The following is a 57,671-nucleotide window of genomic DNA, read 5'->3' as shown; positions in this document are numbered from 1 at the left end:
GATTCTCGACGCGCTCGTCGGCGCGGGCGCGGATGCGACGATCAACAATCTTTGGGTGCTCGCGTGGTTCGGCGGCTACAACAAGCTGTCGATGGCGCTGCGCGTGCTCCAGCAGACGTATGGCGTCGAGGCGGCCGAAGCGGTGCGTGTCGTCGCGTATTCGCGCGACTCGGTCAACGATGCGCCGATGTTCGAATACTTCACGCATACGGCGGGCGTCAGCACGGTCGTCAACGATCTGCCGGATTTGCCGGTGCCGCCGCGCTGGATCACGCGCGGACCGGGCGGCGCCGGTTTCGTCGAGTTCGCGGATGCGATCCTCGCCTCGCTCGGGCCGGCTTGAAATCTCATTGCGCAGGTCGGCACGCTCCGTCTCGTGACATGCGGATGCGTCGTTCAACAGATCTCTGCGGGACATTTGACTGACTCGACTTTTCGGTGGCGATCTCTATCGAGTCTCAACATAATGGCTCAAACGGACTCGCAGACCGCACTCCTATTTCTTCGACTCGCTAAAAAGGATAGACAATGGCTTCAACCATTTCGTGGGCTGATCAAGCGGTTCGCGACGAACTGATCGCGCTCAAGCACCACCAACCGTTCGTGTACGGCCTCACGAATTACATCGCGGCGAACTTGAGCGCGAACGCGTTGCTCGCCGTCGGCGCCGCGCCGGCGATCGGCGCCGCGCTCGACTGGCCGAGCCGCTTCGCGGCCGGCGCGAATGCCTTGTGGATCAATGGCGCGGCGTTGATGAGCAGCGGTCCCGATACGCTGCAAACGGCCGCGCGTTCGGCCCATGAGGCAGGACGTCCGTGGGTGCTCGATCCCGTCGCGTTCGGCGCGGGCAGCCCCGAATACGACGCCGCCATCCGCTCGCTGTTGCCGTTCAAGCCGACCGCGATCCGCGGCAATGCAAGCGAACTCATCGCGCTCGCGGGCGGCGAGGGCGGCAAAGGCGTCGAAACCACCGCGCGGTCCGATGATGCGTTGCCGATCGTCCAGCGTCTCGCGAAGACGACAGGTGCGATCGTCGCGGTCAGCGGGCCCGTCGACTACATCACCGACGGCGATCATGTGCTTGCGACACGGGGCGGCGATGCGCGGCTCACCCAGGTCACGGGCGCCGGGTGCACGCTCGGCGCCTTGATCGCGGCGCTGCTGGCGAATACGAAATCGCCGCTGCAGGCCGTCGGTGCGGCCCATGCGATTTACAAGGTCGCCGCCGAACGCGCAGCGCATGCGCGCGGCACGGGTTCGTTCGCCGTGGCGTTCCTCGACGAATTGTCCTTGCTTGACCCTGCCAACTGAACACGCGGCCGCTCGCCTTATCATCATGTCGTTTTCTCGTACCGGCCAGATGCATCTCGCGGCATTCATGAACGCGGGCGCGCAAGGCACGATTGGCTGGCGCCATCCCGACGCGGCGGACAACTTCCTGTCCGCCGAGTACTACACGCATATCGCGCGCGTGCTCGAAGCCGCGTGTTTCGATATGGCCTTTATTCCCGACGCGCTCGCGATGCCGCGCAGTCTCGGCGGCAACTTCGATCCCGCGGTCCGCTGGGGCAGCGGCACGCCGCGTCTCGATCCCTTGCCGGCGCTTGCGATCATGGCCGCCGTGACGCGTCATCTGGGTCTCGCGGCCACCGTATCGACGGGCTATCACCAGCCGTTTACGCTCGCGCGGACCTTCTCGACGCTCGACCATCTGACGCACGGCCGCGCGGCCTGGAATGTCGTCACGAGCTTTCAGGACGCGGAAGCGCAGAATTTCGGCGAAGACAAGCTTCCGCCGCGCGACGTGCGCTACGCGAAGGCCGAGGAATTCATGGAGGCCACGACGCGGCTCTGGGACAGTTGGGCCGATGATGCCTTGGTCATGGACAAGGCGAGCGGCGTGTTCGGTCATCCCGAACGCGTGCGCGCGACCGACTACAAAGGCGAGTTTTTCAAAGTGCAGGGCCCGCTCGGCGTGCCGCGCTCGCCGCAGGGGTATCCGGTCATCGTGCAAGCCGGCGCGTCTCCCGCGGGACGCGATTTCGCTTCGCGCTGGGCCGATGTCATTTTTTGCAGCCACGAGTCGTTCGAGTCCGCGCAGGCGTTCTATGCCGACATGAAGCAACGCGCCGCAGCGCATGGACGCGATCCGGATCAACTCAAGGTCATCGTCGCCGCGACGACCGTGATCGGCGCGACGCATGACGAAGCCATCGCGAAGCACAACGCGTATGCGGCGCTCGTGACGCCCGAGGCGGGTCTGTAGCGGCTCTCGTATCACGTCAACGTCGATCTCTCGCGTTTCGATCTCGATGGTCCGATGCCCTCGCTCGAAGAGGTCGGCGTGCAAGGTCACTATCAGGAAGTCCTCGAATTCGCGCAGCGCGAGAAGCTCTCGTTGCGCGAGATCGGGACCTGGTACGGCGCGCGGACCGAGGGCGAGATGATCGGCACGCCGACGGAAATCGCCGATCGTATGCAGGATTGGCTTGAACGTGGCGCGGCAGACGGGTTCATGATTCAGGCGACGCATACCCCCGGCGCTTTCGAGGAATTCGGTGTGCACGTGGTGCCCGAGCTTCAACGGCGCGGCCTGCTGCGTACGCGCTATGAAGGCCGGACGCTACGCGATCACCTGGGTTTGACGCGCCCCGAACGCGGTGAATCGCGTCGGCGTGAAAAAAACTCGAATTCGCCTTGGCGCCCCGTTCGATCATGACCACGATATCTCCGCACGATTTTCCCCCCGCGACGTATGTCTCGGCGACGTGGCTTGCACAGCATATCGACGATGCCGATCTGATCGTGCTCGACGCGACGATCGATCGCGAGGCCAAGCCCGATGGCGGTGGCCTCTATCGCGACGGCCACGCGTTGTTCGTCAATGATGGGCATCTGCCGCATGCGCGATTTGCCGATCTGTTCAAAGCGTTTTCCGATCCTTTAGCGAAATATCCGTTTACGAAGCCGGCGCGCGATGCATTGCAAGCGGTGCTGCGCGCGCTGGGCGTCACGACGCGAAGCACGATCGTCGTCTACGATCGTTTGAACGGCGTGTGGGCCGCGCGCGTCTGGTGGGTGCTGCGCGCGTTCGGATTGACCGATGTCGCCGTGCTTGACGGCGGTATGCGGCACTGGGTTCGGCAGGGCGGCGCGCTTGAGTTCGGCGTGGCGCCGATTGCGCCGGCGGGCGATGTCGTCTTGCGCGAGACGCCCGGTTATCTCGTGGATCTCGCGCAAATGAAGGCCGTCGTCGATGGCGAGCGCGATGCGAAGTCGTTCTGTGCGCTTCGGCATCGCGATTTCACGGGCGAGGGCAGCGACGATCCGCGACGCGGCCATATTCCCGGAAGCCGCAGCCTGCCGTTTGCGGATTTGCTCGATGAAAACGGCTTGTTCGAACCCGCGCGCCTGCGCGTGCAGATCGACGCGCACGGGATACGCAACGAGGACACGCTCGTGTTGTATTGCGGGGGCGGCGTCGCGGCGTGCGGTCTTGCGTTGGGTCTCGTCGCGCTCGGGTTCGACGCCAAGCGCCTCAGTGTTTACGACGGCTCGTTGAGCGAGTGGCGCGCCGATCCGACGTTGCCCGTGGTGGTCGGCGAATAGTCCGCCGATTTCGATGTCGTCGATGTCCGGAATACGGTCATGCAGGCATCGGTAAGCGATTGGGCGAGGATGATCCGCGAGGGATCGTATTGAGGATCCGCGCGCGTCGATGAGCGCGGCGCGCGCCAACCGAACCCGTCCTGAAAGTTTTCATGCTTCGCATTAGCGCGGAAATTGAAAATCGCCATGTTCCGAGACACGTTACCTAAGATAAAGGCGCTGTTGTCGCATACCGACTCAAAGGAGCGAACATGCTAGCGGCCAATCTTCTCCAGGAACTGATCAGTGGCGGACGGTATATCTGCAAGAGCACGCCGAGCGCGCGCGGCAATCCGGCACTCGGCGTACTCGGGCAACTCCCGGGAAAATGGTCGAACACGCACGGATTCGAAGGGCACGCATGGAATATGATCGCGCTCCCATTTGGGCCGCCCGGTCAGCTCGGCGACTTTCGGCTGCTTGTCAATCAGGCTAACGAAACGCTCGATTTCGACCTCGTCGATCTTGGCGTGCCCAATCGCGGCGCCGCGCGTCAGGATCAACATCTGGCCGCATTAAGGTATTTGCAGGCGCTTGATCAGGTCGCGGCGACCGACGGCGCAAGCAACGCGAACGGCACGGTAGCGGTCCCCGCCACGCCCGACACGAACGACACGCCGAAAGGAAAGTTTCTCAAGCCGGGCCCCGGCGTGCCGCCGCTCGCGCCGGTCGGGATCCATCGTGAGCCCGGTATCTTTTTGCACCTCGCTAATTTGACGGGCACGGGAGCGGACCTCACGGTCGCCGGACCGGACCTCGCGCGCCTTGCGAATATCCCACACGGCGATGTCGTGCTTGCGATGGGCAATGGCGGCAGCGCTCCGGCCAAGCCGGGCGCGCCGGATCTCACGAACGCCGCATTGCTCGCCGCGTTTTCGGCCTTGCCGATCGGCATTCCGAATCCGACCTTGGCCAATCCCTATCTGGCGCCTTACCAACATTTCCATGCGGCGCCGTTTCAAGGCGTGTTCGATCCGAGCAATCCGCTTGCGATCCTGAACGGAGCGATCCAGAAGGTCTTGCCTGGTGCCGTCATTCTGAACACGACGACGTTTACGGTGGACAGCACGCTCAACGGCGGTATTCAGAACATTCCGTTCATCATCGCCCAAGCGCAAGCCGCGCAAGTCATCGCGACGTTCTGGGTGCAGGAAGTTCAGGTCGCCGAGGGTACACGTTACGTGCTCCAGTACGCGCAGCGCGTGATTCTCGAGTTTTTCCCGCGCACGGATGGCACGCCCGGTAAGATCCAGTGGCCGCATATCTCGGTTAACACGATGATTCGGGAGTTGCCGTGACGGCGTGATAGGGCGTTGTCATGCGATGCATCGCATGCGAGGTTTGTTCGCGCCCGGCATGAGATGTATCGCGCGATTCGAGTCTTGCGTTTGCTGCGTGAAGGAACGTGAGCGTGTCACGACCCCGGTTTCGAATCGCTTTGCACGACGCATTGTGCAAAGCGATCCATGCGCGCGCGGTCCGCGCACTTCCGATGTCCCATCGTGCGCGATACATGATTTGGCAAGTGCTTAGCGTGCTGATGTATTGAGTGCGATGCACGCGAGCGCGCCAAACGACGCGTCGACGATGCCGCTTACCCGCGCGCGGGCATACGCGAGCCCTGCTTTGCAATCCTTCTTGTCAAACCGAATCGCGGAATCTTTAATGAATGTGCGACGAACGCGCGTTCTGTCGACGAGCCGTGTTCATGACCTGGAGGTGGCGCCATGCAGGAATTTGAGCTACCCGTTGTTTCGGCCGACCTGTCTCCGTTGGACACGCTCGACCAGATGTACTCGGCCCATAGCGCGGGCGTCATCGTGATCGACGAAGGTCAAGCGAGATTGCTCGGCGCGCAGCAGGTTGCCGACGGTCTCGAAGCGGGCGACGACACAGTCAGAACCGTCCAGGCCTTGGGTGTCGTCTTGAAAGCGAGTATCGAGCAGTGGGTCAAGATGCGCGAGGCATCGATGCGATTGCGGTCCGTCGAGGGCGGCGGAAGCACCGTACAGGTCGTCGTCGACGAGCGCGATGTCGGGAATTACCTCCGCGTCACCATTTCGCGTTGCACGAATCCGATACAGCGGCATTACTACCCGCCGCGCACGGATAACGAGAAGATCAACCCGACCCAGTGTTTTTGCGGAAGCGACATGGAATGATCCACGAGGAGCTGACCCATGCTGAGCACGCTGCTGAACAATATCGTCGCCGCGTTTTCCAAGTCTTTCCTGATCGCGAGTTTTCTTCCGGTTCTGACGTTCGTATTCATGAACGGGCTGTTTGCCTACTTGTTTTTCGACCCATGGAGAGCGTGGTGCAATGCGAACCTCGTCCATTATTCGGAAGGCTCGCAGCTCATCTTCCTGATCGGCGCACTCGTGGTCCTGCTGATCGTCATGTCGTATCTCGTTTCAAGCATGAGCAATTTCATGAGGCAACTCATGGAAGGGCATTGGTCCAATCTGCTGACCTCGCTGTTCGCGCCTGCCCAGGGGAAGCGGCTGTTGCGCATCGAAGAAAAAAGAAGCCAGGCGAGCGAATTGAGCCTCCGGCTCGATGATTGCGCTAAGCAACGCGTCGCGGTGGTGTCTGCAGAGCGTGAGAATTCCACCGACGAGGAGTATTCGGGAGATCCGTCGCTCGAAAAGACGATTGATTTACTTAAGCGCCTGCGCGCGCAGAATCGCTTGCTCGATGCCGACAAGCTCGAAGGCGCCTTGTTGAGGTTCAACGAGTTACTCGAGACCTATCGCTTGAATGGGCATGCCTTGGTGCGCCGCTCGCTTAATGTCTGCAACGAGGAGTTGCACGATCTGATTCAGTTCGGGCGTGAACAGGCGACCCTCGAATATCTGCGATTCACGAATTTGAGAGATTCGAGTTTCGGGACCTATCTCGCTCCGACGCGGATGGGAAACATCGCGGCCAGCGTGCAATCAAGTATCGAGCGCCGCTATGCGTGCGATCTCAATTCGGTGCTCTCGAATTTGATCGTCTGCGTTCAGCAAGGCGAGCGAAAGGACACGACGCTTCAGGACGCCAAGGTACAGCTTGATTTCCTGATCGTGTCGTCGTTCTTGACAGGATGCTGGACGGTCGTCTGGATGGCGGTGCTTTTCTGGTTTCACTCAAGGGCGTGGTTTGTGATCGTCGCGCTGGGCGGACCGGTGCTGACCTATTGCTGGTATCTTGCGGCCGCCGAGCAATACCGGGCCTTCAACGATGTCCTGTCGACCGTGTTCGACATCTATCGCTTTGATTTGTTGAAAGCGCTGCATATGCCGATTCCCGTCGATGTCGACGAGGAGCGCTTGATCTGGCCGCAATTGGACAAGCTGGCCGACACACAGGGCGGCGAGCGAATCAATTTCCGCTACGTCGTACCTGTCGCTAAATGACGCAGCCGAATCCGAGTCCCAATCGTGAGCGTCGCAGCCGTGAAGCGATCTACGTCATCGCGCTGCGGCATTGGCTGGTGCCGATTCTCGTCTTCGCGTATGGGATCAGCGTTTTTGTGATCGGCGTCTGCCATGGCGAAGGCGGATTGCATTGGCCGCATCAGCATCTGCGCCCCTACCGCGCGACACGAGACCTGCCGATCAATACGCGTCTCGAAGCGATCGACGTCAAGCATCCCGAGTCGGATTTCAGCAGTCAGTTCTGGAGCGTACCGGACTTCGAGCGACAGATGAAAGGGCGCTACACGACCGAGGCGATCCGAGCGGGCGCGGAGATCGATCCCGGCTCGCTGGCATCTGTGCCGCATGTCCAAGCGGATGTCAGGATGATTGCGCTTGAGGACGCCAAGGGATGGTCGAGTTTCTTGAACGCGGGATCGCAAATCAGGGTGTGCGATTCGACGAAGACGTGTACGTCGAGCGTTCACACGGTCGAAGCGGTCTATTGTGACGCGTCGAAAGTCCCGGTTTGCTATGCGGCCGTCGATACGGCGGGCGATCCCAAAGATATTCCTGTGCTCGAAAACCACGATCTTCGGATCATCCCGGTCAAGTTCTAGCGAGGTACGCGATGCAGACGCAACGATGGACGCGCGTGTCAGAGGTCGACGTAGGCGGTTCGAACGGCATGATGTGGGTGCCCGCGGTCGACATCATGACGGTCGGGCGAATCTATCGGATTCAGGTGCTCCCCGACGGCCACCGACAACAACGGTGGTTTCCCGACGGGGTCCCGGCAGCCGGGTGCACGGCCGACGGCGCTCCGACGCTGAGCCGCAACGGCAGCCCGCTCGTGATGCCCGAGCTGGCCGTCGGCGCATTGATCGGCCGTATCGGCGGCAGCACGGCCGACGACGTCGTCGACAAGGAACGCATGTTCGTGTTTTCGATCGGGCAGTATTGCGTGTTCCAGGTGCCCGAGGTGCCGAAGGCGGGCGCGCTCTTTTTAACCGGCAACGAAGCGCGCGCCTTCGTGAATCTGTTCAAGGGAACGCTTAAGGTGTCGATCGAACAGGCATTGTGAATCGATGTCGCCGAGGTGCCTCGCGCCCGGCGTCTCGCGCGTCGTAAGTCGCGCAATTCAAGGCGTCATGGACCGACTTCGAAGGTCTTGCGCGCATCGGCGGGGCAAATTACGCCGCGATTGACACGGATCAAGCCCCGCCGCGCCAAACGCGCCGATCATCGGACCTGCCCCCATTCGACGGTGGGGCGCCATACAAGCCGGCTGCACGCGCGCCGGTCTCTGAGGTCCGGGAGCGACACCATGACGCACGATATCGACTCGACGCAGCCAGACGGGCCGCGTTGCCGGCATATTCTCGTCGCGGCCGAAGGCGGCGCGGGGTTGCGGCCGCTCGCGCGGTGCGCGATGCATCTCGCTTCGCCCGATGCCGCCCTTCATCTGATCGCGGTCACGGGCGATCCGCGCATGCAGTTTTCCTCGGTGTCGCTCCAGATGTCGCCGTGGCTCGACGCCCACGAAGCCGTGCTCGCCGCAAGCCGGACCACGGTCGACGGCGTCGCGCGAGAGGTCGTGGGTGCCGGATCGGTGCCGACGCCGACGGCCTCGGTCCTCGATCTCTCGATGCAGTCCGATTCGGCCGCGCAAGCCGTCGCGTCCGTCGCGCTCAAGGTCGGCGCGTCGTTGATCGCGATGACCGCGTTCGGACACGCCGAGCGCGGACGCGGCATCTGGCGTATCGATCCCGAGGAGCTCGCCGCGGCGTCCGCGTGTCCCGTGCTCTACGTGCCCTATGCATGCCTCGAAGACGGCCGCACGCATATGAAGAAGGTCATGGTCGGGCTCGACGGCAGCGACACGGCCTTTAACGCGTTGTCGTTCGCGATCGCGCGCGCCCCGCGCGACGCGGCGATTCACGTCGTCTATGTCGTCGATCACGCGCCGGGCCTGCGCCATCCAGAGCGTATCGCCGCGCTCATGAAGGAAGGCTCGCGCGCGCTCGCATGCGCCGATGCGATGCTCAAGGAACACGGACGCGAAGCGCACACGACGATGATCGGCACGTCGACGCGCGCGCACGACGTCATGGAAAGCATCGCGCACGAGGCCGAGCGCTGGGGCGCGGATCTCGTCGTACTGGGCAATCGCGGACGCAGTCCGCTGAGCCGCTGGCTGCTCGGCAGCGTGGCCGAGCGCATGCTGCGCGGCGCGCGGACGGCGGTCTTGATCGTGCCGGCGTTCGATCGCCGCGCCTCGCTGCGCGAAGCCGCCGACGCGATGGAGATCGATCGCGACGCTGTGCTCGAAACCGGCAGGACCTTGCCGCCGATTTTTCTCTAAGACCGCTTGAACCGATCAGGCGGGCTCGGATGTCGGCACGTCGGGCGGCTCGGCAATATCGCCCTCGTAGGTGCGCAATAGCGCGCCGAACGCTTCGCCGGGCATCGGCTTGCCTAGCAGAAACCCCTGCAGTTCATCGCAAAACAGCGTATTGAGCCGATCGAGCTGCGACGGCGTCTCGACGCCCTCGGCAACGACATCCATTTCGAGCGCATGGGCCAGCGCAATGATCGCGGAAACGATTGCCGTGCTTTCATGGCCATCGGTGTCGAGCCCGTTCGTAAAGAAGCGATCGATCTTGAGCTGCTTGGCCCCGAAGCGCTGGAGATAGGCAAGACTCGAATACCCCGTGCCGAAGTCGTCGATCGCGATCTCGAACCCGCTACGCTGGAACTCGCGGATCATCTCGGTCGTATGCGCGGCGTCCTGCATCGCGACGCTTTCGGTGATTTCGAAAATGATCTGCTCGGGCGTGACGTTTTCGGTTTCGAGAATGCCGAGAATCGTCGTGACGAGTTCCGGCTGCACGAGCTGGCGCGGCGATAGGTTGATCGCGATGCGCACCACCGGCAGATCTTCGTCCTGCCAAAGATGAATATGCCGGCATGCTTCGCGCACGACCCAATACCCGATCTGCACGATTTGGCCCGAGCGTTCGGCGATCGGGATGAATTCGGCCGGCGGCAGCGAACCGAGTTCGGGGTGGGTGAGCCGCAGCAGGGCTTCCGCGCCCGCGAGCGTCGTGCCGCCGTCGCGGAACTTCGGCTGGAAATGCAAGGAGAAATAGTTCGCTTGCAGTCCGTCGTGCAAGGCGCGCTGGATCAACAGGGTCCGCGTCGCGGCCTCGTTCATCTTCGCTTCGAAATACCGCCACGTGCCGCGCCCGCTGCGCTTGACCTCATACATCGCCGCGTCGGCATTCTTGAGCAGCGTTTCGACCGTATCGCCGTCTTGCGGATAGATCGCGATGCCGATGCTCGGCGTCACGTGCAGCGGCTGGCCGTCGTCCCATTGTCCGTCGCGCATGCGCGTGAGCAGGCCCTCGGCGACCTTGCCGGCATCTTCGGCCGACGTGATGTGCTCGACGAGCAGCACGAATTCGTCTCCGCCGATCCGCGCCACGGTGTCGTCGCCGCGCACGCAGTGCAGCAGACGCCGTGCGAACACTTTGAGGACTTCGTCGCCGACGGTGTGCCCCAACGAATCGTTGATCGTCTTGAATCCGTCGAGATCCATGAACAGCACGGCGAATTGCGTGCCCCGCAGCTTCGCCATCGTGATCGCGTGATTCATGCGCTCCGTGAGCGTCAGGCGATTCGGCAGATCCGTCAGGCTATCGAAAGCCGCCATCCGGATGATCTGCCCGTTCAGTTTCGATACCGAGCCGACCAGATAATCGGTGCGCGCGTCGTAGCGCGACAGCATCAGCGTGACGATCAGGATCGCGAAGGTCAGCAGCGTGACGGTCGTCGCGAGCCAGGGCAGGTCGATGCCGCGCGCCGCGCCGCAGATCGCGCCGGGCAGGAAGGTCGCGGCGGCGTTGCCCGTGTAGTGCATGCCGCTGATCGCGAAGCCCATGACGAGCGCGGCGCCCACGCGTTTGAGGCTCACGTGGCGTTGCTGCGTATCGCTGAGCGTGTGCGCGATGCGCAACGCGACGCCCGACGCGAGGATCGCGATCACGATCGACGCGGCGAATAGCCAGGGGTCGTAGACGATGCCGGGCTGCATTTCCATCGCCGCGTCGCCCGTGTAGTGCATGCCCGCGATGCCGAGTCCCATCAGGACGGCAGACGCCGCGACGCGCCGGTGCGACAGCGTCTTGCGCGCGATGACGCGGAGCGCGAACAGCGACACGACGATCGCGATGACAAGCGACGCGCCCGTGATCGTGAAGTCGTATCCGATCGGAATCGGCAGCGAGAACGACAGCACGCCGATGAAGTGCATCGACCAGATGCCGATGCCCATCGCCGTGGCGCCGCCCGCGAGCCATGCGAGCCGGTGCATTCTGCGCGTGAGCAGCGCAATGCGCGCGGACAGGTCTAGTGCGGTGTACGAAGCGAGCGTCGCCACAATGAACGAAAGCGCGACGAGCCAGAGGTTGTAAGTGCCATGCATACGCGGTTCAGCTTTGGGATCAGCTCGGGTCTCTAACCTTACGTTTAACGGTAAGGGAAAAAAATTCTTGAGCGATCTTGCGTGAACATGCGCTGTGCATTGTGCCAGCGTAAGGCTACGTAAAACTAAATGTGATCAAGCGTGTACGCGAGACGCATACGTTTCGCGGATAACCGCGAGCCCATGAGGGGGAAGTAGAACGCGTGTTCGAATCGTTTCACGCGTGCGATACGGCGATATCTTCGCGCGTAATCGTATGAAGAGTATGGGGATTGATGCATCGTGAGCGTGGATTGATTCCTAAGACGGACTGCGCGCACGCTCACGATTTGGGAGATGTTTAGCGCCCCTCGAATTTCGGCGCCCTTTTTTCCTTGAACGCCGCGCGGCCTTCGGCGGCATCGTGTGTCGCGAAGCAGATCGTCTGTAACTCGCGTTCGTACGCAAACGCCATATCGCGCGTCATGTTGACGGCCGCGCGCAAATTCATCTTCGCGGTCTCGGCCGCGATCGGCGCGCGTGCGGCAATCGTACGCGCGAGCGCCGTCGCATGCGCGAGCAGCGCATCGGGCGCGAGCAGCGTGCTCACGAGACCCCATTCGGCGGCTTGCGCTGCCGTGATGGGTTCGCCCGTCATGATCATGATCGCGGCATGACTCGGGCCGATCGAATGACTCAAGGCATGCGCGACGCCGCCGCCGCCGACCCATCCGAGCTTGATTTCAGGCGCGGCGAATTGCGCGGCCGTCGAGGCCACGCGGATATCGGCCGCCAACGTCATTTCGAGTCCGCCGCCATAGGCCATGCCGTTGACGGCCGCGATCAGCGGTTTGCGCAGCGCGCGCAACGCATCGACATAGTCGGTCCGATTGCGAAACGCCCAGGGATCGGGGTAACGGTCGAGTTCCTTGACGTCGCTGCCGACGCAGAACGCGCGCTCGCCCGCGCCGGTCACGATGACCACGCGAACCGCGGGGTTGTCGTTGCAATGCTGAATCGCCGAGACGAGTTGCGCGGACATCTCGGGTGTCATCGCGTTGTGTTTGGCGGGACGGTTCAGCGTGATCGTCGCGACCCAGTCGCGAATGTCGAGATCGACGGATTCCATGCGAGTGCCCTTATAGGTGCGATATACGTGCGGTATGCGTGCAATACACGTACGAATTCGGGTGAGGGGCCCGATCGGGCCGCGGGTGTCGCGTGCGCGATCGAAGCGCATCGCGCGATGCGTTCGACGCGCGGCGCGTATCGAATCTAGAGACGCTCTTCGCCGACGTTGCCGGCCGCGATCAACGCGTCGATCCTGGCGTCGTCATAGCCGAGTTCCTTGAGCACCTCGCGGCTGTGTTGGCCCGTCAACGGCGCGCCGCGCCGGACAACCGACGGCGTCTGCTCGAACTTGATCGGGAATCCGGGCGTGCGCACGCGTCCTTCGGTCGGATGGTCGTATTCGATCATCGTGCCGTTGTGCGCGATCTGCGGATCGGCCGCGATATCGGCATAGCCATAAACGGGACCGCACCAGATATCGACGGCCTCGAAGGCCGCGAGCCAGTGCGCGGTCGTGTTCGTCAGCAGGCGCGCCTGCGTGATCGCGAAGATCTCGTCGCGCCGGTTCCAGACACCCGTTTCCTCGTCGATCTGCGCGAGCTCGGGCGCGTCGACGATCTGCGCGAGCAGCGCGAGCGGCGGCGACGACAAGGCGATAAAGCTGTCCTGTGTCTTGAACACGCCGTAAGGCGCGCGGATATACGGATGCGCATGCGGTTCGCCGAGCCGCGTCTGCGGCATGCCGCCGACCGTATGGACCGAAATCTCCTGCATCTGCATCGCGACGATCGCATCGAGCATATTGACTTCGATGCGCTGTCCGACGCCCGTGCGTTCGCGATGCAGCAGCGCCGCGAGCACGCCTTCGAACGCGGTATAGGCGGTCACGGCATCGACGAGATATTGGCCGGCCGGACTCGGCGGCTCGCCGTCACGGCCCACGCTGAGCATCGCGCCGCTCATGGCTTGCAGCAGCAAGTCCTGTCCGGGCCGCGTTACGTACGGTCCCGATTCGCCGTAGCCCGACATCGAGACGTAGATAAGCTTCGGATTGATCGCTTTGAGCGTCTCGTAGTCGACACCGAGCCGCGCCGCGACACCCGGTCGATAGTTCTGCAGAAAGACGTCGGACGAGCGCACGAGGTCGAGCAGGATCGCCTTGCCTTGCGCGGATTTCAAGTCGATCGCGAGACTGCGCTTGTTGCGGTTCAACGAAAGAAACGACACGTTGATGCGCTTGCCCTTCGCGTTGCCGGCGGGCTTGTGACGCTGCCATTCGCCGCTGATCGGCTCGATCTTGATGACGTCCGCGCCAAGATCGCCGAGCCGTTGCGCGGCAAACGGTCCGGCCATCGCGATCGAGCAGTCGAGAACGCGATATCCGTCGAGAATCTGAGTGTGGCCCTGGGCCATGTGCTTGCTCCGGTCTACGTTGGCCGCGTGCGTCACGGCAGGTTTTCTCGCACATAGATGTCGATGCGCGTCGGTGCGATGCCCGTCGACGGGTCGCGGCCGGCCTCGACGTTGAGCAGCATCCGGCACGCATCGACCGCTTCGCGCCGCGGGTTCTGCGCGACGACGGCGTCCATGACGCCGTCGACGACGAGACTGCGCGTATCGCTCGTGATCTCATGCCCGATGAAGCAGATCTCGCCGGCGCGGCCCGATTCGCGCAGCGCGGCCCCGACGCCGGCGGACCCCGCGCCGATGTTGTAGATGCCCATCAGGTCCGGATGCTGATCGAGCAGGCCGCGCGTTTGCGCATAGTTGCGTTCGGCGTCGTCGTGACCTTCGCGCAGTCCGACGATCTCGAGATCCGGATAGGCTTCCGAAATGATGTGCAGGAAACCCATCTCGCGTTCTTCGTGGCCGCGATACGCGAGGCTTCCCGCGATCATCGCGATCTTGCCCGCGCGCGGGCCGATGAAACGGCCGAGCAGCAGGCCCGCCGTGCGTCCCGCGGCGCGATTGTCGATGCCCACGTAGCCCGCGCGCTTCGAACTCGACAGGTCCGAGACGAGCGTGACGACGGTGACGCCGCGCTCGACGAGATGCCGCACGGCCTCGCGCACGAACGGATGTTCGAGCGCGACGAACGCGACGCCTTTCGAATCGCGTCCGATCTTGACGAGCGACCGCGCGAGCACTTCGGGATCGAAGCCTTCGATGAAATGGACACGGCCCGTGATCGGCAGCGGCGCGAGCTCTTCGTGCAGGCCTTCGATGCGTTCGGCCAGTTCGCGGATAAACGTATTGCCGCCCGCGGGCAGGACGAAGTCATAGACGCGCGGGCCGGCGGAGGGATGCTCGGCGGCGCGGATCGGCAGCGCATGCGGCGTCGGCTCCGATGCGATGTAGTCGAGTCGCCGCGCGGCGCGCAGGACCTTGTCGATCGTCAACGCGCGCACGCCTTGCCGTCCGTTGAGCACGCGGTCGACGGTCGCGGTCGAGACCTCGGCCTCGCGCGCGATATCGACGATCGTCGCGCGTCCGTTCAATGAAGAGATCATGGTCGACACGATGCCTCGCTCCCGGTTTGAAATCGGCGTCCGATCGAATGAGGGCCGACGCCCATCAGCGCTTGAAATCTAGACACCGTATCGGTGGACGTCAAAGATGCGCCGCGATGATGTAAATGCATCATCGCGATGATGCGATGCCGCGAAACGGCGCGAGGCGAATCGCCGAAATCGACGGCCGAAAAATGGCGCGGCGCACGATCGCGCGTCGTCGCGCGCCCATCAAAACCCATCACGCGATGGCGGGTTTGGCGCGCGCGAACGGCCGTCCTATGCTTGGCGACACCTCGTCGTGCGTGCATGCGATCCGCTGCGCGGACGCGCATCCGGGGCGCCGCGCACATCGTGCTCATCGCGCGCATCGCGCAGATGCGCATGCGCGGCCGCGTGTTTTCTTCACTTCGATACGAGGTTCCATGCAACTCTACGAACAGACGTTGTCCCGGCGCGCGCTCGATGCGCGCGTCGGCATGTTGTCCCAGGTCGCGGGTGTGCAGCTCTATACGCTGGGCGACGGCGTCGAGCGCGGCGTGCGCTGCCTCGAGTTCCGCACGGGCTCGGGTCTTGTCTTCACCGTGCTCGTCGATCGCGCGATGGATATCGCGCGTTGCGAGTATCGCGGCGCGTCGATCGGATGGCATTCGCCGGCGGGGTTCCGTCATCCGGGCCTTCACGAATATGAAGGCGAACAAGGACTCGCATGGCTGCGTTCGCTGTCGGGACTCATCGTGACCGCGGGACTCGATCACACGCTGTTCATGGACGCGCAGGCCGCCGAACATTTCCACTACTCGCCGCGCAAGCACGTCGCGAGTTCGCTGCATGGCCGCATCGGCACGATCCCCGCGCGGTTGACCGGTTATGGCGAACGCTGGGACGGCGACGAGTGCGTGCTCTGGGCCGAAGGCATCATCCAGCAATCGACGGTGTTCGGCGAGGATCTGTATCTGCGCCGGCGCATCGAAGCCGTCGTCGGCGGCCACACGATTTCGCTGCACGACGAGGTCGTCAATCACGGCTTCTATCGGACGCCGCATATGTTTCTCTATCACATCAACGTCGGGTACCCGGTGCTCGACGAGGGCAGCGAATATGTCGCGCCGATCGTCGAAACGCCATGGGCCGCGCATGATGCCGCGCTGCGCGCGCAAGGCGTCGGCTATCGCACGCAACCGGCGCCGCGTCACGATTTCCACGAGCAGGTCTACGAACACACGATGCGCGCCGATGCGCAAGGCATCGTGCCGGTCATGCTCTGCAATCGCGGCTTCGACGCGGGGCGCGGGCTCGGCGTGCTGATCGAGACGCGCAAGTCGGAATTTCCATGCATGTTCGAATGGCAGGCGCTCCAGGAAGGGCACTATGCGATCGGCATCGAGCCGTCGACGCATCACGTGCTCGGCAAGCCGTTCGCGCAATCGCGCGACGAGGCGATCTGGCTCGAACATGGCGAGTCGCGGCGCTATCACACGCGTCTGTCGGTGCTGCCCGATATCGAGGCCATCGACCGTCAGCGCGATCGCATTCGCGCGATCGCGGCACAGCCTTCGGACGAATACGTTTCGACGACGGCGAACTGGGAACCGATCGGCGGCGCGCGCTGACGGCCCCGTCCCTCGACTCGATACGAAAGGATGGACATGAAAGACAAGCGGATCCTGATCACGGGCGGCGCGGGTGGTCTCGGCGCGATCGCATGCTGGGCGTTCGCGGCGCAAGGCGCGCATGTCGTCGCGCTCGATCGCGGCGACGACCTTGAAGAACGGATCGCGGCAGCGCGCGGGACATTTGAGTCGCTGCGTGCATCGGCGTCGCACGCTACCGCGGGCGGCACGTATGAGCCGCATGACGTGCCGGCCGCGATATCGGGATCGGTACGCTGCCTCGCGGCCGACCTTGCCGATACGCCCGCGCTCACGCGGACGATCCGCGCCGAGATCGACGCACGAGGCGGTTTCGATATCCTGATCAACAACGCCGCGATCTATCCGAGCAAGCCGTTCCTCGACTATGCCGAGGTCGAGCTGCGCGCGGTTCACGCGGTCAATACGCATGCGCCGCTCGTGCTCGCTCAATTGCTCGTGCCGCATATGCAGCGGCAGCACTGGGGACGCATCGTCAATATTTCGAGCATCACGTTCTACGGCGGTTGGGGCGAACTGTTGCCGTACGTCACCTCGAAGGGCGCGCTCGTCGGCGCGACGCGCGCGCTCGCGCGCGAACTCGGCGTGCATGGAATCACCGTCAACTGTGTGAGCCCCGGCGCATTTCCGACGGCGGCCGAAGCGATCCATCCGGATCCCGAGGGCTATCAGGCGATGGTCATCGGGCGTCAATCGATCAAGCATCGCGGCAATGCGCTCGATATCGCGAACGCCTTGCAGTTCTTCGCGTCGGAGCACAGCGGCTTCGTTACGGGGCAGGTCCTCGCGGTCGACGGCGGCTGGTATATGAACTGACGCGTCGCGGATGCGCGTCGCGCATCCGTCTTTCATTCACGAAAGCAATAGGGCCGCTCGATCGAGCGGCCCTGTTCGTTATCAGCCCTTGACGGCGCCGACCGCGATGCCCGACACGATCCGGCGTTGGAACACGACGTAGAGAATCACGATCGGCGCGGCGGCGAGCACGAGTCCCGCGCAGAGCAGCGGCACGTTCGTCGTGTATTCGCCGCGCAGCGCCGCGATGCCGACCATCAATGTCCGGTTGTCCTGCAGCACGAGCAGCGAGATCAGCACGTCGTTCCAGCAATAGAGCGTGTTGAGGATGCCGAGCGTGACGAGCGCGGGCTTGCCCAACGGCAGCATCACATGCCACCAGGCCTGCAGAATGCTCGCGCCGTCCATGCGCGCGGCCTCGAGCAGCTCGCGCGGCAGACTCGAATAGAACGCGGTCATCAGATAGACACTGAACGGCAGAAAGAACGCCGTGTACGAAATGATGAGACCGATCCGCGTATTGATGAGGCCGAGCGCGATGATCGTCTGATAGAACGGTACGAGCACGACCTGCACGGGAATCATCAGCGACGCGAGGATCACGACGAACACGAGCTTGCGATACGGAAACCGCAGGAACGCGAACGTGAAGCCCGCGAGCGACGAGACGATCAGCAGGCACGCGACCGCGCCGACCGTCACGACAATCGAGTTGATGTAGTACTCGCCGAGATTCGCCTGCACGCAGGCCTGGAAGAAGTTCTCGATCGTCGGATGCGAGGGCAGGCCGAAGCGGTCGAGAATATAGTCCTTCGACGACTTGAACGCGTTGTTCAGCGCGAAGCCGAGCGGATAGATGCACGACGCGGCTAGGACGGCCATCGGAATGGTCAGCATCCAGAGCACGCGCCGGTCCTGCTTGACGGTGATCGCCATGACTTCGGTCTCAGAGATTGGCGTTGCGGGTCATGATCCGGATCTGCAGCCAGGCGATGCCGCCCATCAGCGCGAACAGCACGACCGAAATCGCGGCCGCATACGAAGGCCGGTTCATCTTGCCCTGTTCGATCCAGATCAGGAATTCGGGGAGCGTCGTCGAGGTGCCGGGACCGCCGTCGGTCAGCACATAGATCAGGCCGAACATCGACGTGAGCACGCCGACCGTCGTGATCACGGCGACGAATTCGATGATCGGACGCAGCGTCGGAATGATGATGTAGACCCACGTCTGCCAGATATTCGCGCCGTCGAGCCGCGCGGCTTCGATCATGTCGTCGCCGACGGTCGAGAGCCCCGCCATGAAGATCAGCACGCCCATGCCGAAGGTCGACCACATCTGCACGCCGATCAGACTCATGAGGGCGGTCGATCCGTTGCCGAGCCAGTCGACGGCGTCGATGCCGAACGTATCGAGCATCGCGTTGAGGTTGCCGTCATAGCGGAGCACGACGTTGAAGATCGACCCGATGATGACGCTCGACAACACGGCTGGAAAGAAATAGACGGCCCGATACAGCTTGCCGCCGGGCACGCCCTGATGGATGAGGATCGCGAGCAGCATCGGCAGCATGACCCAGATCGGCAGCGTCGCGAGCAGGATCAGCGTGTTGACCATCGAATCGCGGAACGACGGGTCGTGCGCGAGCGCGACGTAGTTCGCGACGCCGACGAAGCCGACCTTGCCCGACGGCGTCTGGCCGAGCAGCGAAAGCACGCCGCCCCAGCCGAGCGGAAAGATCCGGAACACGATGACGAGCAGCAAGGCGGGGGACAGCAGCAAAAACGCCATGCGCTGCTCGGATCGGTCGGCGGCGCGCCGTTTCGCGGGCGACGACGCGGGTCTCGGTTCGTGCGCGATGCCCGAACTCGCCGGGGCGGAGGATTTCGACATGGTGTTAGCGCTTTGCGGAGGCCTGAACTTCATCCATGCGAGCGGCCGCCTTGTCGACGGTCGTATCGCCGTTGAGCAGCAACTGGCTCTGGCGGTGCCATTCTTCCATTTCGGCGGCCGACGCGCCGAGCAAGGTCGTCGTCACGGCCGAATCCTTGAGCCAGCCGAGGATGATCTTGACCGTCGGTCCCTTGAACGACTGGAGATCGACGCTGCTGTTCGCGGGCAAGGCGCCCGCGTCGTTCGCGAAGACCTGGAGCGCGGCCGGGCTGGCGAGCGCCTGCACGAGCTGCTTCGCGAGCGCGACGTTTTTCGAAGCCTTGTTGACGCCGTAGCCGATGCCGCCCGAGACCGGCAAGCGCGGATCGTCGGGCGGATTGCCCGCGGCGACGGTCGGCGACGGCATCTTGTAGACGCCGAGTTTCTCAGGCGTCAGGAATTCCTCGAACTGCTTCCAGTGCGCGACGTCCGAGATGAGGCCGATCGTGTTGCCCGCGTCGCCGCGCATGAACTGCTCGTATTCGTCCATGAACTTCGTCGTCGAGTTCGCGCCCTTCGGATACCAGCCGTCCTTTTGCGTATCGACCCAGGCCTGCAGAATCGTCTTGACCTGCGGGCTCGACCACTTGAGCTTGCCCGCGGCGAATTGCGCCTGTTCGTCGGCGGTCATCGACGTCGCGGCGAGCGACGAGAAGAAGAATTCGGCGCCGTAGCCTTCCTTGTTGCCGAGCGCGAAGCACGGAATCTTGGTGCCCTTTGCCTTGAACGCCGCACACACGCGCTTGAGATCGTCCCAGTTTTTCGGCGGCTTGTTCGGATCGAGGCCGGCTTGCGTGTAGAGCGCCTTGTTGTAGTAGACGACAAAGCCCTGGAGCGTCAGCGGCAACGCATAGGTCTTGCCGCTCGCGTCCTGGAATTCCTTGACGCCGAGCATGCCCTTGTCGAGGCCGCTCAGATCGACGAGGTCGGACATGCGCGCGCGCGCTTGCGCGCCGCCGTTGAGCAGGAACACATCAGGGCCCGCGTTGGCCGCGAGCGAGGTGCCGAGTATCGTGTAGTACTGCTCGATCGGCTGGCCGACGAACTTGACCGTGACGCCCGAATGCGCGGCCTCGAAGTCCTTTTTGACTTTCTGGAAGTACGACGATGTCGCGGGATCGCTCGACTTCCAGTCCCAGACGGTCAAGGTCTGAGCGGCGGCCGCCGCGGAAAGCGCGAGTGCGGCCAGGCCGACTCCAATGCGTGAAATCAATGGGCTATGCACAACTGTCTCCGATGGGTTTTTGTGTCAGGAATGCGTACGTATTCGACTTTCACGACCTCGTGATGCGTTGCGTCGAGCGGCTGTCGCGTCAAGACTTCATCGCGCCGGACGCTCGATATCGGCGAGCGTGTCGCACCGAGACGGCGCCGCTCGCCGAGTGGACGTCGTGCCTAATGGATCTCGCGCTCCGGCAGCCCGAGCGGCGGCGGCCCGAGTTCGCTCGCGTCGAACACGTCGGGCCGGCGCAGTTCACGGCGCGCGTACTCGCTGAGCACGAGGCCGTGGCCCGGCTGTTCGGGGGCGATCGCGACACCGTCGCGGATTGGGATCGGCTCCTCGACGAGCGCGTCGAAGTTCTGGAACGAGTATTCGAGCCATTCGGTCTCGGGCAGCGCGCAGGCGCAGTGCACGCCGACTTCGAGGAAGGTATTGCCGACCGTCACGGGCACGCCGAGCTCGGCCGCGAGCCAGCCGATGCGCATGACGTCGGTGACCTGGCCGTGCACGTTGAGCAGATCGACGGCGTCGGCCTGCATCAACGCGCGCTTGCCGCTCGCGTCGAGATATTCGCCCGTATTGAGCGCGGTCCACGGCGCAGCCTGCCGGATATGCCGCAGGCCCGCGAAATCGTTGCGCAGCGTCGGGTCTTCGACCCAGAGCAGCGCATGGCCCGCGTCGCGGATGCGTTCGAGCTTCATGACGGCTTCCTTCGGCGACCAGGCTTCGTTCGCGTCGATCATGATCTGCGCGTCGCGGCGCACGGCTTTCTTGAGCAGATCGAGCCGATGGAGGTCGCGTTCGAAGTCGTGGTGGCCGACCTTGATCTTGAACGCGCGATAACCGAGCGCATCGGCGCGTCCGAAGAGTTCGGAGAACGCGGTGTCGCTCAGATGGAAATCGAGCCCGCTCGCATAGGCGTTGACGCGATCGCGCCGCGCACCGAGCAATTGCCAGAGCGGCAGACCCGCCTGTTTCGCCGCGAGGTCCCAGAGCGCGACCTGCAAGGCTTCATGAAACGGCAGCGTCCACGCGCGCTGATTGCCGCCGCGCGGCCGCGCCACGCGATGCACGAGCGCTTGCGCGCGTTCGTCTTCGAGCGTCGGCCAGGCCTCGAAACGGAACACGCGCGTGATTTCGGCCTCGGGCGGCAGCGGCACGAACAACGACTGGATAAAGCCGAGTCCGACGCGGCCCTGTTCGTCGATGAGTTCGAGCGCCGCGACATGGGCGTCTTCGGCGCGAACCTGGCTGTCGCCGATCACACGATCTCGGGCAAACTGAAAGCGGGTAATGCGGAAGTCTACGATGCGCATGATGGGTGCACTGATAGATCAGAAGCGTTTTGTGATATATCATGCTAGTCGTTCAGTTCGGAGATCACAAGTGGGAAGAACGAGGAAAAGTGAAATCATCGAGGCAGCGGCCCAGCGCGCGGATGCGGAATCGCCCGCGGGCGCGGACGCCGCGAGCGGTGGCGCGCGCCTCAGCGATATCGCGTACGAGCGCATCCTCGAAGGGTTGTTCGAACGCAAGCTGCCGGCCGGCGCGTTCGTTTCGCAAAACGAACTGGTCCAGCTTCTGGGTATACCCGTAGCGCCGTTACGCGACGCCTTGCGCGTGCTCGAAGCGGAAGGCGTGCTGACGATTCATCCGCGTTCGGGCATTCAGTTCGTCAAGCCGGGGTTCGAATTGACACGCGCGACGTATCAGTTCCGCAGCATCATCGAGCGCGCGGCGATCCGCGTTTTTGCCGAAACGGCCGACGAGGAGACGATCGGCACGCTCGAGCAGCGCCATCTCGCGCTCGTGACCGCGATCGAGAAGCAGGGGCTCGGCGCCGCGCACGTGGCCGAAGTCGAGGCGCTCGAAACCTCGCTGCACCATGCGGTCGTCACATCGCTGGGCAATCCGCTCGTCGAGAGCAGTTACCGGCGCATGCATAACTATCTGAAGTTGTTGCGGCTCGAACGCAAGTTGACCGCGCCGGTCGTGCTGCGCACGCTCAAGGAACACTTGGCGATTCTGGAAGCCTGCCGCGCACGCGATCCCGACGCGGCCGAGGCCGCCGTGCAGGCGCACTTCGCCGCCGCGTTGCAGCGCAATTTGGGGATGTACTGAACCGGAACGGTGTCGTGAGCCGCGTTTCAGTACGCGGACGGGTCCAGCGCCGACGATCCGCCGAGCTCGCGCGCGATATCGAGGAACGATTCGACGACGGGCGACGCGACGGTCGTTGCGCGGATCAGGCTGTAGATGTCGAGTCGCGGCGGCGCCGCGAGGCAATCGAGTACCGCGAGCTGCGGGTGAGCCTGCGCGATGGGTCGCGCGATCAGCGCGACCGCATCGAGCTTGAGCGCGAGCGACACGCCGAGTCCCGATGCCGAGCAGACCATGGTCCGCGCGGGCGGATCGAGGCGCGCGTGCCGGAACGCGTCTTCGATATACGTTTGTTGCGCGCCGCTCGGGTCGCTCAGTATCCATCTCGCATCGCGCAGGTCGGCGAGCGATGCCGCGCGCGCGAACGCGCCGTCGTGTTTGACCGCGAGCGCGAACTCGGTCGCATAGAGCCGCGTCGCGCGCTTGTCGACGTCGCGCTGGAGAAAAGACGGCATGGCGAACAGCGCGATATCGAGCGTGCCGTCGTCGAGCCGATGCGTCATGTGCTCGCGCTGATATTCGAAAAGATCGAGCCGGACCGACGGCATGCGCGCGACGAAGCGTTCGACGAGCGCGGGCGCGAGCAAGACCGATACCGCCGGGCTGAGTCCGACGCGCAGATGCGCATCGGTTTTGCCGCGTAAAAGCCGCAGCGCCTCGTCGGCGCGCCGCCGCTCGGCGAGCATCGCCTGCGCGCGCGGCAGCAGGATCTTGCCGCCCTCGGTCAACGACATGCCCGTTGCGTTGCGATGAAAGAACTGGACTTCGAAGTCCTCTTCGAGCTCGCGAATCGCTTTCGAGATCGCGGCGGGCGTCTTGTTGAGCGCGTTCGCCGCCTTGACGAGACTGCCCCCCTCCGCGAGCGCGAGAAATGCGCGCAATTGGTGCTGTTTCAAAGGGCCTCCGTCTGTCCGTCGTGCGCTGCGTGCGTTGTGCATTACCGGTGCGGAGTGTCCCACACATGCGCAGGCGCGCGCCCGGCGGCGCATCGCGGGCATCGACGTCAAACGATCAGCGCGGGCGGCGCATCGGTATCGATCGGCCAGATCGGACGGCGCACATGCCGGTACGGCATCTTCGAGTAATCGCGTTGCAGCGGGCCGCCGCCGTTCACATGGAGCACGCGTGACGCGATCGGTCCGTAGTGCGCCATGAAATGATTGACCGATTTGACGAACACGGCGCGTTTTCCGCGCGGATCGATATCGAGCTGCGTGAAGAGTTCGAGGCTGAAGGCCTGCGTGCGCATCGACGTCAACGCGATCTCGATGCCGCCGATCCGCACGCCCGCCGCGTTGCCGCTTTCGACGCGGCTCGCGCCGAAGCTTTGCCACGCGCCGCGATACGCGCCGATGACGTCGACCGTCGCATCGATGGGAATGCCCGAGGTCGTCGCGACCTTGCCGCCGATACGCAGCGGAATCCGCGCGCCGACGCCCGCATCGAGGCAGAGCTGGACCATGACCGGATCCCAGATCGGCCCGAAGGCGACGCCGCCGACGTCGCGCGCGATCAGGCGCGCGAGGATATCCGTATTGTCGGACGGCGCGCCGCCGCCCGCGTTGTCGGTCGGATCGGCGATCACGACGGGCCCGGTGTCGGGCGTCGTGTCGAAGGCCGCGTCGATCGCCGCGTCGATGCTCAGCAAAGGCGGCGCGGTATGGCCGCGCAGGCCGATGAGTTCGTGGCCGAGCGTGGTCGCGAGCGCATCGCCCGCGGCCTTGTCGTCGTTCGTATAGACGAGGATCCGCGTGCTCAGATCGGGCGAATCGCCATAGACGAATCCGTGGACGACCGAGATCGAGATCACGTCCTCGCGCGTCGCTTCGATCGATTTGATCGCGTCGATGAACGCGCGCATCGGCGCCGCCGTCGTCGGATACGAGTCGATTTGCCGGCAATCGAACAGCGAGGCGACGGGGCGGACCTTGTGCGCGACGATGCGCGTGACGATGTCGATCAGCCGGTCGGCCTGCTCGACAATATCGGTGTGCGGGTATTCCTTGTAGAGCACGATGACGTCGCTGGCGTCGAGGCGTTTGGGCGTGACGAGACAATGCGGATCGAATTCGACGCCGATCACGCATTCGGGCCCGACGAGCGCGCGCACGCATTCGATCAGATCCCCCTCGGCGTCGGGATAGCCGTGCGCGATCATGCCGCCGTGCAGGCCCAGCAGCACGGCGTCGAGCGGCAGTGCGGCGCGGATCTGCGCGAGGATCGCGTCGCGCGGTTCCTCGTAGGCGGCGCGGCTGCTGAGACCGGCCGGCGTCGCGCGATAGCAGCTGCCCTCGACGAGTTCGAATTCGCCGGCGGCCGCGCGACGCTTGGCCGCGAACATGAGTTCGGCCCCGGCGAGCGGCTTGTCGAGCGGACAGGTTCCCGGCGCGAGATGACCGAGCCGGAAGGTTTCGATGCTCGTCGGCAGATTGACGAACGCATTGGTCTCGGTCAGCAGACCGGCGGCGAAGCATTTCATGAGAGCACGCGTGGGGTGGGCGGGGTTCAGAGGGCGAATGCCGTGGGATCGCACGCGGGGGTGCGGCCCGCGGCCATGTCGGCGAGCAGGGCGGCCGTGCCGGCCGCGAGCGTGAAGCCGAGCGCGCCGTGGCCGGTGTTGAGCCAGAGCTTGTGGTAAGGCGTCGGTCCGATCACGGGTTTGCCCGAGGGCGTGGCCGGTCGCATGCCCGACCACGGGATCGCCTGCGAGTACGCGCCCGCGCCGGGCAGGAAGGCTTCGGCCTGGCTCAGCAGCAGACGCAGGCGAGCCTGCGCCGCACGCGTGTCGGCGTCGTGCACGACTGCGGTTCGCGCGTCTGCGACATGCGCGTCTGCGACATGCGCGTCCGCGACGTGCGCGTGCGCGAACGGCATCCCGCGCACGCCGATATCGACCATGCCCGCGATGCGCAGGCGTTCGCCGAGCGTCGCGTAGACGACCTTGTGATGCGTGTCGGTGATGCTCACGCGCGGCGCGCTCGTAAAGGCCGGTACGGTCAGGCTATATCCGGTGAGCGGATACAACGGCACGCGCAACTTCGGCAGATCCATGAGCGGCAGACCGCCGACGCCGAGGCACGAGATATACAAATCGGCCTCGAACACGCCGCGCGAGGTCTCGATGCGTGCGACGCTGTCGTGCCGCGTGCGGATCGACTCGATCGTCGTATCGAGGCGGAACGTGACGCCATACGTGTCGCGAAGCGTATCTGCGAGCGATACACAAAACGCGTGACAGTCGCCGGACGCTTCGCTTTCGGTGAAGATGCCGCCCGCGAGCCTATTCGTCTGGGCAGCGAGCGCGGGTTCGATCGATACGCATTCGCGCGGCGTGACCGCGCGTTGATCGCAGCCGAGGCGGTTCTGAAACGCCATCTGCGCGCGCGCCGATGCGAAGGCCTGCGCGTCGCGATAGAGCACGAGCTTGCCGCTGCGCGCGTAGTCGAAGCTCAGGCGTTCGCGTTCGACGAGTTCGCCGATCAACGCGCGGCTATAGGCGCCGAGTCCGAGCAGCTCGGTCGTGGTCTGCCGGCTCTTCGCGCGCGTGCAGGCGGCGAGAAACGCGAGGCACCAGCGCCATTGCGAAGGATCGAGACGCGCACGGAAGCGCAGCGGCGACGCGCGGTCGAACAGCAGCGCGGGCAGCTTGCGCAGCACCGAGGGGTCCGCGAGCGGCGCGACATAGCTGTAGCTGAGCTGGCCGCCGTTGGCGAAGCTCGTTTCGGCGGCCGGATGCGCGTGCCGGTCGATGACCGTCACGTCGTGGCCGTCGCGTGCGAAAGCGTAGGCCGTCGTGATGCCGGTGACGCCCGCGCCGAGAAGACAAACCTTCATGAACGCTCCAGACGTACCGCGATACTGCGCGCGCCGAAGTCGGTCGTCAGCGCGACCCCGCCCGCGACGAGTCCGGCGCCGATCAGAAAGACGAATGCGCCGACGTACGAACCGTGGCTCACGGTGATCAGCCGGCCCATGACGACGGGGGCGATGGCTCCCGCAAGCTGGCCGCTGAAATTGATGAGGCCGGTCGTGCGGCCCGAGATCGCGGCCGGAAAATATTTAAGCGGGATCGAGAAGACCGTCGCATAGACCATGTCGAACGACAGCATGCAGAGCGTCCACCAGAGCATGAGCATCGGGATCGACGTCGCGCGGATCATCAGCGCGAGAAAGAACGCGCTAAATAGCGCGCCCGCCGCGAGCAGGTGACGCAGACGCGTGCGGTCGCAGCGATCGATGACGTGTCCGATCACGTTGGTGCCGATGAAACTCACGATGAACGGTACCGCCGAAAGCAAGCCGATATGCAGAAGATCGACGCCGTGCTCGCGCATGAGCCAGGACGGCATCCATGCCTGCAGTCCGAGCGAGAGCACGCACGAACCGAACCAGATCGCCGCGACGCGCCAGACGAGCGGCGTGCGCACGATATCGCGCCACGAGGCGCGCGGCGCGGCATCGGAGAGGGTGTGCGTGGCGTCGCCTGTCTGCGGCGCGAGCGAGACGAGCAGCGCCGCGGCGACCAGAAGACCGAGCGCGCCGAGCGCGGGAAATGTCGCGCGCCAGCCGTAGCGATAGATCGTCCATCCGACGGCCGCCGAGCCGACGGCGCTGCCGAGAAAGACCGTGCTGCACATGAGTGCCTGCACGCGGCCGCGCAGCGAAGCCGGAAACGATTCGGTGATCGCGCGTGCGTTGGCCGGCGCGAAGCTGCCTTCGCCGACGCCGAACAGCAGCCGGAAGCCGACAAGCGAAGCGAGCGACCACGCGGTGCTCGTCAAGGCCGTGAAGATCGACCAGAGCAGCAGACATCCGACGAGGACCTTGCGTGACCCGTAGCGGTCGGCGAGCGTGCCGCCGCCGAGCTGCATGAGCGCGTAGGTCACATAGAACGCGCCGAGCACGAGGCCCTTGGCCTGATCGCTGAGACCGAATTCATGCGCGATCGGGATGATCGCGGTGCCGATCACGATGCGGTCGGCATACGCGATCGACCACGCGGCGAACAGCGCGATCAGCACGGCGAGCTGGCGTCTGCGCGAAAGCGGAAATGTCATGGGCGATCCTTCGAGGACAGCCGCGCGAGCGGGCCCGATGGGAGCCCCGTCTGCGCGGCAAGCAATGAAGCCCGCACTATCGGACAGAACGTATCCGAGGGGTATCGAAACGATATCGATGGCTTAACGGATAGTTAAGGGTGCCGACTGCGCCAAGGCGCGTGGAATGGCAGGTGCAGCGTGAGGATTCAGGCGCTCGGCGCTTCGCATGTGTGGGTGCCTGTCGCCTCGCGTCTATGCAAGCACGCGCGTCGGGTTATGCGTGGTCATCGCGCGGTGTTCGAGGATGGCGTCGAGGAAGTCGCGCGCGGGCCGCGTGAGCTGAAGTTCGGGCGGCGTCAGCAGATACAGCCTCAGCGGCAGCGGCGTCACGGGCAATTGCAGGGGCACGAAGGTGCGGCCGAGTTCGGTTTCGCGCAGCGAATGCCAGGTCCAGCCGAATACGGAATCCGTGTTGATCGTGAGGCTGTAGAACAGCGCGAACGACGTGCATCGCGTGATCTGGTCGGGCGGCACGACGCCCGCGCGCGTAAACATCTCGCGGATAAAGGTCGGATAGCCCTCGGTGACATCGGTATGGATCCACTCGGCCTCGCGCAGCGCATCGAGCGAGCGCGCGTTCGCGAAGCGGCTTGTCGCGCGCGTGACGAATACGGTGTCGAGCGTAAAGAGTTCTTCGACGCCGCCGGTCTCCGTCAACGGTTTCGTAAAGGCGCTGAACGCCAGATCGAGCGTGCGGTTGCGCAATTGTTCGCTCATCTGATGAAACCCGAGTTCGCGAAACTCGACGCTCACGCGCGGCCAGCGCTTGCGAAACGCGATATAGGCCTCGGCGAGTCCCGCCGTGCCGACGATGGGCGTGACGCCGATCGCGAGCTTGCCTTCGCGCGCGCCCTTCAGATGCGACATGTCCTCTTGCGCGCGCTCGATTTCGCGCACGACGGTCCGCGCGCGATCGAGCAATGTGGCGCCTTCGGGCGTAGGGATTACTCCCCATTGATTCCGCTCGAGAAGCTGAACGCCGAATTCGTTCTCGAGTTCTCGAATCGCTTTGGTGATTGCGGGCTGCGTGACGTGGAGCGCCTTGGCGGCGCCATTGATGCTGCCCTGTGCCGACACGGCGACGAGCGCGCGGAGCTGATGGATTTTCATGATGCGGCGGATATTACCACTGGTTATACGGATGACAATTTGTGCTTTTTAGTTTTGGAGCGGTGTCCCTAGTCTTGGCTCCCAGCAGCGATTCGACTGTTGCGAATCGCCTCACAGGAGCACGGCATGACCCAGGTTTTGAACCCCTTGCTCGCGCAATTGCGAGCGTCCGAACGCGCATTCGTCCAGATCCGGCGCGATATCCACGCGCATCCGGAACTCGGGTTCGCCGAAGCGCGGACCGCCGACATCGTCGCGCGCAAGCTCGCCGAATTCGGTTACGAGGTGACCACGGGCCTCGGCGGCACGGGCGTCGTCGGACGCCTCAAGCGCGGGACATCGACGCGCGCGATCGGCCTGCGCGCCGACATGGATGCGCTGCCGATCCAGGAAACGACGGGCCTGCCGTACGCGAGCACCGTCGAACGCACGATGCACGCATGCGGTCATGACGGACATACGGCGATCCTGCTCGCGGCCGCTCATCACCTCGCGAAGCACGCGAATTTCGACGGCACGCTGAACCTGATTTTCCAACCCGCCGAGGAAGGGCTCGGCGGCGCGACGCGGATGATCAACGAAGGACTGTTCGAGCGTTTTCCGTCGGATATGGTGTTCGCGCTGCATAACGCGCCCGGTCTTCCGATCGGTCATTTCGCGCTGCGCCACGGCTGCATGATGGCGTCGTCCGACACGGTGACGATCACGGTGAAGGGCAAGGGCGGACACGGCGCGATGCCGCACTTCGCAACCGATCCGATCGTCGCGGCATCGAGCATCGTGCTCGCGCTGCAATCGATCGTCTCGCGCAATATCGAACCGACGAAAGCCGCCGTCGTCACGGTGGGCGCGTTCCAGGCGGGCGCGACGGGCAACGTGATTCCCGAGACCGCCGTGCTCAAGCTGTCGGTGCGCGCGCTCGACGCCGAGACGCGCGACACGCTCGAACGCCGCATCCGCGAGATCGCCGAAGGCCAGGCGCGCGCGTTCGGCGCCGAAGCAACGGTCGACTATCAGTCGATCTCGCGTCCGCTCGTCAACGACCGCGCCGCGGCCGAACTCGCGATCGAAGCGATCGAGGCCGTCGCCGGCCCGCATGCGTTGACCCTGCTCCCCGACGCAATCATAGGCAGCGAGGACTTCTCCTGGATGACCGAAGCCATGCCCGGCTGCTACGTGATGCTCGGCAACGGCATCGGCTCGAAGGGCGGATGCATGGTCCACAACCCCGAATACGACTTCAACGACGACGCCCTGAGCTGGGGCGCCGCGTGGTTCGTGGCGCTGACCCAGCGCCATCTGAAGGCGGCTTGATCCGTACACCCCGAGCGGAGGAGGTGTGCGGTCACGCCGATCGCAGTGGATTGACCTTTAGCGCATTGATTTACTTACCCCCCCAAGAGCTCACTCATGTTGAAAAGAAGCTTGCGATCCATGGATCACGCACACACGCGAACGCACACCTACCGGGCACCGAAGAAGAAAGCGAGTTCGGTGCTGCGCGCCACGCTGGGCTCGGCGCTGTTCGCCGCGCTCGGCGTATCGAGCACGGCGAGCCTGGCCGCCGATTCGTTTCTGAACGACTACTTCCAGGGCGTGCCGTATGCGACATTCGATGCCTATACGCCGGGCATTTCGCTCTATGGCGCAGTCGACGAGTCGGTCGGTTACATGAAGGGCGCGACATCGCAGTATTTCCAGTCGAGCAGCGGCGAATGGACGTCGAAGTTCGGCATCTACGGCGTCGAGGATCTCGGCGGCGGATGGCGCGCGCGCTTCGACCTCGAAAACGGCTTCAACGCCGCGAACGGTCAACTCGGTGCGGCCAACACGCTGTTCAATCGCGAAGCCTGGGTGTCGCTGTACTCGCCGAACGCGGGCGAACTCAAATTCGGTCTGCAGGACGATATCGGCGTGCCGCTGTTCGTCGATGTGTTCGGTCAGGTCGGCACGGTGTCGGCGGTCGCGTATCTGACGGCCTGGGTTTACGACCTGGGTCCCGGCGCGAGCTATGAAGCGTCGCGGCTGTCGAACGCGATCAGCTATTCGACGCCGTGGTATGGCCCGCTCAATGCGCAGTTCGCGGTCGCGATGAGCAACAGCGCCGATGCGCCGACGATCGCGACGCGTTCGGTCGCGCTGAACTACTACGACGGCCATCTGTTCGGCACGTTGAGCTATGTCGGCAACTACGGCCTCGATGCGCTGACGACGTCGGAGTATGTGCGCACGGACAACTACGCGGGCGCACTGCTCTACGACAAGGGCAACTATGTGCTGTCGGCGGCCTATAGCTTTCTCGCGCCGCGTCTGGCCGGCGATCGCGTCGCCTCGCTCTATACCGCGGGCGCGCTTTATCGGTATCTGCAACGCAACGACTTCCGTCTCGAACTCGCGTATCGCAAGGTCGCGGGCTTCGACGATCGCTCGTTCGGCGTGACGCTCGGCTACGACTACGATCTGTCCAAGCGCACGGCGGTCTATGTGCGCGGCTCGGTGATCCGCACCACGGGTTCGGCCGCGACATACGGACGCTATCCGGTCATGCAGCCGACCGTCGACGACATCAACAACAGCTATACGGACTCGAACGGGATGCCCGAGAGCTATCAGGCGCCGCACGTCGTGCTCGTCGGTCTGTATCACAAGTTCTGAGCCTGTCCGATCCACGTTCCCACCCAGGATTCCCTTATGAAAACGATTCAGTCTTTAGCATTGGTCGTCGGCGTGTCGCTGGCCGTCGCCGCGACGGCGGCGAATGCGCAAGGCGGCGCGGCATCGGCTGCGTCGAGCGCGTCGGCGGGTACGCCGATGTCGGCATCGACGAACGCTGTTGCGACATCGGCATCGGGCGCATCGGCCGCCGCGTCGAACAAGCAGCTCGCGGCATCCGTGCGCGCCGCGCTCAAGGCCGCACGCAAGAGCGGCATGAAATCGACGTTCATCCGTGTGCGCGCGAACAACGGGGTCGTCACGCTGAGCGGTCTTGTCGCCGAACAGAGTGAAATCGCCGAAGCGACGCGCGCCGCGCAGTCGGTGCCCGGCGTCAAGTCGGTCGTCTCGAAGCTGACCGTGCGCGGCGCGGACGGCATCAAGGGTTCGCAATGACCGTCATGCCTCACGCCTCATCCGTTACCGACACCGTTGCAGATCGCGACGCATCCGTGCACCGTGCAAAACGATCGACCGTCTTTGCCGCCGCGCTCGGCAACGGACTCGAGTTTTTCGACTTCACGGTCTACAGCTTTTTCGCGGCCCTGATCGGCAAGCTGTTCTTTCCGGTCGGCAGCGAGTTCGGCTCGCTGATGCTGTCGCTCGCGACCTTCGGTGTCGGATTCGTCGTGAGGCCGCTCGGCAGCATCGTGATCGGCGCCTATGCGGACCGCGCGGGCCGCAAGCCCGCGCTCGTATGCACGGTCTCGCTGATGGCGCTCGGCACGGGCCTGATCGGGCTCGCGCCGACCTATGCGCGGATCGGCATCGCGGCGTCGGCGCTGATCGTGATCGGACGTTTGCTCCAGGGTTTCGCGGCGGGCGGCGAAGTCGGCGCCGCGACGACGCTGTTGATGGAGACAGGCGGGCGCGGGCGTCGCGGCGCGCTCGTGAGCTGGCAGATGGCGGGACAGGGCGGCGCGCTGCTCGCGGGCGCGTTGATCGCCGTCGCGGTGTCGAAGGGGCTTGCGCATGATGCGCTCGTCGCATGGGGCTGGCGCGTGCCGTTCCTCATCGGGCTTTGCATCGGGCCCGTCGGCTTCTATCTGCGTTTGCGGCTCGACGATCCTTTCGAGTCGCGGATCCAGGACGACGCGCGCGGCGCGCGGCGCACGACGGTCTCGCGCAGCCGGCTGCCCGTGCGGCAACTCGTCGCGGGCACGATGCTCGTGATCGGGGGAACGTCGTCGATGTATACGATCGCGTTCTTCGTGCCGTCGTTTCTGACGATGACGCTTCATATGCCTGCCGCGACCGCCTTGCTCGCCGCGTGCACAGCGGGGGGCGTATTGCTCGTCGGTTCGCCGTGGGCGGGTCGGCTGGCCGACCGGATGCCGCGCCGCAAAGCGCTGCTCTATCCGGTGTCGATCGCCTCGCTCGTGCTCGTGCTGCCCGCGTTTCGCGCGATCGAAGCCCTGCCCGCGATCGGCACGGTGGTCGCGGTCGTCTTCGTGCTGATCGGCCTGATGACGCTATCGAGCCCGGCCGGCTTCGTGCTGATGCTCGAAGCCTTGGCGCCCGACGTGCGCGCGACGTCGATGGGCATCATCTATGCGCTCGGCGTCACGATTTTCGGGGGCTTCGCGCAACTGATCGTCGGCGCGCTCTGGCGTTGGAGCGGCAGCTTCTATGCGCCGGCGTGGTACGTGCTCGCGTGCGGCTTCGTGAGCCTTGCGGGCCTCGCGCTGTATCCGGAGTCGGACGCCTGATGCGCGAGACGCGGCCGCGTATCAGGCGCATCGAACGCAAACCGGATTCAGGCAAGCGAATCGTCGACGAGCTTTGAGCGGATCAACGACGCGAGTTCTTCGAGCCGGCCGCGATCGGCCTGGATGCGCGCATGCGGGATCAGGGGCGCATGCGCCCAGCGCGGAATGATATGGAAGTGCACGTGCGGGACGGTCTGTCCCGCATCGCTGCCGTTGAATTGGGCGACGACCACGCCGGTCGGCTGCAAGGCCGCGCGGACCGCGATCGAAAGCCGCCGGACCGTGCGGATGCAGGCGACGGCAGCCGCTTCCGAGAGCTCGAAGATTTCCGCCGCGTCTTCCTTCGGGACCACGAGCAGATGACCGTCGGACTGCGGCATCACGTCCATGAACGCGAGCGTCGTCGCGTCTTCGAAGACCTTGATGCACGGCGCGTCGCCGCGCAGGATTCTCGCAAAGATATTGTTCGGGTCGTAGCTCATGGGCTGGGCAGGTCGTCGATAGGGGAAGCACGCGCACGCGCGTGATGCGCGTGCATTATCGCCGACAGGTCACCGCTCACGGCGCGCGACGTCTCGATGCCGTGCGCGCCACCAACCCCAACCGGTCACTGACTGCCGAGCTTGCGGATCAACGCGTCGAGCTGCGCGATTTCGTCGTCGGTCAGATCGGTCAGCGGGGCGCGCACGGGGCCCGCGTCGCGGCCCACGAGCTTCGCGCCGGCCTTGACGATCGAAACCGCATAGCCCGCGCGCCGGTTGCGGATCGCGAGGTAGGGCAGGAAGAACGTATCGAGCAGCTTGCCGACCGTCGCATGGTCGTCGCTCGCGATCGCGCGATAGAACTCGAGCGCGGTCTTCGGAATGAAGTTGAAGACAGCCGATGAATAGACGGGCACGCCGAGCGCCTTGTAGGCGGCCGCATAGACCTCGGCCGTCGGCAGCCCGCCGAGATACGAGAAGCGATCGCCGAGCCGGCGGCGGATCGTGACCATGCTTTCGATCTCGCCGACCCCGTCCTTGAAGCCGATGAGGTTCGGGCAGCGATCGGCGAGGCGTTCGAGCATGTCCGCGTTGAGCTTCGAATTCGCGCGGTTGTAGACGATGACGCCGATATCCTTGACCGCGTGGCAGACCTGCTCGACGTGCGCGGCGATGCCTTCCTGCGACGCTTCGGTCAGATAGTGCGGCATCAGCAGAATGCCGCTTGCGCCGAGTCGCTGCGCTTCCTGCGCATACGCGATCGCGACGCGCGTCGCGCCGCCCGCGCCCGCGAGGATCGGGACCTTGCCGCGGCACGTGTCGACCGCCGTGCGGATCACGCGTGAATAGTCATCGTACGTCAGCGAGAACAGCTCCCCCGTGCCGCCCGCGGCGAACAGCGCCGTCGCACCGTATGGCGCGAGCCATTCGAGGCGGGCCGCATACGTGTCTGCGCGGAATTCTCCTTGCGCGTCAAAGTCGGTCACGGGAAACGAGAGCAGGCCCTCGGAGATGATCTGTTTGAGTTCTTGCGGCGTCGTCACGATGATGTCCCGAAGTGTCAGGGCTGCGATAGATATACGTTATCGTATGACATGTGCACCGTAAGGGCAATCGCGATGCACGGTTTTTCGGCGCTTCCTAGGGTAAGTACCAGATTTGCTTGATGTTTGGCGGTATCTTCGTGCGAGTGGCGCGAAAATAGGTCAAAATACGGGCCGACTTGAACCGGCGAAGCTATTCAAGTTGTAGGATGACTTACAAATCGAAGGCCGCGTGAGGCTTTGAGGACTGGCGAGATGGCACATCCCCCGCTCTATATCCGGGTTCACCCGCACGACAATGTCGCGATCGTCGTCAACGACGGCGGCTTGGCCGAGGGGGCGCAGTTCGCCGACGGCCTCGTACTGCGCGAACGCGTGCCGCAAGGCCACAAGGTCGCGCTGACCGATTTCGCCGAAGGCGACCCGGTCATTCGATACGACGTGGTCATCGGCTATGCGCTCAAGGCGCTGCCGCGCGGGAGCTGGATCAACGAGCACGTGATCCGGATGCCGGACGCGCCCGAGCTCGACGATCTGCCGATCGCGACGGCGACGCCGCCGGTCATGGCGCCGCTCGAAGGCTATACGTTCGAGGGCTATCGCAACGCCGACGGGTCGGTCGGCACGCGCAACATTCTCGCGATCACGACGACCGTCCAATGCGTGTCGGGCGTCGTCGAGCACGCGGTCGCGCGGATCAAGCGCGAATTGTTGCCGCGCTATCCGAACGTCGACGACGTCGTCGGTCTCGAACACACGTATGGCTGCGGCGTCGCGATCGACGCACCCGACGCGAAGGTGCCGATCCGGACCGTGCGCAATATCAGCCTGAATCCGAATTTCGGCGGCGAGGTCATGATCGTGAGCCTCGGCTGCGAAAAGCTCCAGCCGACGCGCCTGATGCCGGAAGGCACAATTCCGATCCGCGCGGCCGGCAGCGATGCGCACGATGAAGCGCTCAACGGCGAAGTCGTCTGCCTGCAGGACGACGCGCATATCGGCTTTGGTTCGATGATCGACTCGATCATGGAGACGGCGCGCGCGCATCTCGAACGGCTCAATGCGCGCACGCGCGAGACATGTCCGGTGTCGGATCTCGTCGTCGGCGTGCAATGCGGCGGCAGCGATGCGTTCTCGGGCCTGACCGCGAATCCGGCCGTGGGGTTCGCCACGGATCTGCTCGTTCGCGCGGGCGGCACGGTGCTGTTTTCAGAGGTCACCGAAGTGCGCGACGGCGTCGACCAACTGACGCGCCGCGCGGCGAATGCGGACGTCGCGCACGCGATCATTCGCGAGATGCAGTGGTACGACGATTACCTCAAGCGCGGCGGCGCCGACCGCAGCGCGAACACGACGCCCGGAAACAAGAAGGGCGGCTTGTCGAACATCGTCGAAAAGGCGATGGGATCGATCATCAAGTCGGGCAATTCGCTGATTTCGGGCGTGGTCTCGCCCGGCGACAAGGTCAAGGACAAGGGCCTGATCTATGCGGCGACGCCCGCGAGCGATTTCATCTGCGGCACGCTGCAGGTCGCGGCGGGCATCAATATGCATGTGTTCACGACGGGGCGCGGCACGCCGTACAGTCTCGCCGAAGTGCCGGTCATCAAGGTCGCGACGCGCAGCGATCTCGCGCGGCGCTGGTTCGATCTGATGGATCTCGACGCGGGACGCATCGCGACGGGCGAGGCCTCGATCGAGGACATCGGCTGGCAACTGTTCCGCATGATCATCGAGATCGCGAGCGGCCGCGCGCAGACCTGCGCCGAAAAACTCGGGCTTCACAACGCGCTCGTGCTATTCAATCCGGCGCCGGTGACCTGATCGAGCGAGGGTCATGAAGACCCTCGCTGCGGGCCGTGACGCTCAGAGGGTGATCAGCCCTTCGTATTCGTTCTCGTATTGCTGCGTGAGCGCGCCGTTTTCGACGGCCGTCACGGTAAAGCGCGTGATGCAGGGGCGGACCTGATCGGGTCCGCTCGGATCGTATGAGCGCGCGTAAAGGTGCAGCGAGACCGCGTTCGGCTCGCCCCGTTCGAAGCGGTATCCGACCGCCGAGGTCAAGTCGGTTCTGCCGCCCTTGAAACCCAGCGCTTGGGCGCGATCGCAGACGGACAGAAACCCGCGTTCGGCGACCGCCTTGTCGATCTCTTGTGCCAAGGTGTCGAAAATATTTTGCACTTTAGGCTCCATATGGAAGGTGCTCGCGCGTCTGCGTTCGGGGATATCGATCGATTCGACCGCCCAGACGCAGTGCGGATCGCGTTGAACGGCGATCCGCGTCCGCGTCGGGCGCGGGCCGCTTACTTGTAGACCGGGAACCGCTTCGTCAAGGCCGACACCTGTTCACGCACGCGTGCGATGTGGGCTTCGTCGTGCGGGTTGTCGAGCACGTCGGCGATCAAATGGCCCGTCAAGCGCGCCTCTTCCTCGCCGAAGCCGCGCGTGGTCATCGCGGGCGAGCCGAGACGAATGCCGGACGTCACGAACGGCTTTTCCGGATCATTCGGAATGGCATTTTTATTGACCGTGATGTGGGCTTCGCCCAGCACGCGCTCGGCTTCCTTGCCCGTGATGTTTTTCGCGCGCAGGTCGACGAGCATGACGTGGCTCTCGGTACGGCCCGAGACGATGCGCAGACCGCGCGCGATCAACGTTTCGGCCAGCACGGCCGCGTTCTTGACGACGTGTTGCTGATACGTCTTGAACTCCTGCGATGCGGCTTCCTTGAACGCGACGGCCTTGCCGGCGATCACGTGCATGAGAGGACCGCCCTGAATGCCCGGGAAAATCGCCGAATTGATCGCCTTTTCGTACTCGGCCTTCATGAGAATGACGCCGCCGCGCGGACCGCGCAGGCTCTTGTGCGTCGTGGTCGTCACGAAATCCGCATGCGGCACCGGATTCGGATAGACACCCGCGGCGATCAGCCCCGCATAGTGAGCCATATCGACCATGAAATACGCGCCGATGGTCTTCGCGATGCGCGCGATGCGTTCGAAATCGATCCGCAAGGCAAATGCCGACGCGCCCGCGATGATGAGCTTCGGCTTCTTCTCGGCCGCAAGCTTTTCGAGCGCTTCGTAGTCGATGTCTTCGTTCGCGTTCAGGCCGTAGCTCACGACGTCGAACCATTTGCCGCTCATATTGAGCGCCATGCCATGGGTCAGGTGACCGCCTTCGGCGAGGCTCATGCCCATGATCGTGTCGCCGGGCTTGAGCATCGCGAAGAACACGCCCTGGTTGGCCTGCGAGCCGGAGTTGGGCTGCACGTTCGCGGCTTCGGCGCCGAACAGCGCCTTGACACGGTCGATCGCGAGTTGCTCGACGACGTCGACGAACTCGCATCCGCCGTAGTACCGCTTGCCCGGGTAGCCTTCGGCATACTTGTTCGTCAGTTGCGAGCCTTGCGCCGCCATGACGGCGGGCGACGTGTAGTTCTCGGACGCGATCAGCTCGATGTGATCTTCCTGACGCTGGTTTTCCTTTTGAATCGCCGCGAACAGATCGGGGTCGATCTGATCCAGCGCGTAGCGAGTGCGTTCGAACATGGGTATCCGGTGTCTCTCAAATGAAACGTCCCGAGGCGGACTCGGGACGCAATACAAGGTCGGCGCGGCCGCCTGGCGCGATGCGCCGCGGCCGCTTGCCGTCGGCGTTACTGGACCTGGCTGCGCAGCGTCTTCGCCGCCGACACCATGTTCGTCAGCGCCGGGATGACTTCGCCCCATTGACGCGTCTTGAGACCGCAGTCCGGGTTCACCCACAGGCGTTCAGCCGGAATCCGTTCCGCCGCTTTCTTCATCAGATCGACGATATGGTCTTGGCTCGGAATGTTCGGCGAGTGAATGTCGTAGACGCCCGGCCCGATCTCGTTCGGATAACGGAAATTGTCGAACGCATCGAGCAATTCCATATCCGAGCGCGACGTTTCGATCGTGATGACGTCCGCATCCATATCGGCGATCGACGCGATGATGTCGTTGAACTCCGAGTAGCACATATGCGTGTGAATCTGCGTCTCGTCGGCAACGCCGTTCGCTGTGATGCGGAACGATTCGACGGCCCACGTCAGATAGTCGTTCCATTGCGCACGACGCAACGGCAGGCCTTCGCGAAGGGCGGCTTCGTCGATCTGGATCACGCGCACGCCGGCCTTTTCGAGGTCCAGCACTTCGTTGCGAATCGCGAGCGCGAGCTGGTAGCACGACACCGAACGCGGCTGATCGTCACGCACGAACGACCAGTTCAGGATCGTGACAGGGCCCGTCAACATGCCCTTCATCGGCTTGTTCGTCAGCGATTGCGCGTACGTGATCCACTCGACGGTCATCGCGTTCGGACGGCTGATGTCACCGAACAGAATGGGCGGCTTCACGCAGCGCGAGCCGTACGACTGGACCCAGCCGAACTGGCTGAATGCATAGCCGTCGAGCTGCTCGCCGAAGTATTCGACCATGTCGTTGCGTTCGGCTTCGCCGTGCACGAGCACGTCGAGCCCGAGCTTCTCTTGCTCGCGCACGCTGTGTTCGATTTCCTTGCGCATGGCCGCCTTGTAGCCGGCTTCGTCGAGTGCGCCGCTCTTGAACTGGCTGCGCGCATGACGAATATCGGGCGTCTGCGGGAACGAGCCGATCGTCGTCGTCGGGAAGGCCGGCAGGTTCAGCAGGGCCGACTGCTTCGTCGCGCGGGCCGCGTAGGCGCTCACGCGGCGACCCAATGCCGCGTCGATCTTGGCGAGCGCGGCTTTGACTTCCGGATTGTTCACGCGCGGCGACGTGCGGCGGCTATGGATCGCGGCGGCGTTCGCGGCGAGCGCCGGCGCCACGGCATCGCGCCCCTTGTTCAGGGCCGTCGCGAGCACGTTGAGTTCGACCAGCTTTTGAAGCGCGAACGCGAGCCACGACTGGATCTCGGCGTCGAGCTTCTGCTCGCTGTCGAGGTCGACCGGAACGTGGAGCAGCGAGCACGACGGCGCGAGCCACAGGCGGTCGCCGAGTTGCTTGGCGAGCGGTTCGAGCCATTCGAGCGCGGCGTTCAGGTCCGTCTTCCAGATATTGCGGCCGTTGATCGCGCCGACCGACAGGACGCGGTTTGCGGGCAGCAACGCCGCGGCTTTGGTGACTTCGTCGCGTGCATTGATCGCGTCGATATGCAGACCGTCGACCGGCAGCGAGGCGGCGAGTTCGAGGTTGTTCTGGAGCTGACCGAAATACGTGGCGAGCAGCAGCTTGACCTTGCGCAACTTCAGCGTCTCGTATGCCGAGATCAACGCGCTTTGCCACGATGCGTCGAGTTCGGTGACGAGCACGGGCTCATCGATCTGCACCCATTCGACGCCTTGCGCGCCGAGCGTATCGAGCAGATGCGTGTAGACCGACAGCAGACGCGGCAGCAGCGCAAGGCGGTCCGAGTCGTCCTTTGCCTTGCCGAGCCACAGATACGTCACCGGGCCGATGATGACCGGCTTGGCCTTGACGCCCGCAGCACGCGCTTCGCCGAGTTGCTCGATCAGGCGCGAGGCGTCGAGCTTGAACTCGGTCGCCGCCGTGAATTCGGGCACGATGTAGTGATAGTTCGTATCGAACCACTTCGTCATCTCGCCCGCCGCGACGCCGCCGCAGCATGCGCTGTGATCGTCGCCGGTTTCCGCCGAGCGGCCGCGCGCGACGCGGAAGTAGTTGTCGAGCACGTCGCCATGGAAGCCTTGAACACGCTCCGGCAAATTGCCGAGCGTGAAGCTCATGTCGAGGACCTGGTCATAAAACGCGAAGTCGCCGACCGGCGCGAGATCGAGCGCCTGCTGGTTTTGCCAATGGCGCCGACGCAGTTGCGCCGCGTGGCTTTTGAGTTCGTCGCGCGACGATTGACCCTTCCAATAGCTTTCGAGGGCGAATTTGAGTTCGCGCTTCGCGCCGATGCGCGGAAATCCGAGGTTATGCGTCGTGACCATGGAGGCTGCCATCCAAGTGATTTGAGAAGTCTGGCCGCGATGATAGGATGGTCCTTCGATGAAATAAAATGGATTTATTTCATCTAATCATTAGATCGCTTCATGTTTGGAGGGGCTCATGCTTGAACGCATTCACTTGCTTGTCGTACGCGAGGTCGATCGTCAAGGTTCGCTGACCGCGGCGGCCGAGATTCTTCACGTCACGCAATCGGCGCTGAGCCATACCGTCAAGAAGATGGAGCAGCAATTGGGCACGGCCATCTGGGACCGCGAGGGGCGTGGCCTTCGACTCACGCAGGCGGGACAGTATCTGTTGTCGCTGGCCAATCGCCTGTTGCCGCAATTCGAGCACGCCGAGCAGCGCATGAAGCAATACGCGGCGGGCGAACGCGGCACGCTGCGTATCGGGATGGAATGCCATCCCTGTTATCAGTGGCTGCTCAAGATCGTGTCGCCGTATCTGTCTCGCTGGCCCGATGTCGACGTCGACGTCAAACAACATTTCCAGTTCGGCGGCATCGGCGGCTTGTTCGGCTATGACATCGACGTGCTCGTGACGCCCGATCCGCTCAAGCGTCCCGGGCTTCGTTTCGATCCCGTCTTTGACTACGAGCAGGTGCTCGTCGTCGCAGAGGGCCATCGCTTGGCTAACGCGAAGTACATCAAGCCCGAAGACCTGACCGACGAGACGCTGATCACGTATCCGGTCGATACCGACCGGCTCGATATCTACAACCAGTTTCTCGGGCCGGCGAACGTGGCGCCGCGCCGCCATAAGAAGATCGAGACCACGGACATCATGTTGCAGATGGTCGCGAGCGATCGAGGGGTCGCCGCATTACCGCGCTGGCTTGCTGAAGAATATGCGGACCATCTGCCTGTCGTGAGCGTCAAGCTCGGCAAGGATGGGATCGCCAAGCAGATTTTCCTCGGCACGCGCGAGGCCGACGAGCCCGTCGACTATCTGACGTCGTTCGTCGAACTTGCGCGCGCGGGCAACGGCAAGCCTGCGCGAATTCGGCGGTAGTGTCGGTGTGTGTCGGATGATCGCGCGCGTGCGATCGGCTCGGCTTTGGGGAAACGCGACCGATTGCGCTTATTTGGCCGCGTCGTCGCGTTCCGTACCGTAGTACATGACACCGAGCTTGATGGGCTCGCGATGCGTGGCGATACGGTGTCGATTCGTATCGCGCAGCGAATACGCGCAGCCGCAGTATTCCTGTTGATAGAAATTTTCGCGCTTGCTGATCTCTATCATGCGCGCCGATCCGCCGGCCTTGCGCCAGTTGTATTCCCAGTACGTGAGACCCGAATAGCGTGACGCAGCGCGGCGTCCGCAGTCGTTGATCTGATCCATGTTCTTCCAGCGCGAGATGCCGAGCGAACTGGTGATGACCGGAAACCCGTGCTCGTGCGCGTAGAGCGCCGTACGTTCGAATCGCATGTCGAAGCACATCGTGCATCGGACGCCGCGCTCGGGCTCGTTTTCCATCCCCTTCGCACGCGCGAACCAGTTATCGCGATCGTAGTCGGCGTCGATGAACGGCACGCCGAATGTCTCCGCGAACCGGATGTTTTCGTCCTTGCGCAAGTCGTACTCTTTGCGCGGGTGAATGTTCGGGTTATAGAAAAAGATCGTGAAATCGATACCCGATGCGACCATGGCTTCCATGACTTCGCCCGAACACGGCGCGCAGCACGAATGCAGAAGCACCTTCGATTCGCCGTTCGGAAGCGCGAGCGGTGTGCGTTCGAAATTCGAAGTCATGGCCTTGTCCTTTGCTTAGGCGTCGCCCCACACTTCGCGCGCCGTATCGAGCACGAGCTTCAGCTTGTCGCGCTGAGCGGCGACGGCGATGTCATTGCCGTGCACGGTGCTCGCGAAGCCGCACTGCGGCGAGAGCGCGAGTTGTTCGATCGGAGCGAAGCGCGCGGCTTCGTCGATACGACGTTTCAGATCGTCTTTCGACTCCATGTCGCCGAACTTCGTGCTCACGAGTCCGAGCACCGCGAGCTTGCCCTTCGGCAGAAAGCGCAATGGGCGGAAGTCGCCGCTGCGATCGTCGTCGTATTCGAGGAAATACGCATCGACGTTCATTTCGGCCAGCAGGGCTTCGGCCACGGGTTCGTATCCGCCGCTGGCCGCATGCGTGCTTTTGAAATTGCCTCGGCAAAGGTGAATCGCAAGCGTCATGCCTTCGGGCTTGTGCGCGACGACCTTGTTGATGAAGCGCGCGTAGCGGTGAGGCAATTCATTCGGATCGTCGCCGCGCCCGACTGCCGCGGCCCGCATATTCGCGTCGCAGAGATAGGCGAGATTCGTGTCGTCGAGCTGAACGTACCGGCATCCCGCTGCCGCAAGCGACTTGAGCTCTTCGCCGTAGGCGCGTGCGACGTCGTCATAGAACTCCGGATCGAGTTCGGGATAGTGCGCGGCGCTGACACCCGCGCGACCGCCGCGGAAATGCAGCATGGTCGGCGAAGGAATCGTGACCTTGCCCACGCTGTTCGGTCCGAGCTGGCTTTTCAGAAATTCGAAATCCGCGCGCTGAATGTCGCGAACATGCCGGACCTTGTCGATGACTTTGATGACGGGGGGCGCGAGCTCGGTTTTACCGTCGGCACGCTGGACGGCGACCGGCTCGCCGCTCGATACGCCACCCAGTTGGCGCAAGAAGTCGACGTGAAAATAAGTGCGCCGGAATTCGCCGTCGGTCACGCTGCGCAGTCCCACTTCCTCCTGAAACTTCACGATCTCCGCAATGGCACGGTCTTCGACAACGCGAAGCGCGTCCGCATCGATCTCGCCCTTTGCATGACGGGATCTGGCCTCGAGCAAATAGGCGGGACGCAGGAAACTGCCGACGTGATCGGCGCGAAAGGGGGGATTCAAGGGGAGTGTCATCAGACGAACCGAAAAGGCGTGGGATTCAAACACGCCATTATTTATCGATGACACAACTGAAACAATGGATCCTTATTCATGAACCCATTAGATGTGTTCATGTCACGCGATGCAGCGCGTCGAGTTCGGGAATGAGCGTTTGCGAGAGCGCTTCGGTTTGCACGAGCTGGGGCACGTGTCCGCAAGCCAGCGACAGCACGTGCGCGCCCGGGCTCGCATGCTGCATCGCGCGCTGCAACGGCAGCGTGACCGAGGCGTCGTTGCGGCACTCGACGTAGATGCGAGGCACGCGGCCGAAGCGTTCGGGCGTCAGATGGTTCATCATGCGCCGTCCGCTTTCGGGTTGGGCGCGCAACATCGCGATCGCGCGTTGCGCGGCCTGCGGTTCACAGTCCTGCAGAAAACACGCGAGCGCACCTTCGGGACGCACGCGCGTCGTATCCGCGACGCGATCGGTGTCGAGATATGGCGAAATGCCGGCGACCGGCGCATCGGGGTCCGCTCGCGCGACGTCGCGCACGAGGTCGGCGAACGATTGTCCCGACGCCAGCATCATGCCCGCGAGATAGACGAGTCCGATCACGCGGTCGGGCGCGGCCTCGGCGACTTGCGACGCCGTGATGCCGCCGCCGCTGTGACCGAGCACGACAGCGGGCGCGTCAAGCGCGTCGAGCGTCGCGACGACGTGGTCCGTGTAGGTCGAGAGGTTCGCCGGATCGTGCGCGGTCGGGCCCCATCCGTTGCCGGGCAAATCGACGGCATGCGTGCGCCAGCCCGCGCGTTCGAGCCACGGCCGCCATGCATCGAACGACCAACTGCCTTGCCAGGCCCCATGAATGAGGACGATGTGTTTCGTCGCGGTGTGGTCAGCCATAGGTCCGCTTGTAGCAGGCGATCAGATGTTCTTCGACCGTCACGGGCGGGAATTGCGGCGCTTCGCCCGGTGCGAGACAGGTCGGCAGGCACGCGACTTCGTGCAACGGATTGCCCGTGAAGAAGAACGGCACCGAATGACGCTCGTGGCCCGACACGTTGATGACGCGATGCAGCGTCGAGTGGTAGCGGCCATTGGTCCAGCGCCCGAACAGGTCGCCGATATTGACGACATACGTGCCGGGCACGGGCGGCGCGTCGATCCATCGGCCGGCCGCCGCGTCGCGCACCTGGAGCCCGCCCGAATCGTCCTGCAGCAGCAGTGTGATGCCGCCGAAGTCCGTGTGTTCGCCGCAGCCTTTTTCGCCGGGCGCGGGGTTCGGCGGTTGCGGCGGGTAGTGCAGCAGGCGCAAGGTCGCCGAAGCGTCGTCGAGATAGCCGTCGAAGTAATCCGAGGGCAGATCGAGCGATTCCGCGAGCGCGACGACGAGTCGGCAGGCCAGTGCATAGGCGGCCTCGTAGTACGCGGTCATCGTCTCTTCGAAGCCGGGCAGATCGGCGGGCCACTGGTTCGGGCCCGTGTTGAAGCGTCCCGCGAGCACGCGGGGATCGTCCGAGGCGATGTCCGCGCCGAGGTAGAAGCTTTCCTTGAGATCGGCGGGCGTGCCTTTTTCGAGGGTCTGCGCGCGCAGCGGTTCATAGCCGCGATTGCAGCGGGACAGCGATTTTTCGACCGCGAGTTTGGCTTCGATCGGCTGATCGAAAAACGCTTCGGTCGCCCCGAAGACGCGTTCGATCAGCGCCGCAGGGACGCCATGATTCGTGACGTAGAAAAAGCCGCGTTGCTCGCATGCGGCTTTCAGGGTTTGGACCACGCTCGCGCGGGCGGCCGCGTCGTCTTCGAACAGCGGGCCGATATCGATGAGCGGCAGGCCGGTCGATGTGTCGGGAAGGGGCTCGGTGTGTTGTGTCGTTTCCGCGTTCATGGTGCGTCGTTCTCCACGTATTCGACGCAGTCTAATTTTTGACGCGAATTCGCGATAGGGGCGCGTTTTGCTTGGGAGAGGCCGTTTTCACTGCGGTCGCGCCGTGCAGCCGCCGCCGCGCTGTTCGACGCGCGAATCGAGCGTCCGACGCTCAGGAACGCTGCGTCGCGGGCGCCGTGCCTCCATCGGGATACGTGCGCAGAATGTCGCGCCAGCTCACGATGCCCACGGGTTCGAATGTCGCGTTGACGATCGGTACGCAGGAGATCGGATGATCGAGGAACAAGCGGATCGCATCGGCGACGGTGTCGTCGGGCGTCAGCGTGATCGGTTTGCGCGTCATGATCTGATGCACATGCTTGTTGAGCGTCGCGACGTCGCGTGGTGCTTCGACGACGCTGTCGATAAACGGGCTCAGCGCGCGCAGCAAGTCTCGATCGGAGACCACGCCGTAAAGCTTGCCTTCGTCGACGACGAGCAGATGGTGGAATTTCGCGGAATCGAAAATTTTCTTGACGGCCTTCAGCGTGTCGTCGAATGCGACGGTGACGACGCGTTTGGTCATGATGTCATCGATCTTCACTACAGGCCCCGTTTTAAGTGGATGCCGGCACTATAACCGACGGGTCGGGGCGATGCAGGCGAGTTCGGCGGCCGATTCGGATAGGGTGGCCGAACCGGATGCAGAAGTTCGTGCGCGATGCCGCGCGTTGTCTTATCGGAGCGGAGCTCGCACGTGCGGTTGCGCCTCGGGCGTTTCTTCGGTCTATGACCACTTCCCGGTGAAATCCGGGTTCGGTATGAATGTTCCGTCAGAATCGAACGCGCCGACGACCATCGATCCTGGGATGTCTCTTGCAAAGTTGATTTCGTGGCGTCCCGGGTGCTTCAAATAGCGGAGCATGGTCTCATGCATCTTTTCCCATGACAATTGCTGCCGAACGAGATTGCCGTACTGGGCGCCACCGTAGAGGTCGAAGCCTTCGAAGTCTGCGTGAATGAGATAGACATAGCCCTTGTGTTTTTTGGCGTAGCCGAGTGCGGCTCCATAGTCGGCGCTTGTCGAGATGCCTCGACCATCGAATCCGAGCGCATCGGCATCGCCTCCGAATGCCATGCGGATGCCATTGATTTCGCTGACGGAATCGTAGTTCTTTCGGATCTTGAAGCCCAACTTGAAGATTTCATCATAGTGCCGGCCGTCTCCTCGGAACACCGGTCCCTGATGGAGCACGCCCAAGCGAGGGCCTGCGTATCGTACTTTGTAGTTGCCACTGACGATTTGTGATGCATGTTCGACGGTCAATCTCGACGATTTCGCAAAAAGTGAACGATCGGGCGCCCCTTTCGAGAATGACGTGGACCGCAGATCGGGGAAGTCGTGATATCTCGCGCGCCGTGGGTATCCGATTTCCGGATCCGATGTGACCGTCGGGTCTTTTAAAAAGTCGTGTTCGAGCGGATCGAATGCTGTTGCACCCGAACGTACCTTGAGTCGCTCCGAGAATTGCTCGATCTTCACGCAGGGTCCACCACCTGCAACGCTCCTTTCGGTGCAATATCGACGAACCATCGAATCCGTTGCGTCGGTTTTGCTTGCGATTTGTTCTTCCAGTCGCAGAGTCTCGGCAAGATCGTGGGTACGTCGGACCTCGTCGAGTTGATGAAGAATCAACGTTATCTCATCCGCTGCAAAAAAGAGTCTCTCGTTAACCTGATCTGGTGCCAGACTCATCCAAACTCGGATCAATTCTTTTGCTGATGATGCAGTATCGTCGACAATCCGTTTGATGGCGGGTGCATAAAAATAAACGGACATCTCCAGCGCGCCGCCGGTCGACTCTATGTTTCGCAAGAACGTCCTCGATACGATTTCGCCGCTGAACTCGGCATTCAACAATTTCACGGATTTCAGTGGATCGAGCCCCGCGATCGTTCGGGCGCGATGTAACAGCCGATCGGCTAACTGATCAGCTGTGCCAGCGCGATCAGCTGTGCCAGCGTTGTATTCCAGCGAAAACAGGTTAGCGAACCTCTCAATCACGACTTTTCCGTTCGACGTGGTCGAAAATCCAGCGAGATCTTCAATTTGTTGTACCGCCTCCTTCCTGGCGATTTCAAGTTTTTCACCTAAATGTTCCATGTCTTCGCGAGAAAGTGGACGAATCGGGGCGCAACCGGGCGCGCGCTTGCTCCTGATTTTTGCAGGACGTGCACACGAATTGATGTAGGGCGTCGTGGTTTCGAAGCGTTCGAATTCCTCGTCGGTCTTTAGTATGTCGAGTTCTATATCATTCTCGCCTCTGATGCGGAGATAAGTACTGAAGTCGGTGTCGATAATTGGATAGAATTTGTGGCCCAGTTTAAGTACGAGCGCATCATCCCCATTATTGAGTACAACCTTTCCGATTCCGAGGTCGGGCTCGATCGATCGAAATGTTTCGATGCTTGCTTTCGAGGGTGTCAGAAGTTCGTTAATGTCCGTCCGCGATTGGGCGGAGAAAGGGTTGGAGGTTTGTTCGATTGAGAATCGTTTCCCATGTTTCGTATAAATCTTGCCGATCGGGAGCCCATCGATGAGCTCGATGTATTGCTTTCTTCCACTATGTTTCGATTTTCCGAAGTACAGCATGTTCGAATCGGTATCGTGACCTGGCAATCGGGCTTTAATATGTTTTCCACCTTGCGGGAAATGAGGAATGATCTTGATATTGAGTCGATGAGCAATGCTCTGGACAGATTTGACGATTTTCCGGCGATCGGGCGTGATAAATACAGCACCGTCGATATTCCGGGATCGGCGAGCTGAACAATATTGATCCCAAGCTGCTTCAAGTCATTGAGAAGCGCTGGTGCGTTCTTTTGAAGATTGAAGACCACGATGCGGAAGGATTCGCGCACACTGGTCACGGTGAATGTTCTGGATGCCAGGTGCATAAAGCCGACTCGGAATGATTGCGCGATTTTGTTGGCGATCTGGGCTCCGGTTATCATGACGTCGGCGCTTGCTTCGATCAGGATCAGTGCGTCAAGGGTGCATGCGGCGAACGCATAGAATTTTTGTTCCGAGGTTGTTGTATCTTGAATCGTTGTGACGCAGTTGTCGAATGGATTCAGAATGGATGTAATGATTTTTCCAGCCTTTTCCCATGCTGTGGCGTCATATCCAAGGGTGTAAAAAATTTGTTCTCGTAGCGTCGCGTGTTGGTTCGCGAGATTTTTTATCAGGCGTTCGATCGGCTGATGTCTTGATTTTAGTGGTTTCGTCAATGTCCCCCTATAATACTCACCTTGATATTGAATTCGTAGGGTCGAATCGTGTCCGATATCGATCTGACCTTCGAATAAGAACAGCGTGTAGCCCATCGCATCTTGCGTGCGGGTGAGAAGATACGTTCGTTGCTCGGATCCAATTCGTGCAACGAGTACCTCGGCGTCAAGGTACTGACTTGCAAGGTACGGAACTTTCCGCGCGAAAGCTTCTTTGTCAACTTTGGCCAGCGGAGTGTTTGTTTTTACTTCGGAGCGCACAAGGTAGGCGCAATCGTCGGGATATTTCAGGCAAAATTCTGAGAACAAATTTCGTAGAATTGCCTCGTCAAGCGATCGAAAATGCGTTTCAATGTTGCGTGTAAGATTTTTATATAAATCGTTGAGATTCGGAACCGAGACTAGCGTAGGTTTGAAAGGAATGAGTTTACCCTTTGCAATCGTCTGTGGCGGCGCTTTACACCTGTCAGGCGATTCTTTGTATTGCAGAGCCGTGAATTGATTGCATGTGCCTTGTGAATTCAAGGCAGGGACCAAGGACTCGGCAAGGGCAGTGCGTGTCTTATAATTGGACTCCGCTTCATATGCTTTAACTAGCGCGGGACCGATGAGTATCGAGTTGCAAATAAAATCCACGTATTCGTCGTTCAATTGCTTCGAATGTTTTTTAATGAGCGGATGAGAGCCATCGGCCGGGATGGAATCATATTTTTCAGGCAATAAACCACCTTCTTCGTCAAGCTTCGCATAGGCGTGCAACAGTGCCGGAAGTTCGATCAAGTATGCGGCCGACGCGGGCAGATCTCCGCTTGCTAAGCCGCGTATGACGGTGAGGCCTAATTCGTAGATTTCCGCGTCGCTCATCGCGTCGAGATGGATGTCGATGTATTCTTTGTCAGAAATCGACGATTCGTAATGTGCGAACATTGCCCCGACATGTAATACACCAAGTCGGTGATTCCAAAGCGGGACCTTCGTATAATGATTTTTTCGGGAGTAGGGGCTTTGTGGTGGCAGCAAACAATCGGGGATGAGCTGTGAAAACGTATAATGAAATTGAATGCTATCTCGGATATCGTCGTGATTGACCGGAATGCGATATAAGAATTTGTGCTTGATGAAGTGCGCCAGGCCGGACGGAAACTCCATTTGCAGCAACCATCGATTGCGATATTTCAAATCATGGCTGGGCGGAAATATGTTTTCGGGATTCTCGTCGTGCGCGCGCCTGCACGCGGCTGTGAATCGAGCGAGGCGAGGATCTCCCAGTTGCAGCGACGCAACCACATTTTTGATCTCTTCGAACGTCAGACCCGGAAAGACGCTGAAGACGGTATTCGCTCCGTAGTTCTTCGCATCGAACGTGGGATCGAGGTCCGGCGTCGAGGTCTGGTTGCTCGGACTCGCGGTGGCGTTGACGATCGAAAGCGCGTCTGTCCAATCATCCGATACGTCAATCGTGGTTCCGGACGTTTCGGTAGGAAGCGAATCGTTTTTCGCGAGAGCGGAAGCGTGCTCCAACGTGGCGGACGGCGGCGTCGCGTCTGCCACTGCATCGGCAGTCAAAGATGGCGTTTCGACCGCGTCGTCGGTGGCGTTGGACGCCGTCAGCGGGGTGGCGTCTGCACCGGCAAACACCAGAAAGTCGGCACTCGCAAGCAAACGCGAGATGTCTTCGACGATACGCTCGAACGCCGAAAGCGTTGCCGTCTTTGCGTGACGCGTGACCGAGGCGTGCGAATCCTCCGTGGTTTGTGGAGATGTGTCCGGTTGGCTTCGGTCCGGTATCGTGTGCGTCGCGGCATCGGATGGGCGACCGGATCGGGCGTCGCGATGATTGGCTTCGAAGAAGTCCGGTGGGATTTCGCAACGCGTATAAAAGCGAGCGGCGTCGGCCGGCGTGTGTTCGAACTGGAACGTCGCGATTTCGGTCGAGCGGGATGGGACCTCGGTTGTCTGTGTCGTGCGGACTGTTTCGGTTAGCGAATTGAGGCCCGTCATCGAGAGCATATAGAGAGACATCGCGTCTCGTTGTTCGTCGCGTTCTCGCTCGAGCTTGCGTCGCCGTGCTCGGCCACGGCGCGATCGGCTATCGGCGCGGTCGAGTATTTGGGCGTCGAGACGCCTGACTTGTAGCCAGGCACGGATGTACAGGATCAGAGATACAAGGTACCCGCCCGCCGTTGAAAAGATGAGCGAGGGCGCGAATGTCGGTGACGTGTCCTCCATTGAAGCGATTCGCGGGGACGCGGATGCCGTTGTATCGGATTCGAGGTTGTCTTGGTGCGATGTGGCATCGTCAACGCCCTGGGGCTCGAAAGCGCCAACGATGAGCAAGACGAGCAGGGACGACAAGATGGCTTGCGGCAGGAAATAGGGCCTTGGGGCCACGTTGGCGCTTTTATCGTGCGGCACGCGTTGATCGCGCGCAGGTTCGCCCGGGGGCGTGTCGTCAAAATCCCGGCCGTCGAAATCCCAATCGGCGAACGCCCAGGAATCGGATTCGATGTCTGACGTGCGGCTCGACCCAGCGCGCAACGAGGGTGCCGCATGCACGTATGCGCGTGGCGGCGCAGCCTGCGCCCGCATGTCGCGGGCGTGCGGTGGACTTTCGTATGAATCCGTCGTAGTCGGGGGCGGTAGCGACTCGCGTTGCGACCGGTCGGTAGAACGGAGGCCGGTGTCGTCAAGCATCTGATCGGCAATTCGATTGAACCGGTCGAGCCGATCTTGCGTTATGTATCCGGGCGGGTGCGCGTTAAAGCGTGGCGCGTCGGCATCGGAAAACGCGAGGGCAGGCGTCCCGAAGATCGGATGGATTGTCTCGACGCCGCGCGACGTCTCGCAATCGCTGCCGGCCCACGTCAAACGCCGCCGAATTGCGGCGCCCGCCGCATTGTTCGAGATCGGGACGTTCGAACCGGATCCGGACGTGTCCTCCCAATCTTGCGATTCATTTTCCGCGTGGCGAGTGCGCTCGTTCGCGAGTCGAATGTCTTTGTTTCGACGTTCGTCGAGTGCAAGCGTGGTCTTCGGCATCCTGCACTCCCGTTTTCATTGCTCGTGCATTCGGAGCCAGTACGTGCATGTCGATCGATGGTCGAAACTCAGCGCGTCGCGCGCATGCGCATCGATTCCGAATCAGGGTAGCGAATCGACGCGTCTTGAACTATCCGGTAGGCGACCGAATCGACTCGAATCGCAGTGAAATTTCGCCGGCCCTCCAAGGCCCTTGGCCGTTGCGAATCGCACGCATCGCCATCTGCATTTCTTATCATCGCGACGCGGTATTCAATCATCCTGAACAAATCACCATGCCATTGATTCGCGCGCAAAGAGTCTGCGTGACTTCAGGCTAGCGCATTGATTTTCCAATTCAATATTCGATCGCTTGCCGCGTCCATCTTCGACTCGTTCGCGTACGCACGTGCCGTGCACCATGGGTATACGCGCATGCGATAAGTGCAGGCGCGCCGCGATTTGTCCCATCTCTTCCGAGTTTGCGACCTTCATTCGCACGGACTCACCGCCTATATTGCAACCCGCATCGATCTCGCATGCCGTGCGCTTCGAGCGGTCGTGCGCGATACCCCCGAATGCACCGGAGTTCCCCGACGACAACGAATGGAGACGACGATGTCCTTACTCAGTCGAGCCAACTGGATTCCACGCGTCGCGCGCACGCGCATCGCGCCAAGCGGATGCGCAGTCGATCGAATGACCGCGCGCGAACATCTGACGCGCTGGATGCGCGCAGCCTTCGCGACCCTGTTCCTGCTGCTGTCCGCCGGGCTGCCGATGTCGGCGCATGCCGCGTCGAGCGGGATTGCGAATCTGCCTGCCGTGCAGCCCGCGATGGACTGTGCGGCTGTCGCAGCCCTTGACCTCAACGGCGTGACCGACGGCACCGTGACGATCACGTCGGCAACCGTGCTTCCGGCAGGTACAGTTGTCGGCATGAGCGCATTGCCGGCCGCGGTCTGCGACGTCAAGGGCACGATCGGACCCGGCGCGTCGTTGTTCGAGCTGCAACTGCCGACGCAAGGCTGGACGCAACGCTATCTGCAGACAGGATGCGGCGGGCTTTGCGGGAATTTGTCGATCAACGCGCCGATGGCCTCGACATGCGTACCCGTGACGGACGGACAGATCGCGATGGCCGCGACGGACATGGGACATGAAGGCGAAAACGACGGATCGTGGGCGCTGAGTCCGCAGGCCAAGATCGACTTCGCCTACCGCGCCGAGCACGCGACCGCGCAAGTCGCGAAGGCCATCATCAACAAGTTCTATGCGCGGCCCGCGAAATACGCGTATTTCGACGGCTGTTCGGATGGCGGTCGCGAAGCGCTCATGGAAGCGCAGCGCTATCCCGACGATTTCGACGGTATCGCAGCCGGCGCGCCCGCGAACGATCTCATCGTGCAGAACACGATTCATCATGGCTGGGCCGCTGCGGTCAATATCGATCCGAAAACGGGCAACTACATCCTGCTCGCGAGCAAGCTGCCGCTGATCCATCAAGCGGTGCTCAATGCATGCGACGGACTCGACGGCGTCGTGGATGGCGTCATCAACGTCCCGCAAGCCTGTCATTTCGATCCGTCGTCGATGCTCTGCAAGACGGGGCAGGATCCGTCGACGTGTCTGTCGAGCGCGGAAGCCGACGTCGTGCGTGCGATTCACGACGGGGCGGTCGATGCGAACGGCACGCATCTCGAGCAACAGATCTCGCGCGAATGGGGTTCCGAGCTCGACTGGACGCTGTTTATTCCGACCACGGCGGCCGGGCCAAGCGGCGCGATCAATTTCATCCTGCCGTTCCTTCAATATCTCGACTATTTCAACGGCACGAACACGACGGCGACGTTATCGAGTCTCAAGTTCACGATCGACTATTTCATGAAGATCATGCCGGTCTCGAGCTATCTGTCGGCGACCGATCCCGATCTGAGCGCGTTTGCGCGTCACGGCGGCAAGTTGATCCTTTGGCAAGGACTCGCGGACCAGCACATTACCCCGCAAGGCTCGATCGAGTACTACGAGCAGATGAAGTCCGTCATGGGCGACGCGAAGGTCGATCAGTTCGCGAAGTTCTATCTGTTCCCGGGCGTCGCGCACTGCGGCGGCGGGACCGGTCCGAACACGTTCGATATCGTGACGCCCGTGATGGCCTGGGTCGAGTCGAACGCGACGCCGGGTTCGATCATCGCGTCGATCGTCAATTCGAGCGGTCAGACGACGCGTACGCGGCCTGTTTTCCCGTATCCCGAGGTCGCGCGCTATACGGGTTCGGGCAGTACGGACGACGCATCGAACTTCGTGGCCGCCCCCGGTTCGCGCGATTCGAACGTGAGCCTGCATTGGCCTGGCGAATGGCTCTATTCGCCGGGCTATGAGTCATGGTGCACGACGCAAGGCTCGCAACTCGTTTGCAAGGGCGGCAATGGCTGGAGCAGCTATCACAAGGGGCAAATCAGCCTCGATGACAGCTTCGGCCTCGCGGGGAACAACCACTGACGCGTCGCGGCGATCCGGCGTGCCGCGAGGCACGCGCGGGATCGCTGCGCGAGGCGGAGATCGAGCGTTTTACGAGGGCGCACGGACCACGCGCACCGGCAATTGAAGCGCGCTGACGAGCGCCATCGCGTGGAGCGCCGCGAGGATTACGAAGGCGAGCACGAAAGCATGCGGCGCGGAAGGCTCGCTCGCGATGCTTGTATGTGTGGATAGCGCCGAGCTCGCGTCATGCGCATGGACGGTCAACGACACGCCGATCGCGAGCACCGTCGTCGCGATCGGGCCGCCGAGCCGTTGCGCGATGTTCAACGCGGTGTTCGCGAGCGGAAGCGTCGCCTTGGATACGGTCGAATAGGCGGCCGAGACGGAAGGGATGGAGATCGTCCCTTGGCCAGCGCCTGCACAGAACAGGCTCACGAGCGCCCACGCGTGAGAGAAATCGTGCTCGGCCATCCAGACGAAGGGCAGCATGCTCGCGAACGCGAGCAGCGCGCCGCCGGCCGATACCATGCGCGTGCCGAAACGATCGACGAGAAAGCCCGTCGACGGGAACGAACACATCATGCCGACGCCCATGACGGCGATGTACCAGCCCGTCTGATTCGGCGACAACGCGCAGCCCGTGATCAGATACAGGGGGATCAACAACTGGCGGCCGTACAGCACGCCGTTCGAGAAGAACTGCGTCGCGGCGGCCTGTCGAAAGATCGGGGCGCGATAGATCCGGACGTCGACGAGCGCCGCGGGGCCCTCGCGCAGCGCATGGCGCACGAAGGCGGCCAGCATGCATGCGCCGGCCGCGATCGCGATCCGGCCGGGCGTCGACGCATAGTTCGACATGCCGTAAATCAGCAACGCCAGCCCTGGCGAAATCAGCACGAAACCCGTGGCGTCGAATGCGCGATGCTGCTCGGGCTGCGCATCGCGCGGCAGCAATCGCGCGGCGAGACCGACGCCCGCGATACCGGCCGGCACGTTGACGTAAAAGAGCCACGGCCATGTCACGTGCGCGAGCAAGGTGCCGGCGAGCACGGGGCCGACGATCGGTCCGACGAGAACGGGCAAGCTCGCGAGGCCCATGACGCGCGCCATTTGGCGGCCCGCCGTGCGCGCGATCATCATCTGGGTCATCGGCACGAGAATGCCGCCCGCGAGTCCTTGCAGGATGCGCGCGGCGATCAGCAGGTGGATCGTAGGCGAGGCGCCGCACAAGATCGACGCGGTCGTGAATGCGGTAAAGCAGCCGAGATAAAGCCGTTTGGCGCCGAAGCGGTCGACGAGCCAGGCGTTGAGCGGCAGCATCAGCGTCAGCGCGAGCAGATAGCCGGTGATGACCCATTGCGTGATTCGCAGCGTGGCGCCGAGCGACTGGCCGATCGCGGGCAGCGACACGTTGACGATCGTTGAATCGAGCTGCGTCATGAAAGGCCCGATCAAGACGACCACGACGATCTTCCAGACGGACGGATCGATGCGGTCGTTCGCATCGGCGGATGTCGGCTTATTCATGCTCGTTCAGCTCGTTCATCTTCCGGAAGATCTCGCCGGCTTTGAACAGCGTGCGCTGTTCGTCTTCCGAGAGGCGCGCGATCGCGTGCGACAACCAGACTTGCTTCGCGGCGCGGACTTTCTTGCGCCATGCGGTTCCCTTGGGCGTGAGGCTGATCAGCATCTGGCGGCCGTCGGTCGGGTGCGGTTCGCGTTTGACGAACCCGGTGGCTTCGAGCGAAGCGACGATCGTGCCCATCGACTGAGGCTTGACGCCCTCGGCACGTGCAAGGTCGGCGGTCGTCGCGGGCCCGTCGTTCGAGAGACGCGAGATGACGAGAGACTCCGTGATCGAGAGCTCGTCGGACTGAGCTTGCGCACGAATGCGGCGCACGAGCTGTCCGACGGACTGCATGAATTCCTGGATCGAATGATCGAGCGGGGCGGCGGGCATGCTGAACGTGTCGGTGTGCAAGTCCGGCAAGCATGAACAAAGACAGTCAAACTTGCAAGTTAACCTTGCAAGTTTGACTGTCTTTTAAATGGATGTTGACCGCGACGAATGGGGGCGGCGCGGATGAAGCATTCGAGTCCAAGGCCAAGCTCAAGCTCAAGCTCAAGCTCAAGCTCAAGCTCAAGCGATGGCGATGGCGATGGCGATGGCGATGGCGATGGCGATGGCGATGGCGATGGCCAAAGCCAAAAGTCGAGGCCGGGATCGGGATGGGGCTCACGCTCATGCATGAGCCCGCGGCTTTATGGTGTCGTCGGCAAATGCAATACGTATGCCGAGCAAGAGAGAGGGGGCGCCGTCAGGCGGAGATCGCGCGGCGTGTTTGCGCGAGCATCTCGACAAACTGGCGTGCGCGCGGGAAGGGGCCGAATCCCGATGCGACGTTGATGTGGCCGACGTCGCCGAGGTTGATGTAGGCGCTGCCCCAGTCGTGCGCGAGATCGCGCGCGTGCGTGGCGCTCATCCATGGGTCGGTATCGCTCGCGACGACGATCGACGGGACGCGAAGCCGACGGCGATTGAGCGCGGCGATCTCGAACCGTGTCGGGTTTGCGGGTGCGACGAGCAGTACGCCGACGAGATGCGGCAAGTCGGAAATCAGTGCTTGAACGGTCGTCAGGCAGCCGAAGCTGTGGGCCGCGACGACATAGGGCTCATCGATTCGGACGAGTTGTGAGAGGGCGCGTTGCGTCCATTGCTCGATATCGGGTCGATCCCAGTCCGACTGCGTGACGCGCAGCGCGTTCGGATATTCGTTTTCGAGCCAGCTTTGCCAGTGCGCCGGTTCGCTGCCGTGAAGACCGGGCACCGTCACGAGCCGGGGATGCGATGAGCGGGGGCGATCGGGCACAGCGTGCTCCATGAGTGCCGAGATGCGTCGAGTGTTACGCGAACGCCGCCGGCTGACAACGAAGCGATCTTCATTTGGTTATCTAAGTGCCCGAGCGCCCAGCCCTCGGCCCCGAGCCCCGAGCCCCGAACCCTGAACCCTGAACCCTGAACCCCGAGCCCCGAGCCCCGAGCCCCGAGCCCCGAGCCCCGAGCCCCGAGCCCCGAGCCCCGAACCCCGAACCCCGAACCCCGAACCCCGAACCCCGAACCCCGAACCCCGAACCCCGAACCCCGAACCCCGAACCCCGAACCCCGAACCCCG

The 57,671-nt window shown here is 62.9% G+C and carries 48 protein-coding genes (1 of these 48 running past the window's edge); 21 read left to right on the top strand and 27 right to left on the bottom strand.

Going from position 1 to position 57,671, the window contains the following annotated elements:
- The 11 genes from D7S86_RS23260 to D7S86_RS23210 all read left to right on the top strand — a co-directional run.
- On the top strand, positions 1-343 hold the final stretch of the coding sequence (locus D7S86_RS23260; protein ID WP_121089864.1) for an HAD-IIB family hydrolase. The gene continues 443 nt to the left of window position 1, outside the view; only the last 343 of its 786 coding nucleotides appear in the window; its start codon lies beyond the left edge, outside the window; the stop codon is at positions 341-343.
- 185 nt (positions 344-528) lie between these two features.
- Complete coding sequence (thiM, locus tag D7S86_RS23255; protein WP_121089862.1) at positions 529-1,311, top strand: hydroxyethylthiazole kinase; 783 nt, start codon at positions 529-531, stop codon at positions 1,309-1,311.
- 25 nt (positions 1,312-1,336) lie between these two features.
- Complete coding sequence (locus tag D7S86_RS23250; RefSeq protein ID WP_205962879.1) at positions 1,337-2,266, top strand: NtaA/DmoA family FMN-dependent monooxygenase; 930 nt, start codon at positions 1,337-1,339, stop codon at positions 2,264-2,266.
- A 54-nt stretch (positions 2,267-2,320) separates the two neighbouring features.
- Positions 2,321-2,719: an LLM class oxidoreductase gene (locus D7S86_RS30010; protein ID WP_205962878.1), complete on the top strand. Its 399-nt coding sequence runs from the start codon at positions 2,321-2,323 to the stop codon at positions 2,717-2,719.
- Positions 2,716-3,609 (top strand): sulfurtransferase, encoded by an 894-nt coding sequence (locus D7S86_RS23245; protein WP_121089860.1) that lies wholly within the window; start codon positions 2,716-2,718, stop codon positions 3,607-3,609. Before D7S86_RS30010 ends, D7S86_RS23245 begins: the two co-directional genes overlap by 4 nt.
- Positions 3,610-3,860: 251 nt before the next feature.
- Positions 3,861-4,946 (top strand): heme-binding protein, encoded by a 1,086-nt coding sequence (locus D7S86_RS23235; RefSeq protein WP_121089856.1) that lies wholly within the window; start codon positions 3,861-3,863, stop codon positions 4,944-4,946.
- A gap of 429 nt (positions 4,947-5,375) precedes the next feature.
- Positions 5,376-5,810 carry a hypothetical protein gene (locus D7S86_RS23230; RefSeq protein ID WP_147432441.1) on the top strand — a complete coding sequence of 145 codons (435 nt, stop codon included), beginning with the start codon at positions 5,376-5,378 and terminating at the stop codon, positions 5,808-5,810.
- An 18-nt stretch (positions 5,811-5,828) separates the two neighbouring features.
- Positions 5,829-7,049, top strand: a complete 1,221-nt coding sequence (locus D7S86_RS23225) for a hypothetical protein (protein ID WP_121089852.1) — start codon at positions 5,829-5,831, stop codon at positions 7,047-7,049.
- Positions 7,046-7,669 carry a hypothetical protein gene (locus D7S86_RS23220; protein WP_121089850.1) on the top strand — a complete coding sequence of 208 codons (624 nt, stop codon included), beginning with the start codon at positions 7,046-7,048 and terminating at the stop codon, positions 7,667-7,669. The genes D7S86_RS23225 and D7S86_RS23220 overlap by 4 nt, the downstream gene beginning before the upstream one ends.
- Before the next feature lie 35 nt (positions 7,670-7,704).
- Entirely contained in the window at positions 7,705-8,133 is a 429-nt protein-coding gene (locus D7S86_RS23215; RefSeq protein ID WP_147432440.1) for a hypothetical protein, read from the top strand.
- A gap of 243 nt (positions 8,134-8,376) precedes the next feature.
- Positions 8,377-9,414 (top strand): universal stress protein, encoded by a 1,038-nt coding sequence (locus D7S86_RS23210; protein WP_121089846.1) that lies wholly within the window; start codon positions 8,377-8,379, stop codon positions 9,412-9,414.
- A gap of 15 nt (positions 9,415-9,429) precedes the next feature.
- On the opposite strand, the gene D7S86_RS23205 is transcribed toward D7S86_RS23210, so the two are convergent.
- The 4 genes from D7S86_RS23205 to D7S86_RS23190 all read right to left on the bottom strand — a co-directional run bounded on the left by D7S86_RS23205 (position 9,430) and on the right by D7S86_RS23190 (position 15,095).
- A complete protein-coding gene (locus D7S86_RS23205) occupies positions 9,430-11,535 on the bottom strand; it encodes a putative bifunctional diguanylate cyclase/phosphodiesterase (protein ID WP_121089844.1) in 2,106 nt (701 codons plus the stop codon).
- 340 nt (positions 11,536-11,875) lie between these two features.
- The gene (locus D7S86_RS23200) at positions 11,876-12,643 is read right to left on the bottom strand and encodes an enoyl-CoA hydratase/isomerase family protein (protein WP_121089842.1); all 768 of its coding nucleotides are present in this window, start codon (positions 12,641-12,643) and stop codon (positions 11,876-11,878) included.
- 146 nt (positions 12,644-12,789) lie between these two features.
- Entirely contained in the window at positions 12,790-13,998 is a 1,209-nt protein-coding gene (locus D7S86_RS23195; RefSeq protein ID WP_121090060.1) for a CaiB/BaiF CoA transferase family protein, read from the bottom strand.
- A gap of 32 nt (positions 13,999-14,030) precedes the next feature.
- On the bottom strand, positions 14,031-15,095 hold the full coding sequence (locus D7S86_RS23190) for a LacI family DNA-binding transcriptional regulator (protein ID WP_121089840.1): 1,065 nt from the start codon (positions 15,093-15,095) through the stop codon (positions 14,031-14,033).
- 425 nt (positions 15,096-15,520) lie between these two features.
- Between D7S86_RS23190 and D7S86_RS23180 the strand changes: the two genes are divergently transcribed.
- Both D7S86_RS23180 and D7S86_RS23175 read left to right on the top strand, forming a co-directional pair.
- On the top strand, positions 15,521-16,708 hold the full coding sequence (locus D7S86_RS23180; protein ID WP_121089836.1) for an aldose 1-epimerase family protein: 1,188 nt from the start codon (positions 15,521-15,523) through the stop codon (positions 16,706-16,708).
- A gap of 36 nt (positions 16,709-16,744) precedes the next feature.
- Entirely contained in the window at positions 16,745-17,563 is an 819-nt protein-coding gene (locus D7S86_RS23175) for an SDR family NAD(P)-dependent oxidoreductase (protein ID WP_121090058.1), read from the top strand.
- Between the two features lie 81 nt (positions 17,564-17,644).
- Here D7S86_RS23175 and D7S86_RS23170 read toward each other — a convergent pair whose 3' ends face one another.
- The 4 genes from D7S86_RS23170 to D7S86_RS23155 form a co-directional block, all read right to left on the bottom strand.
- Positions 17,645-18,478, bottom strand: coding sequence for a carbohydrate ABC transporter permease (locus D7S86_RS23170; RefSeq protein ID WP_121089834.1), 834 nt, complete (start codon positions 18,476-18,478; stop codon positions 17,645-17,647).
- A gap of 10 nt (positions 18,479-18,488) precedes the next feature.
- Entirely contained in the window at positions 18,489-19,433 is a 945-nt protein-coding gene (locus D7S86_RS23165; protein ID WP_240648367.1) for a carbohydrate ABC transporter permease, read from the bottom strand.
- A 4-nt stretch (positions 19,434-19,437) separates the two neighbouring features.
- Positions 19,438-20,697: an ABC transporter substrate-binding protein gene (locus D7S86_RS23160; RefSeq protein WP_121089832.1), complete on the bottom strand. Its 1,260-nt coding sequence runs from the start codon at positions 20,695-20,697 to the stop codon at positions 19,438-19,440.
- Between the two features lie 170 nt (positions 20,698-20,867).
- Complete coding sequence (locus D7S86_RS23155) at positions 20,868-21,959, bottom strand: mandelate racemase/muconate lactonizing enzyme family protein (protein WP_240648366.1); 1,092 nt, start codon at positions 21,957-21,959, stop codon at positions 20,868-20,870.
- A 121-nt stretch (positions 21,960-22,080) separates the two neighbouring features.
- Between D7S86_RS23155 and D7S86_RS23150 the strand changes: the two genes are divergently transcribed.
- Positions 22,081-22,815: a GntR family transcriptional regulator gene (locus tag D7S86_RS23150; protein ID WP_205962877.1), complete on the top strand. Its 735-nt coding sequence runs from the start codon at positions 22,081-22,083 to the stop codon at positions 22,813-22,815.
- A 26-nt stretch (positions 22,816-22,841) separates the two neighbouring features.
- On the opposite strand, the gene D7S86_RS23145 is transcribed toward D7S86_RS23150, so the two are convergent.
- The 5 genes from D7S86_RS23145 to D7S86_RS23125 form a co-directional block, all read right to left on the bottom strand.
- Positions 22,842-23,750 carry a LysR family transcriptional regulator gene (locus D7S86_RS23145; RefSeq protein ID WP_158602063.1) on the bottom strand — a complete coding sequence of 303 codons (909 nt, stop codon included), beginning with the start codon at positions 23,748-23,750 and terminating at the stop codon, positions 22,842-22,844.
- A 107-nt stretch (positions 23,751-23,857) separates the two neighbouring features.
- Complete coding sequence (locus D7S86_RS23140; RefSeq protein WP_121089823.1) at positions 23,858-25,333, bottom strand: M81 family metallopeptidase; 1,476 nt, start codon at positions 25,331-25,333, stop codon at positions 23,858-23,860.
- Between the two features lie 26 nt (positions 25,334-25,359).
- A complete protein-coding gene (locus tag D7S86_RS23135; protein ID WP_121089821.1) occupies positions 25,360-26,688 on the bottom strand; it encodes an FAD-dependent oxidoreductase in 1,329 nt (442 codons plus the stop codon).
- On the bottom strand, positions 26,685-27,911 hold the full coding sequence (locus D7S86_RS23130) for an MFS transporter (RefSeq protein ID WP_121089819.1): 1,227 nt from the start codon (positions 27,909-27,911) through the stop codon (positions 26,685-26,687). Before D7S86_RS23130 ends, D7S86_RS23135 begins: the two co-directional genes overlap by 4 nt.
- A 234-nt stretch (positions 27,912-28,145) precedes the next feature.
- On the bottom strand, positions 28,146-29,063 hold the full coding sequence (locus D7S86_RS23125) for a LysR family transcriptional regulator (RefSeq protein ID WP_121089817.1): 918 nt from the start codon (positions 29,061-29,063) through the stop codon (positions 28,146-28,148).
- A gap of 126 nt (positions 29,064-29,189) precedes the next feature.
- Between D7S86_RS23125 and D7S86_RS23120 the strand changes: the two genes are divergently transcribed.
- From D7S86_RS23120 to D7S86_RS23105, 4 genes are all read left to right on the top strand, one after another.
- The gene (locus D7S86_RS23120; protein WP_121089815.1) at positions 29,190-30,377 is read left to right on the top strand and encodes a M20 aminoacylase family protein; all 1,188 of its coding nucleotides are present in this window, start codon (positions 29,190-29,192) and stop codon (positions 30,375-30,377) included.
- 120 nt (positions 30,378-30,497) lie between these two features.
- Positions 30,498-31,718, top strand: a complete 1,221-nt coding sequence (locus D7S86_RS23115) for a porin (protein ID WP_158602062.1) — start codon at positions 30,498-30,500, stop codon at positions 31,716-31,718.
- Positions 31,719-31,754: 36 nt separating this feature from the next.
- A complete protein-coding gene (locus D7S86_RS23110) occupies positions 31,755-32,171 on the top strand; it encodes a BON domain-containing protein (RefSeq protein ID WP_121089811.1) in 417 nt (138 codons plus the stop codon).
- A 5-nt stretch (positions 32,172-32,176) separates the two neighbouring features.
- Positions 32,177-33,484 (top strand): MFS transporter, encoded by a 1,308-nt coding sequence (locus D7S86_RS23105; protein ID WP_121090054.1) that lies wholly within the window; start codon positions 32,177-32,179, stop codon positions 33,482-33,484.
- Between the two features lie 47 nt (positions 33,485-33,531).
- On the opposite strand, the gene D7S86_RS23100 is transcribed toward D7S86_RS23105, so the two are convergent.
- Positions 33,532-33,966 (bottom strand): HIT family protein, encoded by a 435-nt coding sequence (locus D7S86_RS23100; RefSeq protein WP_121089809.1) that lies wholly within the window; start codon positions 33,964-33,966, stop codon positions 33,532-33,534.
- Between the two features lie 125 nt (positions 33,967-34,091).
- Positions 34,092-35,009, bottom strand: a complete 918-nt coding sequence (gene kdgD / locus D7S86_RS23095) for a 5-dehydro-4-deoxyglucarate dehydratase (protein WP_121089807.1) — start codon at positions 35,007-35,009, stop codon at positions 34,092-34,094.
- A gap of 255 nt (positions 35,010-35,264) precedes the next feature.
- Between kdgD and garD the strand changes: the two genes are divergently transcribed.
- The gene (garD, locus tag D7S86_RS23090; protein WP_121089805.1) at positions 35,265-36,833 is read left to right on the top strand and encodes a galactarate dehydratase; all 1,569 of its coding nucleotides are present in this window, start codon (positions 35,265-35,267) and stop codon (positions 36,831-36,833) included.
- Positions 36,834-36,875: 42 nt separating this feature from the next.
- On the opposite strand, the gene D7S86_RS23085 is transcribed toward garD, so the two are convergent.
- From D7S86_RS23085 to metE, 3 genes are all read right to left on the bottom strand, one after another.
- Positions 36,876-37,190 (bottom strand): hypothetical protein, encoded by a 315-nt coding sequence (locus D7S86_RS23085; RefSeq protein WP_147432438.1) that lies wholly within the window; start codon positions 37,188-37,190, stop codon positions 36,876-36,878.
- Positions 37,191-37,312: 122 nt separating this feature from the next.
- On the bottom strand, positions 37,313-38,560 hold the full coding sequence (gene glyA / locus D7S86_RS23080) for a serine hydroxymethyltransferase (RefSeq protein ID WP_121089801.1): 1,248 nt from the start codon (positions 38,558-38,560) through the stop codon (positions 37,313-37,315).
- A 107-nt stretch (positions 38,561-38,667) separates the two neighbouring features.
- Positions 38,668-40,962: a 5-methyltetrahydropteroyltriglutamate--homocysteine S-methyltransferase gene (gene metE / locus D7S86_RS23075; RefSeq protein ID WP_121089799.1), complete on the bottom strand. Its 2,295-nt coding sequence runs from the start codon at positions 40,960-40,962 to the stop codon at positions 38,668-38,670.
- A gap of 118 nt (positions 40,963-41,080) precedes the next feature.
- Here metE and D7S86_RS23070 point away from each other — a divergent pair, with 118 nt between their 5' ends.
- Positions 41,081-41,989, top strand: a complete 909-nt coding sequence (locus tag D7S86_RS23070) for a LysR family transcriptional regulator (protein ID WP_121089797.1) — start codon at positions 41,081-41,083, stop codon at positions 41,987-41,989.
- A gap of 69 nt (positions 41,990-42,058) precedes the next feature.
- On the opposite strand, the gene D7S86_RS23065 is transcribed toward D7S86_RS23070, so the two are convergent.
- From D7S86_RS23065 to D7S86_RS23035, 6 genes are all read right to left on the bottom strand, one after another.
- Complete coding sequence (locus tag D7S86_RS23065; protein WP_121089795.1) at positions 42,059-42,730, bottom strand: epoxyqueuosine reductase QueH; 672 nt, start codon at positions 42,728-42,730, stop codon at positions 42,059-42,061.
- A gap of 15 nt (positions 42,731-42,745) precedes the next feature.
- Entirely contained in the window at positions 42,746-43,867 is a 1,122-nt protein-coding gene (locus D7S86_RS23060) for a 5-methyltetrahydropteroyltriglutamate--homocysteine S-methyltransferase (RefSeq protein ID WP_121089793.1), read from the bottom strand.
- Between the two features lie 97 nt (positions 43,868-43,964).
- Positions 43,965-44,741 (bottom strand): alpha/beta fold hydrolase, encoded by a 777-nt coding sequence (locus D7S86_RS23055; RefSeq protein WP_121089791.1) that lies wholly within the window; start codon positions 44,739-44,741, stop codon positions 43,965-43,967.
- A complete protein-coding gene (locus D7S86_RS23050) occupies positions 44,734-45,726 on the bottom strand; it encodes an isopenicillin N synthase family dioxygenase (RefSeq protein ID WP_121089789.1) in 993 nt (330 codons plus the stop codon). Before D7S86_RS23050 ends, D7S86_RS23055 begins: the two co-directional genes overlap by 8 nt.
- A 151-nt stretch (positions 45,727-45,877) precedes the next feature.
- Positions 45,878-46,309, bottom strand: coding sequence for a CBS domain-containing protein (locus tag D7S86_RS23045; RefSeq protein ID WP_121089787.1), 432 nt, complete (start codon positions 46,307-46,309; stop codon positions 45,878-45,880).
- 1,880 nt (positions 46,310-48,189) lie between these two features.
- The gene (locus tag D7S86_RS23035) at positions 48,190-52,035 is read right to left on the bottom strand and encodes a hypothetical protein (RefSeq protein ID WP_147432437.1); all 3,846 of its coding nucleotides are present in this window, start codon (positions 52,033-52,035) and stop codon (positions 48,190-48,192) included.
- Positions 52,036-52,713: 678 nt separating this feature from the next.
- Here D7S86_RS23035 and D7S86_RS23025 point away from each other — a divergent pair.
- Positions 52,714-54,516, top strand: a complete 1,803-nt coding sequence (locus D7S86_RS23025; protein WP_240648380.1) for a tannase/feruloyl esterase family alpha/beta hydrolase — start codon at positions 52,714-52,716, stop codon at positions 54,514-54,516.
- Positions 54,517-54,585: 69 nt separating this feature from the next.
- Here the strand turns inward: D7S86_RS23025 and D7S86_RS23020 are convergent, their stop codons facing one another.
- From D7S86_RS23020 to D7S86_RS23010, 3 genes are all read right to left on the bottom strand, one after another.
- Entirely contained in the window at positions 54,586-56,025 is a 1,440-nt protein-coding gene (locus D7S86_RS23020; protein ID WP_121089779.1) for a DHA2 family efflux MFS transporter permease subunit, read from the bottom strand.
- Positions 56,018-56,458 (bottom strand): MarR family winged helix-turn-helix transcriptional regulator, encoded by a 441-nt coding sequence (locus tag D7S86_RS23015; RefSeq protein ID WP_121090050.1) that lies wholly within the window; start codon positions 56,456-56,458, stop codon positions 56,018-56,020. Before D7S86_RS23015 ends, D7S86_RS23020 begins: the two co-directional genes overlap by 8 nt.
- A gap of 358 nt (positions 56,459-56,816) precedes the next feature.
- Positions 56,817-57,368, bottom strand: a complete 552-nt coding sequence (locus D7S86_RS23010; RefSeq protein WP_240648364.1) for an RBBP9/YdeN family alpha/beta hydrolase — start codon at positions 57,366-57,368, stop codon at positions 56,817-56,819.
- Positions 57,369-57,671 lie beyond the last annotated feature (303 nt).

The organism is Pararobbsia silviterrae, assembly GCF_003628125.1.
Taxonomy (GTDB): Bacteria; Pseudomonadota; Gammaproteobacteria; order Burkholderiales; family Burkholderiaceae; genus Pararobbsia; species Pararobbsia silviterrae.
The sequence above is the reverse complement of the archived record's forward strand: the minus strand, read 5'-3'. Positions and strand labels throughout refer to the sequence as shown.

Excerpts from the sequence above, each read along its gene's own strand:
- thiM (WP_121089862.1), top strand. The coding sequence starts at position 529 with ATGGCTTCAACCATTTCGTGGGCTGATCAAGCGGTTCGCGACGAACTG.
- D7S86_RS23250 (WP_205962879.1), top strand. The coding sequence starts at position 1,337 with ATGTCGTTTTCTCGTACCGGCCAGATGCATCTCGCGGCATTCATGAAC.
- D7S86_RS30010 (WP_205962878.1), top strand. The coding sequence starts at position 2,321 with ATGCCCTCGCTCGAAGAGGTCGGCGTGCAAGGTCACTATCAGGAAGTC.
- D7S86_RS23245 (WP_121089860.1), top strand. The coding sequence starts at position 2,716 with ATGACCACGATATCTCCGCACGATTTTCCCCCCGCGACGTATGTCTCG.
- D7S86_RS23235 (WP_121089856.1), top strand. The coding sequence starts at position 3,861 with ATGCTAGCGGCCAATCTTCTCCAGGAACTGATCAGTGGCGGACGGTAT.
- D7S86_RS23230 (WP_147432441.1), top strand. The coding sequence starts at position 5,376 with ATGCAGGAATTTGAGCTACCCGTTGTTTCGGCCGACCTGTCTCCGTTG.
- D7S86_RS23225 (WP_121089852.1), top strand. The coding sequence starts at position 5,829 with ATGCTGAGCACGCTGCTGAACAATATCGTCGCCGCGTTTTCCAAGTCT.
- D7S86_RS23220 (WP_121089850.1), top strand. The coding sequence starts at position 7,046 with ATGACGCAGCCGAATCCGAGTCCCAATCGTGAGCGTCGCAGCCGTGAA.
- D7S86_RS23210 (WP_121089846.1), top strand. The coding sequence starts at position 8,377 with ATGACGCACGATATCGACTCGACGCAGCCAGACGGGCCGCGTTGCCGG.
- D7S86_RS23205 (WP_121089844.1), bottom strand. The coding sequence starts at position 11,535 with ATGCATGGCACTTACAACCTCTGGCTCGTCGCGCTTTCGTTCATTGTG.
- D7S86_RS23200 (WP_121089842.1), bottom strand. The coding sequence starts at position 12,643 with ATGGAATCCGTCGATCTCGACATTCGCGACTGGGTCGCGACGATCACG.
- D7S86_RS23195 (WP_121090060.1), bottom strand. The coding sequence starts at position 13,998 with ATGGCCCAGGGCCACACTCAGATTCTCGACGGATATCGCGTTCTCGAC.
- D7S86_RS23190 (WP_121089840.1), bottom strand. The coding sequence starts at position 15,095 with ATGATCTCTTCATTGAACGGACGCGCGACGATCGTCGATATCGCGCGC.
- D7S86_RS23180 (WP_121089836.1), top strand. The coding sequence starts at position 15,521 with ATGCAACTCTACGAACAGACGTTGTCCCGGCGCGCGCTCGATGCGCGC.
- D7S86_RS23175 (WP_121090058.1), top strand. The coding sequence starts at position 16,745 with ATGAAAGACAAGCGGATCCTGATCACGGGCGGCGCGGGTGGTCTCGGC.
- D7S86_RS23170 (WP_121089834.1), bottom strand. The coding sequence starts at position 18,478 with ATGGCGATCACCGTCAAGCAGGACCGGCGCGTGCTCTGGATGCTGACC.
- D7S86_RS23165 (WP_240648367.1), bottom strand. The coding sequence starts at position 19,433 with ATGTCGAAATCCTCCGCCCCGGCGAGTTCGGGCATCGCGCACGAACCG.
- D7S86_RS23140 (WP_121089823.1), bottom strand. The coding sequence starts at position 25,333 with ATGAAATGCTTCGCCGCCGGTCTGCTGACCGAGACCAATGCGTTCGTC.
- D7S86_RS23135 (WP_121089821.1), bottom strand. The coding sequence starts at position 26,688 with ATGAAGGTTTGTCTTCTCGGCGCGGGCGTCACCGGCATCACGACGGCC.
- D7S86_RS23130 (WP_121089819.1), bottom strand. The coding sequence starts at position 27,911 with ATGACATTTCCGCTTTCGCGCAGACGCCAGCTCGCCGTGCTGATCGCG.
- D7S86_RS23125 (WP_121089817.1), bottom strand. The coding sequence starts at position 29,063 with ATGAAAATCCATCAGCTCCGCGCGCTCGTCGCCGTGTCGGCACAGGGC.
- D7S86_RS23120 (WP_121089815.1), top strand. The coding sequence starts at position 29,190 with ATGACCCAGGTTTTGAACCCCTTGCTCGCGCAATTGCGAGCGTCCGAA.
- D7S86_RS23115 (WP_158602062.1), top strand. The coding sequence starts at position 30,498 with ATGGATCACGCACACACGCGAACGCACACCTACCGGGCACCGAAGAAG.
- D7S86_RS23110 (WP_121089811.1), top strand. The coding sequence starts at position 31,755 with ATGAAAACGATTCAGTCTTTAGCATTGGTCGTCGGCGTGTCGCTGGCC.
- D7S86_RS23105 (WP_121090054.1), top strand. The coding sequence starts at position 32,177 with ATGCCTCACGCCTCATCCGTTACCGACACCGTTGCAGATCGCGACGCA.
- D7S86_RS23100 (WP_121089809.1), bottom strand. The coding sequence starts at position 33,966 with ATGAGCTACGACCCGAACAATATCTTTGCGAGAATCCTGCGCGGCGAC.
- garD (WP_121089805.1), top strand. The coding sequence starts at position 35,265 with ATGGCACATCCCCCGCTCTATATCCGGGTTCACCCGCACGACAATGTC.
- glyA (WP_121089801.1), bottom strand. The coding sequence starts at position 38,560 with ATGTTCGAACGCACTCGCTACGCGCTGGATCAGATCGACCCCGATCTG.
- metE (WP_121089799.1), bottom strand. The coding sequence starts at position 40,962 with ATGGTCACGACGCATAACCTCGGATTTCCGCGCATCGGCGCGAAGCGC.
- D7S86_RS23070 (WP_121089797.1), top strand. The coding sequence starts at position 41,081 with ATGCTTGAACGCATTCACTTGCTTGTCGTACGCGAGGTCGATCGTCAA.
- D7S86_RS23065 (WP_121089795.1), bottom strand. The coding sequence starts at position 42,730 with ATGACTTCGAATTTCGAACGCACACCGCTCGCGCTTCCGAACGGCGAA.
- D7S86_RS23060 (WP_121089793.1), bottom strand. The coding sequence starts at position 43,867 with ATGACACTCCCCTTGAATCCCCCCTTTCGCGCCGATCACGTCGGCAGT.
- D7S86_RS23055 (WP_121089791.1), bottom strand. The coding sequence starts at position 44,741 with ATGGCTGACCACACCGCGACGAAACACATCGTCCTCATTCATGGGGCC.
- D7S86_RS23050 (WP_121089789.1), bottom strand. The coding sequence starts at position 45,726 with ATGAACGCGGAAACGACACAACACACCGAGCCCCTTCCCGACACATCG.
- D7S86_RS23035 (WP_147432437.1), bottom strand. The coding sequence starts at position 52,035 with ATGCCGAAGACCACGCTTGCACTCGACGAACGTCGAAACAAAGACATT.
- D7S86_RS23025 (WP_240648380.1), top strand. The coding sequence starts at position 52,714 with ATGACCGCGCGCGAACATCTGACGCGCTGGATGCGCGCAGCCTTCGCG.
- D7S86_RS23020 (WP_121089779.1), bottom strand. The coding sequence starts at position 56,025 with ATGAATAAGCCGACATCCGCCGATGCGAACGACCGCATCGATCCGTCC.
- D7S86_RS23015 (WP_121090050.1), bottom strand. The coding sequence starts at position 56,458 with ATGCCCGCCGCCCCGCTCGATCATTCGATCCAGGAATTCATGCAGTCC.